General features: G+C 44.9%; 56 protein-coding genes (1 of these 56 running past the window's edge). 37 read left to right on the forward strand and 19 right to left on the reverse strand.

What is annotated here, in order from left to right; genetic code table 11:
* Nucleotides 1–148 precede the first annotated feature (148 nt).
* The gene (locus tag F0231_RS15400; protein WP_171760593.1) at nucleotides 149–754 is read right to left on the reverse strand and encodes a YtjB family periplasmic protein; all 606 of its coding nucleotides are present in this window, start codon (nucleotides 752–754) and stop codon (nucleotides 149–151) included.
* 104 nt (nucleotides 755–858) lie between these two features.
* On the opposite strand from F0231_RS15400, the gene serB reads away from it, so the two are divergent.
* Complete coding sequence (serB, locus tag F0231_RS15405) at nucleotides 859–1,839, forward strand: phosphoserine phosphatase (protein WP_171760594.1); 981 nt, start codon at nucleotides 859–861, stop codon at nucleotides 1,837–1,839.
* 54 nt (nucleotides 1,840–1,893) lie between these two features.
* On the opposite strand, the gene F0231_RS15410 is transcribed toward serB, so the two are convergent.
* Nucleotides 1,894–4,239, reverse strand: coding sequence for a PilZ domain-containing protein (locus F0231_RS15410; RefSeq protein WP_171760595.1), 2,346 nt, complete (start codon nucleotides 4,237–4,239; stop codon nucleotides 1,894–1,896).
* A gap of 152 nt (nucleotides 4,240–4,391) precedes the next feature.
* Here F0231_RS15410 and radA point away from each other — a divergent pair, with 152 nt between their 5' ends.
* A complete protein-coding gene (radA, locus tag F0231_RS15415; protein WP_171760596.1) occupies nucleotides 4,392–5,771 on the forward strand; it encodes a DNA repair protein RadA in 1,380 nt (459 codons plus the stop codon).
* Nucleotides 5,772–5,812: 41 nt separating this feature from the next.
* Here radA and csdA read toward each other — a convergent pair whose 3' ends face one another.
* From csdA to F0231_RS15435, 4 genes are all read right to left on the reverse strand, one after another.
* Nucleotides 5,813–7,024 (reverse strand): cysteine desulfurase CsdA, encoded by a 1,212-nt coding sequence (gene csdA, locus F0231_RS15420; protein WP_171760597.1) that lies wholly within the window; start codon nucleotides 7,022–7,024, stop codon nucleotides 5,813–5,815.
* Nucleotides 7,017–7,622, reverse strand: coding sequence for a DJ-1 family glyoxalase III (locus F0231_RS15425; RefSeq protein WP_171760598.1), 606 nt, complete (start codon nucleotides 7,620–7,622; stop codon nucleotides 7,017–7,019). Before F0231_RS15425 ends, csdA begins: the two co-directional genes overlap by 8 nt.
* Complete coding sequence (gene panE / locus F0231_RS15430) at nucleotides 7,619–8,509, reverse strand: 2-dehydropantoate 2-reductase (protein ID WP_171760683.1); 891 nt, start codon at nucleotides 8,507–8,509, stop codon at nucleotides 7,619–7,621. The genes F0231_RS15425 and panE overlap by 4 nt, the downstream gene beginning before the upstream one ends.
* A 112-nt stretch (nucleotides 8,510–8,621) precedes the next feature.
* Entirely contained in the window at nucleotides 8,622–9,491 is an 870-nt protein-coding gene (locus F0231_RS15435; protein ID WP_171760599.1) for an outer membrane protein OmpK, read from the reverse strand.
* A gap of 340 nt (nucleotides 9,492–9,831) precedes the next feature.
* Between F0231_RS15435 and F0231_RS15440 the strand changes: the two genes are divergently transcribed.
* From F0231_RS15440 to F0231_RS15450, 3 genes are read left to right on the forward strand one after another with little or no spacing between them, the layout of a single operon-like run.
* Nucleotides 9,832–10,401, forward strand: coding sequence for an LON peptidase substrate-binding domain-containing protein (locus F0231_RS15440; RefSeq protein ID WP_171760600.1), 570 nt, complete (start codon nucleotides 9,832–9,834; stop codon nucleotides 10,399–10,401).
* A gap of 55 nt (nucleotides 10,402–10,456) precedes the next feature.
* Nucleotides 10,457–11,041, forward strand: coding sequence for a sigma-70 family RNA polymerase sigma factor (locus F0231_RS15445; protein ID WP_171760601.1), 585 nt, complete (start codon nucleotides 10,457–10,459; stop codon nucleotides 11,039–11,041).
* Nucleotides 11,038–11,700, forward strand: a complete 663-nt coding sequence (locus F0231_RS15450; RefSeq protein ID WP_171760602.1) for a ChrR family anti-sigma-E factor — start codon at nucleotides 11,038–11,040, stop codon at nucleotides 11,698–11,700. Before F0231_RS15445 ends, F0231_RS15450 begins: the two co-directional genes overlap by 4 nt.
* Before the next feature lie 69 nt (nucleotides 11,701–11,769).
* Here F0231_RS15450 and F0231_RS15455 read toward each other — a convergent pair whose 3' ends face one another.
* From F0231_RS15455 to F0231_RS15470, 4 genes are all read right to left on the reverse strand, one after another.
* A complete protein-coding gene (locus F0231_RS15455; protein ID WP_171760603.1) occupies nucleotides 11,770–13,161 on the reverse strand; it encodes an MFS transporter in 1,392 nt (463 codons plus the stop codon).
* Nucleotides 13,162–13,231: 70 nt separating this feature from the next.
* Complete coding sequence (locus F0231_RS15460) at nucleotides 13,232–13,777, reverse strand: peptidylprolyl isomerase (RefSeq protein WP_171760604.1); 546 nt, start codon at nucleotides 13,775–13,777, stop codon at nucleotides 13,232–13,234.
* A complete protein-coding gene (locus F0231_RS15465; protein WP_171760605.1) occupies nucleotides 13,777–14,346 on the reverse strand; it encodes a YajG family lipoprotein in 570 nt (189 codons plus the stop codon). Before F0231_RS15465 ends, F0231_RS15460 begins: the two co-directional genes overlap by 1 nt.
* Before the next feature lie 62 nt (nucleotides 14,347–14,408).
* Nucleotides 14,409–15,539: a methyltransferase gene (locus tag F0231_RS15470; protein WP_171760606.1), complete on the reverse strand. Its 1,131-nt coding sequence runs from the start codon at nucleotides 15,537–15,539 to the stop codon at nucleotides 14,409–14,411.
* A 138-nt stretch (nucleotides 15,540–15,677) separates the two neighbouring features.
* On the opposite strand from F0231_RS15470, the gene bolA reads away from it, so the two are divergent.
* The 9 genes from bolA (at nucleotide 15,678) to nqrM (ending at nucleotide 23,782) form a co-directional block, all read left to right on the forward strand.
* Nucleotides 15,678–15,986 carry a transcriptional regulator BolA gene (gene bolA / locus F0231_RS15475; RefSeq protein ID WP_171760607.1) on the forward strand — a complete coding sequence of 103 codons (309 nt, stop codon included), beginning with the start codon at nucleotides 15,678–15,680 and terminating at the stop codon, nucleotides 15,984–15,986.
* A 445-nt stretch (nucleotides 15,987–16,431) separates the two neighbouring features.
* Nucleotides 16,432–17,772: a Na(+)-translocating NADH-quinone reductase subunit A gene (locus tag F0231_RS15480; protein ID WP_171760608.1), complete on the forward strand. Its 1,341-nt coding sequence runs from the start codon at nucleotides 16,432–16,434 to the stop codon at nucleotides 17,770–17,772.
* A 5-nt stretch (nucleotides 17,773–17,777) separates the two neighbouring features.
* Nucleotides 17,778–19,022, forward strand: a complete 1,245-nt coding sequence (locus F0231_RS15485; protein WP_171760609.1) for an NADH:ubiquinone reductase (Na(+)-transporting) subunit B — start codon at nucleotides 17,778–17,780, stop codon at nucleotides 19,020–19,022.
* Entirely contained in the window at nucleotides 19,012–19,782 is a 771-nt protein-coding gene (locus tag F0231_RS15490; RefSeq protein ID WP_171760610.1) for a Na(+)-translocating NADH-quinone reductase subunit C, read from the forward strand. The genes F0231_RS15485 and F0231_RS15490 overlap by 11 nt, the downstream gene beginning before the upstream one ends.
* Nucleotides 19,782–20,414, forward strand: coding sequence for an NADH:ubiquinone reductase (Na(+)-transporting) subunit D (locus F0231_RS15495; protein WP_053440090.1), 633 nt, complete (start codon nucleotides 19,782–19,784; stop codon nucleotides 20,412–20,414). The genes F0231_RS15490 and F0231_RS15495 overlap by 1 nt, the downstream gene beginning before the upstream one ends.
* A 7-nt stretch (nucleotides 20,415–20,421) precedes the next feature.
* Nucleotides 20,422–21,018 carry an NADH:ubiquinone reductase (Na(+)-transporting) subunit E gene (gene nqrE, locus F0231_RS15500; protein ID WP_004415327.1) on the forward strand — a complete coding sequence of 199 codons (597 nt, stop codon included), beginning with the start codon at nucleotides 20,422–20,424 and terminating at the stop codon, nucleotides 21,016–21,018.
* A gap of 33 nt (nucleotides 21,019–21,051) precedes the next feature.
* Nucleotides 21,052–22,278 (forward strand): NADH:ubiquinone reductase (Na(+)-transporting) subunit F, encoded by a 1,227-nt coding sequence (gene nqrF, locus F0231_RS15505; RefSeq protein ID WP_171760611.1) that lies wholly within the window; start codon nucleotides 21,052–21,054, stop codon nucleotides 22,276–22,278.
* 246 nt (nucleotides 22,279–22,524) lie between these two features.
* Complete coding sequence (locus tag F0231_RS15510) at nucleotides 22,525–23,529, forward strand: FAD:protein FMN transferase (RefSeq protein ID WP_171760612.1); 1,005 nt, start codon at nucleotides 22,525–22,527, stop codon at nucleotides 23,527–23,529.
* Nucleotides 23,530–23,548: 19 nt separating this feature from the next.
* Nucleotides 23,549–23,782, forward strand: coding sequence for a (Na+)-NQR maturation NqrM (gene nqrM, locus F0231_RS15515; protein ID WP_171760613.1), 234 nt, complete (start codon nucleotides 23,549–23,551; stop codon nucleotides 23,780–23,782).
* A 58-nt stretch (nucleotides 23,783–23,840) separates the two neighbouring features.
* Here the strand turns inward: nqrM and F0231_RS15520 are convergent, their stop codons facing one another.
* On the reverse strand, nucleotides 23,841–25,055 hold the full coding sequence (locus F0231_RS15520; RefSeq protein WP_171760614.1) for a response regulator: 1,215 nt from the start codon (nucleotides 25,053–25,055) through the stop codon (nucleotides 23,841–23,843).
* 113 nt (nucleotides 25,056–25,168) lie between these two features.
* Here F0231_RS15520 and dinB point away from each other — a divergent pair, with 113 nt between their 5' ends.
* Nucleotides 25,169–26,281 (forward strand): DNA polymerase IV, encoded by a 1,113-nt coding sequence (gene dinB / locus F0231_RS15525; protein WP_171760615.1) that lies wholly within the window; start codon nucleotides 25,169–25,171, stop codon nucleotides 26,279–26,281.
* On the opposite strand, the gene F0231_RS15530 is transcribed toward dinB, so the two are convergent.
* A complete protein-coding gene (locus F0231_RS15530; protein WP_171760616.1) occupies nucleotides 26,278–28,218 on the reverse strand; it encodes an ATP-dependent DNA helicase RecQ in 1,941 nt (646 codons plus the stop codon). The genes dinB and F0231_RS15530 overlap by 4 nt on opposite strands.
* A gap of 78 nt (nucleotides 28,219–28,296) precedes the next feature.
* Here F0231_RS15530 and F0231_RS15535 point away from each other — a divergent pair, with 78 nt between their 5' ends.
* The 4 genes from F0231_RS15535 (at nucleotide 28,297) to F0231_RS15550 (ending at nucleotide 32,716) form a co-directional block, all read left to right on the forward strand.
* Nucleotides 28,297–28,773: a GreA/GreB family elongation factor gene (locus tag F0231_RS15535; RefSeq protein ID WP_171760617.1), complete on the forward strand. Its 477-nt coding sequence runs from the start codon at nucleotides 28,297–28,299 to the stop codon at nucleotides 28,771–28,773.
* A gap of 54 nt (nucleotides 28,774–28,827) precedes the next feature.
* The gene (locus F0231_RS15540) at nucleotides 28,828–29,571 is read left to right on the forward strand and encodes a YggN family protein (protein WP_171760618.1); all 744 of its coding nucleotides are present in this window, start codon (nucleotides 28,828–28,830) and stop codon (nucleotides 29,569–29,571) included.
* Nucleotides 29,572–29,699: 128 nt separating this feature from the next.
* Entirely contained in the window at nucleotides 29,700–31,217 is a 1,518-nt protein-coding gene (locus tag F0231_RS15545) for a diguanylate cyclase (protein ID WP_253825815.1), read from the forward strand.
* A 134-nt stretch (nucleotides 31,218–31,351) separates the two neighbouring features.
* Nucleotides 31,352–32,716, forward strand: coding sequence for a sodium-dependent transporter (locus F0231_RS15550; protein WP_171760619.1), 1,365 nt, complete (start codon nucleotides 31,352–31,354; stop codon nucleotides 32,714–32,716).
* Between the two features lie 84 nt (nucleotides 32,717–32,800).
* Here F0231_RS15550 and F0231_RS15555 read toward each other — a convergent pair whose 3' ends face one another.
* The 3 genes from F0231_RS15555 to F0231_RS15565 are packed head-to-tail and all read right to left on the reverse strand — an operon-like array spanning nucleotide 32,801 to nucleotide 35,200.
* The gene (locus tag F0231_RS15555) at nucleotides 32,801–33,895 is read right to left on the reverse strand and encodes a succinylglutamate desuccinylase/aspartoacylase family protein (RefSeq protein WP_171760620.1); all 1,095 of its coding nucleotides are present in this window, start codon (nucleotides 33,893–33,895) and stop codon (nucleotides 32,801–32,803) included.
* Nucleotides 33,855–34,760 (reverse strand): 30S ribosomal protein S6--L-glutamate ligase, encoded by a 906-nt coding sequence (gene rimK / locus F0231_RS15560; RefSeq protein ID WP_171760621.1) that lies wholly within the window; start codon nucleotides 34,758–34,760, stop codon nucleotides 33,855–33,857. Before rimK ends, F0231_RS15555 begins: the two co-directional genes overlap by 41 nt.
* Nucleotides 34,760–35,200: an ATP-dependent zinc protease gene (locus F0231_RS15565; protein ID WP_171760622.1), complete on the reverse strand. Its 441-nt coding sequence runs from the start codon at nucleotides 35,198–35,200 to the stop codon at nucleotides 34,760–34,762. The genes rimK and F0231_RS15565 overlap by 1 nt, the downstream gene beginning before the upstream one ends.
* Before the next feature lie 349 nt (nucleotides 35,201–35,549).
* Here F0231_RS15565 and F0231_RS15570 point away from each other — a divergent pair, with 349 nt between their 5' ends.
* Complete coding sequence (locus tag F0231_RS15570) at nucleotides 35,550–36,089, forward strand: DUF3332 family protein (RefSeq protein ID WP_171760623.1); 540 nt, start codon at nucleotides 35,550–35,552, stop codon at nucleotides 36,087–36,089.
* A gap of 60 nt (nucleotides 36,090–36,149) precedes the next feature.
* On the opposite strand, the gene F0231_RS15575 is transcribed toward F0231_RS15570, so the two are convergent.
* A complete protein-coding gene (locus tag F0231_RS15575) occupies nucleotides 36,150–37,622 on the reverse strand; it encodes a beta-Ala-His dipeptidase (RefSeq protein ID WP_171760624.1) in 1,473 nt (490 codons plus the stop codon).
* A gap of 1,031 nt (nucleotides 37,623–38,653) precedes the next feature.
* Here F0231_RS15575 and F0231_RS15580 point away from each other — a divergent pair.
* The 14 genes from F0231_RS15580 (at nucleotide 38,654) to pgpA (ending at nucleotide 51,229) form a co-directional block, all read left to right on the forward strand.
* Nucleotides 38,654–39,943: an NCS2 family permease gene (locus F0231_RS15580; RefSeq protein ID WP_171760625.1), complete on the forward strand. Its 1,290-nt coding sequence runs from the start codon at nucleotides 38,654–38,656 to the stop codon at nucleotides 39,941–39,943.
* Between the two features lie 239 nt (nucleotides 39,944–40,182).
* On the forward strand, nucleotides 40,183–40,647 hold the full coding sequence (tet(34), locus tag F0231_RS15585; RefSeq protein WP_171760626.1) for an oxytetracycline resistance phosphoribosyltransferase domain-containing protein Tet(34): 465 nt from the start codon (nucleotides 40,183–40,185) through the stop codon (nucleotides 40,645–40,647).
* Between the two features lie 100 nt (nucleotides 40,648–40,747).
* Nucleotides 40,748–41,995: an esterase FrsA gene (frsA, locus tag F0231_RS15590; protein ID WP_171760627.1), complete on the forward strand. Its 1,248-nt coding sequence runs from the start codon at nucleotides 40,748–40,750 to the stop codon at nucleotides 41,993–41,995.
* Nucleotides 41,996–42,094: 99 nt separating this feature from the next.
* Complete coding sequence (gene crl / locus F0231_RS15595) at nucleotides 42,095–42,484, forward strand: sigma factor-binding protein Crl (protein ID WP_171760628.1); 390 nt, start codon at nucleotides 42,095–42,097, stop codon at nucleotides 42,482–42,484.
* 167 nt (nucleotides 42,485–42,651) lie between these two features.
* Nucleotides 42,652–43,785 (forward strand): glutamate 5-kinase, encoded by a 1,134-nt coding sequence (gene proB / locus F0231_RS15600; protein ID WP_171760629.1) that lies wholly within the window; start codon nucleotides 42,652–42,654, stop codon nucleotides 43,783–43,785.
* 10 nt (nucleotides 43,786–43,795) lie between these two features.
* Nucleotides 43,796–45,046: a glutamate-5-semialdehyde dehydrogenase gene (locus F0231_RS15605; RefSeq protein ID WP_171760630.1), complete on the forward strand. Its 1,251-nt coding sequence runs from the start codon at nucleotides 43,796–43,798 to the stop codon at nucleotides 45,044–45,046.
* A 103-nt stretch (nucleotides 45,047–45,149) separates the two neighbouring features.
* Entirely contained in the window at nucleotides 45,150–45,599 is a 450-nt protein-coding gene (gene nrdR, locus F0231_RS15610) for a transcriptional regulator NrdR (protein ID WP_038139576.1), read from the forward strand.
* A 12-nt stretch (nucleotides 45,600–45,611) separates the two neighbouring features.
* Nucleotides 45,612–46,718, forward strand: coding sequence for a bifunctional diaminohydroxyphosphoribosylaminopyrimidine deaminase/5-amino-6-(5-phosphoribosylamino)uracil reductase RibD (ribD, locus tag F0231_RS15615; protein ID WP_171760631.1), 1,107 nt, complete (start codon nucleotides 45,612–45,614; stop codon nucleotides 46,716–46,718).
* A 2-nt stretch (nucleotides 46,719–46,720) separates the two neighbouring features.
* Complete coding sequence (locus F0231_RS15620; RefSeq protein ID WP_171760632.1) at nucleotides 46,721–47,374, forward strand: riboflavin synthase; 654 nt, start codon at nucleotides 46,721–46,723, stop codon at nucleotides 47,372–47,374.
* Between the two features lie 64 nt (nucleotides 47,375–47,438).
* Entirely contained in the window at nucleotides 47,439–48,548 is a 1,110-nt protein-coding gene (gene ribBA / locus F0231_RS15625; protein WP_171760633.1) for a bifunctional 3,4-dihydroxy-2-butanone-4-phosphate synthase/GTP cyclohydrolase II, read from the forward strand.
* A 171-nt stretch (nucleotides 48,549–48,719) separates the two neighbouring features.
* On the forward strand, nucleotides 48,720–49,190 hold the full coding sequence (ribE, locus tag F0231_RS15630; protein ID WP_171760634.1) for a 6,7-dimethyl-8-ribityllumazine synthase: 471 nt from the start codon (nucleotides 48,720–48,722) through the stop codon (nucleotides 49,188–49,190).
* Entirely contained in the window at nucleotides 49,190–49,657 is a 468-nt protein-coding gene (gene nusB / locus F0231_RS15635) for a transcription antitermination factor NusB (protein ID WP_005473507.1), read from the forward strand. The genes ribE and nusB overlap by 1 nt, the downstream gene beginning before the upstream one ends.
* 87 nt (nucleotides 49,658–49,744) lie before the next feature.
* Nucleotides 49,745–50,710, forward strand: a complete 966-nt coding sequence (gene thiL / locus F0231_RS15640; RefSeq protein WP_171760635.1) for a thiamine-phosphate kinase — start codon at nucleotides 49,745–49,747, stop codon at nucleotides 50,708–50,710.
* Nucleotides 50,711–50,722: 12 nt separating this feature from the next.
* The gene (gene pgpA / locus F0231_RS15645; protein ID WP_171760636.1) at nucleotides 50,723–51,229 is read left to right on the forward strand and encodes a phosphatidylglycerophosphatase A; all 507 of its coding nucleotides are present in this window, start codon (nucleotides 50,723–50,725) and stop codon (nucleotides 51,227–51,229) included.
* 49 nt (nucleotides 51,230–51,278) lie between these two features.
* On the opposite strand, the gene F0231_RS15650 is transcribed toward pgpA, so the two are convergent.
* The 3 genes from F0231_RS15650 to map form a co-directional block, all read right to left on the reverse strand.
* The gene (locus F0231_RS15650; RefSeq protein WP_171760637.1) at nucleotides 51,279–51,662 is read right to left on the reverse strand and encodes a DUF3461 family protein; all 384 of its coding nucleotides are present in this window, start codon (nucleotides 51,660–51,662) and stop codon (nucleotides 51,279–51,281) included.
* Between the two features lie 110 nt (nucleotides 51,663–51,772).
* Nucleotides 51,773–54,394: a bifunctional uridylyltransferase/uridylyl-removing protein GlnD gene (glnD, locus tag F0231_RS15655; protein WP_171760638.1), complete on the reverse strand. Its 2,622-nt coding sequence runs from the start codon at nucleotides 54,392–54,394 to the stop codon at nucleotides 51,773–51,775.
* 107 nt (nucleotides 54,395–54,501) lie between these two features.
* Nucleotides 54,502–55,380, reverse strand: coding sequence for a type I methionyl aminopeptidase (map, locus tag F0231_RS15660; RefSeq protein ID WP_171760639.1), 879 nt, complete (start codon nucleotides 55,378–55,380; stop codon nucleotides 54,502–54,504).
* 348 nt (nucleotides 55,381–55,728) lie between these two features.
* Between map and rpsB the strand changes: the two genes are divergently transcribed.
* The 3 genes from rpsB to pyrH all read left to right on the forward strand — a co-directional run.
* A complete protein-coding gene (gene rpsB / locus F0231_RS15665; protein WP_171760640.1) occupies nucleotides 55,729–56,457 on the forward strand; it encodes a 30S ribosomal protein S2 in 729 nt (242 codons plus the stop codon).
* A gap of 130 nt (nucleotides 56,458–56,587) precedes the next feature.
* Nucleotides 56,588–57,430, forward strand: a complete 843-nt coding sequence (tsf, locus tag F0231_RS15670; RefSeq protein WP_171760641.1) for a translation elongation factor Ts — start codon at nucleotides 56,588–56,590, stop codon at nucleotides 57,428–57,430.
* Between the two features lie 151 nt (nucleotides 57,431–57,581).
* Nucleotides 57,582–57,671: the beginning of a UMP kinase gene (pyrH, locus tag F0231_RS15675; RefSeq protein ID WP_171760642.1), read on the forward strand. It continues 642 nt past the right edge of the window; only the first 90 of its 732 coding nucleotides appear in the window; its start codon is at nucleotides 57,582–57,584; the stop codon falls past the right edge of the window.

Genomic DNA, 57,671 nt, shown 5'->3' on the forward strand with positions numbered 1-57,671 from the left:
ACCTAAATCGATACCTAAAATGTGGATGGTAGACATATGGTTCACCTCGTTTTGAGAGCCTACTCTAAGCGTAGGGCTTGAGAGTGAGGCGGACCATATAATTAGGGTTGATGCCATGCATCAACCCTTTTTCGTTTTCTGATAATGATTACATGTCTTTCAGCAACAAGTTCTCACCTTTACGCTTATTCGGTTTTCTACGTAGAATCAGCGCCAGAATAAGTCCTGCGATAAAGCTCATTCCCACCATGGTGTACATGTAGCGATCACTTTTACGGTAATAGTGATCAGAAAACGCGGTTAATTTGCCAGTTTCAAAGGTAATTCGCACAAAGCCAATTACACCGCCATCTTTTAAAATCGGTTCAACAAGCTGTTGCTTTCCAATACGAGCGGTTTGCAGTGGGGTATCTAGCCCAAGCATTTCACGAACGGATTTGGCTTGATCACTGGCTGCCAGCTTAATGCCTTCAGCATTGTAAATCGTCGCATCGACAACCAAGCTATCTTTTGCTAATTGATTCGTCAGCTTGAGTAGGCGCTCTTGATCTTGCGTTGTGATCATATCAGACGCCGATAAAGACGCTTGAGAGATAAGAATATCAGTGAGTGTCTCTAGCTGGTTGGCTTGAATTCGCTCGTTGCCCTTCGTAATTTTGACACTGTTGATTGCAATGGTCGCAACCATAGCCACTAACAAGATAGTTGCTAGCACTTTCAACGCCATACGAAAAGAAAACAGAGATGAGTCCATTTTTTACCTAAATAGAGGATAATTATACTTTAGAGCATATTGAGACTTGCGTAGGTAAATTGCAATAGGTTAACGTGTTGAGAGATTTTTCAGGAAAGATTGACATGGACACGTTAAAGCCCCTCTCTATTCGTAAACATATCCCTTTAATTAATCGACTGCCAGAAGCACGCTTAGCTACCTCTTTTGATAAAGACAAGGCTAATTGGGTCGTCTATGGCGATTACCTATGCCCTAGCCAATTTGAAGATATCGACTTTTTTGTCGGCTATTACAATGCGGTGGTGGACGTCTGGAAAGTAGGAAACTACGAAGTTGCCTTAATGGCAGGTGAGTTAACCGATCAGCATGAAGAGGTTCTTCAAGCACTAGAGTTAGATTACTCATCGTTAACCGATATGCCAGACCTTTCTAAACCGGGTCTGATTGTGCTTGATATGGATTCAACGGCAATCCAAATCGAGTGTATTGATGAGATCGCAAAACTAGCCGGTGTCGGTGAAGAAGTGGCAGAGGTGACTGAGCGAGCAATGCAAGGTGAGCTTGATTTTGAGCAGAGCTTACGTCAACGAGTCGGTAAACTTGCAGGCGCAGACGAATCTATTTTGAGTTCGGTTCGTCAGGAACTCCCTCTGATGCCAGAGCTGCCAGAGCTCATCGCTACCTTAAAACAATATGGTTGGAAAACAGCCATTGCATCCGGTGGTTTTACCTACTTTTCCGATCATTTAAAACAGTTGTTAGCATTGGATCATGCTCAGTCGAACCAGCTAGAAATTGTTGAAGGTAAATTGACTGGTCAAGTCGTGGGTGAAGTTGTTTCGGCTCAAACCAAAGCTGACATCTTGATTGAGCTGGCTGATAACTATGAGATTGAAGCGCACAATACGATTGCCGTAGGTGATGGCGCTAATGACTTGGTGATGATGGCGGCAGCAGGGTTAGGTATTGCTTACCATGCAAAACCGAAAGTGGAACAAGAAGCGCAAAGTGCGGTCAGATATGCAGGGCTAGGAGGCATTATCTGTGTTTTATCTGCGTTGCTAGCGAAACAAAAACGAGTCAGTTTTAAACCGCAACCGTAATCGATAAAACAAAAGAAGCGAGGAACTATCCTCGCTTTTTTAGCTATGTCGATTTTATTTGGTCAACTCTAACCGTATCAACACTTCTTCAGTGATGTCTGTCAGTTCGCCGTAACCGACGATATTGGAGATCTCTTTTTCTAAACTGCGTGCTTGGTGCAAGCTCACTTGAGTCAGCTCTTCAAGATCTTTACGTACTAAGGCTGTCATGGCATCAAATACTGGTGCGCCACAAATCCTTACCGCATAAAACTCACCCATGGTCTGAGCTCGCTTGATGAAGTGGATTCGCTGTTTCAGGCCCTCGAACTCGCTGCTCAGCTTAGACTCCACAGATTGAATGCGCGTACCAAATTTGGTCACAAACAGGTAGAGCTCATGATATTGGGGTTCTGCGCCTTCAATACGTTTCATTGGTTGAGCGAGTAGCGTATTGCTATAGCCTTTATAAATAGGGGCTAATGAGAAGTTTTGTTCATCGCCCAACTTCGCCAGTACGGTTAAAAAAGGCTTGAGCGGATAGTTAACACCAATCGCTTTTGGTCTTAAGCTAGTGCCTCTCTTTTCTATATAGAGTGGGGAACTGACCATTTTATCCAGCAATATGTCGTGCAAACCTTCGAGAAGTTCGTTGCTCGGCAAGAGCTCTTTTTTAGCCACCAACTTATCTTGGTTATGTTCGATCAAACGGCCAAAGAAGGAGACGGTGCTGCGAATCTTACTCGATTCTTGTATTGCTAATTGTAAGCGCTTGCCCCCTGGACTGACTCGAATAACTTCGTAAGGGACCTCATCGAGAGGGAGCTTTTTATCATACAGTTGAAGCTCTTTAAAATTGATTGAGCAGCTATCACCGGCCTTTAACGCTGTTGGGGTGGCAAGAGCGATACTGGCCCCATGCTTTGAAATATCAAAAGTCACGCCATTCACATTGGTGGCATTCGCGTCGGTTAAAATCAGTGGTGAGCGAAATTGATATCTTGGCTCTCGGCGACGCGACTGTGCATCAAAATAGATACAGGCAGGGTTACTACCTGGATTGCGAGCATGCCTAAATCGATTGAGTTCACTTGCCGCTAGGCGAGGCTTTTCCGTAAATAGGTAGTCTTGGCGACTGTTCGCGTCAGAGATGTCTTGCAATATAGCGCAGTGAGTAAGAGTTTCCGTTTCTAGATTAAGTTCACTGGAGTGAGATGAAAGTCCTTGTCTTTCCTCATCCGAGAGTTCAAATACAGATAGCCTAAATGCTTTCCAGCTGTCCTTTTTAGCGCCGACATGCCAGAAAAGTTGACGTACTTCTCTGGTGGCCTCAGGCATCATCATTGAGAAAAAGAGTGTTTTATCTTTATGTTGATGAGTGAATGAGTAAAGAACGTTACTACTTCCTTTAACACCCTCCGCTGTCAGTTGCGACATTCGTTGCTGATGGAAAAGATTACTCAATGCTTGTTGGTTGCGCTCATCATGCCAATACTGCCAAATAGGGCGATTGTTCTCGGTCATTAAGACAAGCTTTAGTTCATCACCGCTGAAGAAGAGCGGCAGATTACAAGTATGCTTTAGGTAGGTGTGTTCATAGCCGCGAGAACGGGCGCGAATGATCTTATCTTGATTGTCATGACGATTTTTTTGCGCATCGTTTTTCAGCAGCTGCTCAATCACTAATTCTAGAATGTTGCTAGTATCGAGCTTGAGTAAGCGTAGGTATTTGACCGCATCATTTTCATAAGAATCATCAATGCCGACAATACGGTAAGGAATTGGCGCATCAACACCATCGATGTCAAGTTCTTTGCTCAGCTCCACTAATTGTACGTCAATGACCGCACCTAGCTTATAATCAAAGGCCGACGGGACTTTAAATTTGGCACCAGAAGGTGAGATATCGACCGTAACACCATTGATGACTTGTTTATTCGCTAATTGGAGTTCGACTTGAGAGGAGAGTTTGAGGCGGTTCTCTTTGCGTTTTAAGTCGTAACCTAGGGTAATGGGCTCGACGTCTAACCCATTATTCTTGATGGCATTCTCGTCACCAATGGGCTTACCGCGTTGCTGCATAACTCGGAAGTTATTGTGAGTATTACTAAGTGCTTCCCACACTCCTTCTGTATAACTGCCAAACTTTCGAGTGTTCTTGTGGTAGGCGTTAAATGCAACATCATCTAGCCAGTGTTTCACACCATCTAACTCGTAAGAACGGCATTCACCTTTGACTCGGCCGCGAAGGTCGACTGGCTTGGTGCAAGGTGCCATAACGCGGTTTAACTCCATTTTGACTAAGATCTTAGTCGACGGGGGTTCGCCTTCTGTCAGTTGGTTTAGAAGGTAGTCAAAATCATCCGAGTGGTAAGCTGGAATTAATCGCTCTGCTAACGAGAGTATTTCTGGCTGCTGCATATTTTTTTGTTAGAGTATTCCTTACTCTTTATATCGGCCTTGATATAAAGATCTTTAGTGATATGTTACAGCGAATCAAGTTACTTAGTGGTATAAACAGCACCACGGTGCAGTTTGCATCACATTTACAACATTATTAAACCTGAGGTTACATGGCAAAGGCGAAAACGGCGTACGTTTGTAATGATTGTGGCGCGGACTTTCCGCGCTGGCAAGGGCAGTGCAATGCGTGTGGTGCGTGGAATACAATTAGTGAAGTTCGATTGGCTGCTTCTCCCGCGGCGGCTCGCAATGAGCGGTTAAGCGGGTATGCGGGTAACTCAGGTGAAACCCAAGTACAAACCCTATCAGAGATCGACCTGCAAGAGGTTCCTCGCTTCACCAGTGGCTTCAAAGAGTTTGACCGAGTGCTCGGTGGAGGCGTTGTCCCTGGTGCTGCTATCTTGATTGGTGGCAGCCCTGGTGCAGGTAAATCGACCTTGTTATTGCAGACCATGTGTTACCTAGCGTCACAAATGCCGACGCTCTATGTGACAGGTGAAGAGTCGCTGCAACAGGTGGCGATGCGTGCTTCTCGACTTGGATTGCCGAAAGATAACCTGAAAATGCTTTCAGAGACCAATGTCGATCGAATTTGTCAGATTGCTGAGAAAGAACAGCCAAAGATCATGGTGATCGACTCTATTCAGGTTATGCACGTTTCAGATGTTCAGTCTTCCCCGGGCAGCGTGGCTCAGGTACGTGAATCAGCGACGGCTTTGACTCGTTATGCGAAACAAAATAATGTCTCCGTGTTTATCGTTGGTCACGTAACGAAAGATGGCACACTGGCGGGGCCTAAAGTGCTCGAGCATATCATTGACTGTTCAGTGCTGCTGGACGGTGGCACCGATAACCGCTTTAGAACCATGCGCAGTCATAAGAACCGTTTTGGTGCGATCAATGAGCTTGGTGTGTTTGCTATGACAGGTCAGGGCTTACGTGAGGTGAATAACCCGTCCGCTATATTCTTGTCTCGTGGTGAAGAAGAGACATCAGGCAGCTCGGTGATGGTTGTATGGGAAGGTACTCGCCCATTGCTTGTCGAAATTCAGGCGTTGGTCGATTATTCGCAGCTTGCTAACCCTCGCCGCGTGGCTGTCGGTCTTGAACAGAATCGATTGTCTTTGCTTCTTGCAGTTCTTCACAAGCATGGTGGACTGCAGATGGCTGACCAAGACGTATTTGTTAACGTTGTCGGTGGCGTAAAAGTGACAGAGACCAGTGCGGACTTAGCTTTGGTGATGGCACTGCTTTCAAGCTTCCGTGACAGAGCACTTCCGAAAGATGTGGTGGTATTTGGAGAAGTCGGTCTAGCGGGTGAGATACGCCCTGTACCAAGTGGTCAAGAGCGTTTAAATGAAGCGTTTAAACATGGCTTTAAAAAAGCGATTGTTCCAGCTGCCAATATGCCTAAAGGAGGCATTCCTGGTATGCAAATTCATGGCGTGAAGAAGCTGTCAGAAGCGATTCAAGCCTTCGATGAGCTTTAACAATTAGAAAGGGCTGGCATATATGCCTGCCCTTTTAGTATTTAGAGCATATCGACGGCTTTTTCGACCGCTGCAATCAGCTTGTCTACATCATCCATTGTGTTGTAGATGCCAAATGAGATACGCACAGTGCCTTTGACATTGAGTGCATCCATTAATGGGTGAGCACAGTGATGGCCTGCACGAACGGCGATGCCTTGTTGATCGAGTAAGGTCGCAATGTCTTGGTGATGAACGCCATCCATAACAAATGAGATCACAGAAGCATTATCTTGGAAACCAAGGATATCAATATCTTCGATAGCAGTTAGACGTTGAAGTGTTGTGGATACAAGCTGGTGGATATGTTTTTCCACTGCATGTTGATCAAAAGACTGGTACCAATTAATTGCAGTTCCTAGTGCGATCGCGCCTGCTACGTTTGGCGTTCCCGCTTCAAATTTACCTGGTAATTCACTGTAGGTTGTTCCGTCAAACGAGACCTTCTCCACCATTTTGCCACCCCCATGCCAAGGAGGCATCGACTCAAGCAATGCGAGCTTTCCATAGAGCACGCCAATGCCGGCAGGCGCATAAAGTTTGTGTCCCGAGAACACGTAAAAGTCAGCATTGAGTTGGCTGAGATTAACCTGCTCATGAACAATGCCTTGTGCACCATCAACAACAACAACCGCCCCATGCTGGTGGGCGAATTCAATGACTTGTTCAATCGGCTGCCGAGTACCTGTGACATTGGTAATATGAGCCAGTGCGACAATCTTCACTTTGCCAGACATCAGAGATGTAAACGCTTCAAAATCAAACTGGCAATCTGAGGTCATTGGCACTTTGACTACTTTAGCACCTGTTTGCTCGGCAACGATTTGCCAAGGAACAATGTTAGCGTGGTGCTCCATTTCACTGACTAAGATTTCATCGCCAGCTTGTAACGTATTACGAGCATAGGTCTGCGCAATCAGGTTGAGCGCCTCGGTTGCTCCGCGAGTCCAAACAATCTCTTTGGTTGAGTTTGCACCTATGTAGTCAGCCACAGTTTGCCTCGCTGACTCAAATTGGCTGGTCGCTTTCGCGGTTAAGCTGTGGCTACCACGGTGAACATTGGCATTTTGGTGACTGTAGTAGTCAGAAATCGCATCTATAACACAGCGGGGCTTTTGAGTGGTGGCAGCACTGTCTAGATACACCAGACTTTGTCCATTGACTTGCTGATTAAGCGCTGGAAACTGTGCTGTGATACTTGAAATATCAAGCATGCTCATCACCTAGTTTATGGTACTGCAGAGTAGGAATCGTCACCATTGATTCTGCGACCGTCCAAGCGTGCGCTTTACCTGATAGATTGATGATCACTTCCATTGCAAATTCAAGCGCGGTTCCCGGCCCTTGGCTAGTGAGAAGATTGTGATTTACATCGTAAGTGACTCGTTTAACGCGCCACTTTTTCGCGTTAATGTGTGACTCAAAACTTGGGTGGCAAGTCATTAATGCGTCTGGGTAGAGATTATGATGCGCTAACACAAGAGCAGGAGCTGCACAGATAGCGGCAACCAACTTACCTTCATACATTTGTTGACGAACTATCTCGATTAATAAGGTGCTGTCACGAAATGTCTCTGCCCCCTGAACACCGCCAGGCAAAATCACCGCATCAAATTCATCGTCAGCAATATCAACCAGTTTGCAATCTGCAGTGAGCGTTACTCCGCGAGAGGCCTTCATTGTCAGTTGGCCGTCGAAATCAGCACTTGCGACAACAGTCTCATAGCCAGCACGTACCATCATGTCGATGATCGTGATGGCTTCCATCTCTTCTGTGCCAGGAGCAATAGGGACGAGTACTTTTTTGGTCATTGTTGATTCCAACCTTGTTCAATCTGTTTAATCGCGGAAAAGAGGGCGCGGTTTTCTGGGGTACTAATATTGTGAGCTTTCGCTCTCTGCAAGAGAAACCCAGTAATAAAGTCTATCTCGCTTTGACGTTGATGAAAAATATCTTGCTGCATTGAAGACAAGTTCTTTTCGGTTGCCTTTATCACGGAGTAAACCGACGAGTGCAATTGCTCATAAGACGTTTGAATACCTTCTGCGAGCATGACCTCGCTTACTTCTCGGATAATAGTACCCAAAACCTGATTGTACTTGTCGTCAGCCAGTGTGCCATTGGTGACTTGCTCGATCGCTGTAAGAGGGTTAATGGCACAGTTAATCGCAAGCTTGTTCCATAAAGCAGATACGATCTCTGGGTTCCATACCACTTCTGGCAAACTGTGTTGCAGTACTTCTGCTAAGAAGTAGCATTGCTGACCCTTATCATTGTAGCCACCAAGCTGAGTCGTACCTAACCCTGTGTGTGAGACATGGTTGGCCGTTTTTCGGTAAGCACCATGAGTGGTTGTCGCGAGTATGAGTGGATTAGCGGGCAATAGTCGCTTTACCTCTTCTGCAGTACCCATCCCATTGTGCATAAGGGTAATCATACAATCTGGGTCTATTTTATCTGCTAGATGAGACAGAGCATCAACCACTTGAGGCGCTTTTACTGTGACGAGAAGGAGATCTGCAGCGGCAAGCTTCTCTAGGTTATTGCTCTCAAGCTCAATTGAAGCATCGCCATCGAGCTGAATCGTGATTGAAGGCTGAGATTTTCGGGTAAAAACAGCAACAGAATGCCCTGATTTATGCAAGTTAGCTGCCCATAAGGAACCAATAGCACCAAGGCCAAGTATCACAATATTCATGCAAAGCGGAGAGAGTAGAGGATTTGCCAAAAGGATAAGGTTAAACAGGAATAAAGCAAACAAAAATGGCACCCGAAGGTGCCATTTGCAATCTGTTTACTCAGAAGTTTTATTAGAACTTGTAAGTTGCTGCGATGTAGTGTGCTACACCTGAAGTTTTACCTGCGATACCGCCATCAGCTAGACCATACACTTCATCGTACAGTTTTAGACCGTAGCCAAGTGCGAACTGGTCAGTGTGCCAGTATAGGCCGTTGTACATTGCGCCACCGTGAGAAGAGTTCAGTGGAGTGCCTGCAATGTCAGTCTTCTCGATGCCGAATTCGTAATCTAGGTAACCTTGGTATGTGATGAACGAACCGTTTTCGAAGAAGTAGAATGGTTTGAACCAGTTAAGAGACACTTGGTAACCGTTCCAATCTTTTGCGTTCATGTCGTACTTAGCGTAAGCGTTAACACCTACTTTACCGAACCATGGAACCATTACATCAGAGCCAATACCTGTGTAGATATTGTATGTTGGCTTATCTGCTTTCAAAGGCTCATTGTTATCACCTAAGATTGGCTGACCATCTTTCATGTAAGTGTACTCACCACCACCGTTGATTACGATTTGGTTTGCAAAGTACAGCTCTTGAACTGGACCGAAAGACAGGTCTTTACCAGTTAGGCCGTCCAGAGACATACGAGGGTTAATTTTTGCGAAGATGCGGTCAGAGCCACTCTTATCACTACCGTCGTTGTTTAGTACGTTGAAGAAATCGATGTAGCCGTATAGGTCAAAGATTCCCGAACGACCGCCAAATTCCATCTCAATGTAGTCGTGAGATGTTTCACCAGGAAGCTCATCAAACGCACCCATTACGTTAAATTGGAACCATTTGTAGTCATTCTTGTGAGTATCGCCGTCTGTGTAGTCAGCTGCCATTACAGGCGCAGACATTGCTGCTACAACACCAAGAGCTAAAAGTGATTTACGCATAGTGGGACTCTCTATGTATGTTAATTCGTTAAACGTGATATTTGTTTAGTTGCACATTCTGCGCTGTGCTTTGTTGAGGCGAATAATATAGATAAATTTCTCAAAAACCATCTGCAACAAGTGTAAAAAAACATAAAACAGGTGATCTGTATCTCATTAACAATCTAAAGTTTGGAATGTAACGGAACTAAAATCCTGTTGCATGAAATTTGAATGAGGTATCGATTACGCAAGCGGTTGCTATAAATTTTATGCTCATCATGTATTCAACAGATAAGGTGAATGATCGATCTGGAGATAGGTGACGTAAATGTTAATGATGTATTAGGAGATAACATTTATGTCAGAAGTCATGCTCTTTCCATTGAGCTCAGTTGTTCTTCCTGAAGGGAAAATGCGGCTGAGAATATTTGAGCCTAGGTACAAAAGATTAGTCTCTCAAGCGATGAAGTCTGATGGTACGTTCGGAATTTGTCTATTTGATCGAGATGCGGAACAAAAAGGTGGCGATCTTTCAACGATAGGTACTTTGGCGAAAATTACAGACTTTGAACTTCTCGACGATGGCTTACTTGGTATATCTGTGACCGGATTAAAAAAGTTCAAGATAACGAACGTACGTGTGGAACCTGATGGGCTTAGATTTGCTCGTATAGAGTCACTACCAAGTTGGGATGTCGAAAATTTGGAGTATCGTGATACAACGGTCAGCCAGTACCTCGGTAAAGTTTACGAGCAATTCCCTCATGTGGGAGAGCTGTACGATCAAAAGTTTTATGATGATGCTAGTTGGGTGAGTCAACGTTGGTTAGAGATCTTACCCATCTCAAAACGCACATTTGATAACCTAACCGAGCAAACAGATTGTAAAGCTACGCTAGACTTTATAAAGAAAGCTTTGGAAAAGTGATCGCTTTCAGTTTAATAACGTATTACAGAGAACGGACGCAATTGAGGTTACAGTAATGATTACAACAGAGACCCAAAATTTCTCCAAAGAAGATTGGGCGTCATGCATGGAACAGGTTAAATGCCGAGACAAATCAGCGTTCGCCTTGGTATTCCATCATTTCTCTCCTCGTTTAAAGCAGTTCGCCTACAGACATATGGGTAACGAACAAGTAGCCGTAGAAATTGTGCAAGAAGCTTTGGCGACGGTTTGGCAAAAAAGCGTACTGTTTGACAGCAGTAAGAGCTCGCTCTCCACATGGATCTACACGATAGCAAGAAACCTCTGCTTTGATACGTTGAGAAAGCAGAAAGGTAGGGAAGCGCATCTCCATTCTGAAGATATATGGCCAAACGACTATTGCCCGCCTGATATGGTAGAGCACTACTCTCCAGAGACCGACCGTCTCAAAGAGCAAGTCGTTAAATATTTGGACACTCTGCCAGAGGCTCAGAAGAAAGTGGTTAAAGCGGTTTACCTTGAAGATTTACCTCACCAGCAAGTAGCAGACATGTTTGATATTCCTCTCGGAACCGTTAAATCACGTTTGCGCCTAGCAGTTGAAAAGTTAAGAAACACCATAGAGGCAGACAAATTATGAGTTACCATCCACAAACATCCATGCTTCAAGCGTACGCTGAAGGCATTCTGGACGATGTGAGTGCCTTTACTGTCGCTACTCACATTGAGAGCTGCCCCAAGTGTCAGCGATTGGTTAGCCAGTTAGAACAGCAGTGCGGAGATCATTTAGTGAGTAGTGAAGTCGTTATGAATGATGACTTTGACTCTATGCTCAGTGACATACTTGCTCTGGAACCCAATAATGAACCATTCCGAGTTTCTCGTAAGCCAACCTTTATCGATGTTAACGGAAAATCCTTTCGTTTGCCGCTCTCTTTAAGTCGTTTCAGAGACAGCATTGGCGATTGGAAGAGTTACGGAGGCAAAGTGTTCAGCGCTTCGATAGATATATCTGACGACGCTCGTGTTAACTTGATGTACATTGCCGAAGATGTATCTATACCTCAACACACGCACAAAGGTTTGGAGTCAACGCTGGTCCTTCACGGAGGTTTTAGCGATGAAGATGGCCATTATGAAATCGGTGACTTCCTACTTAAAGATGCCTCTGTGAAACACAGCCCGTTCACGAAACCAGGCGAAGATTGTTTATGTTTGACGGTTTTAACCGAACCAATGATATTTACTCAAGGGGTCGCTCGCATCTTTAACTTATTCGGTAAGGGTATGTACCCTTAAAGTGCAAGTTGTAGCAAAAGAAAAGGCTTGGTCAATCCAAGCCTTTTTTAATTCTTTTAATTGTATTAATTAGGAATCACTTACTTTGTGCTGCTCTGTCTCTTCAGAGTCACGCGTTCGAGCTTTATCTAGTAAGTCGGTAAAGTAATGACGCAGTGAATACAACATGATTAAGCTAGGTATCACCATCAATGCGGTGATGACAAAGAAGGTTGACCAGTCATTGAGATAATCAGCCAGTTCACCACTAAATGAAGCAAGTGTCGTTCGGCCAAAGTTGCCTAGCGATGCGAGTAGGGCGTATTGAGTCGCGGAGAACGCTTGCCCTGTGAGTACTGTTAAGAATGATACAAAAGCCACCGTGGAGAATGCAGTCGTAAAGTTATCAACGAGGATCGTCGCCAAGAACAGGTGCTCGTTAGGGCCGACTTTCGCGATCCACGCGAACATCAGGTTACTGGCCGCCATGGCGATACCACCAATCATTAGCCCGCGAACAATACCAAACTTCACATTGAACATACTGCCCACTAAGGTGAAGAAGATAGTCGCACCCCAACCGATAAGCTTCGAATAGTGACCGATCTGCTCATTGCTGAATCCGACCTCTTTGTAGAACGTAATCGACATACGCCCCAAAAAGGCTTCACCTATCTTAAATAGGAAAACAAACAGAAGCAGAGTAATCGCGACTTGAACGCCATTGCGTTTGAAGAAGTCTAAGAAAGGTTCGATGACAGTAACACTAAACCAAGCAACCAATTTAGAGGAGACCACTTTGTTATGGCGTGCCTCAGCTTGGCTTTGTAGAGCTTCACGGTTGGTCTGTGGCTCTCCAACCAGTAGCGTAAAGAGCATCAATATACCGACAATAAATGCCATGCCGTAGTACACACCATTCCAGCCAATTGAATCAGCATTAATAAATGCAAAATAGCCAGGAAGTGAATAACCTGTCCACCAACCGATAACGGCCATCGCCGATGCTTGAGGAAGCTTCGATGATTCAGATTTAGGAAAGGTATCAATACGGAATGCATCAATCGCAATATCTTGAGTTGACGAGGCAATCGCGATAGCCAGTGCGAGCATTGATGTAAACATCAGATTCTTCGAAGGATCAACACCCGCAATGAAGAGCGTACTGACTAATACCAAAGACTGACATAAAAAGATCCAGCTACGGCGTTGACCTAATACTCGATGTAAAACAGGAAGTTTGACTCGGTCAACAAGTGGAGCCCAAAGAAAATTAATTGCGTATACAGCAAATACACTGCCGAAATAGCCAATAGCAGCACGAGTGAGTCCAGCATCTTTTAGCCAGCCAGACATATTTGAACCGATCAGAACCCAAGGAAAACCGCTGGAACAGCCAAGCATGAAAACCCACATGAGACGTTTGTCCATATAGCTGCGAATTGTCTCAACCCAGGAAAGGGATTGGGGTTCTGACGACATACACAAATCCTTGTTTGATTTTTTACGGCAAGAGAAAAAGGCTCCAACCGAAGGTCAGAGCCAAAATAGATTATTTTAGAAGAGTAGCTTTAGTGATGATGATCGGTTCGACAGGAACATCGCGGTAGCGGCCTTGAGTTGACGTTCGTTTGTTCGACATGCTTTGCACTACATCGAAACCTTGAGTCACTTTACCGAAAACAGCGTAACCTGGCGGGCGCTGGTCATAATCAAGAAAGTTATTGTCAACGAAGTTAATGAAAAACTGACGCGTTGCAGAGTTAGGATCGTTGGTACGAGCCATTGCAATCGTCGCGGTGTTGTTCTTTAACCCATTTGACGCTTCATTTTGGACTGGGGCATAGGTTGGTAAAGACTTCATGTTTTTATCGAAGCCACCACCTTGAGCCATAAAGTTTGGAATTACACGGTGGAACTGGGTACCAACGTAGCTACCATCGTTAACGTATTTTAGGAAGTTAGCTACCGTCAGTGGTGCTTTTTCTTGGTTAAGTTCAACCGTAAAAGCGCCAATCGTTGTTTCAAATTCAACCTTTGGGCCAGCGAAAACTAAGCTACTAACCAGTGCCAGAGATGCAACAGCAAGTTTTAACATTAGAAACGCTCCTGCATGTACTCTTTAAGTTCACGGTCGTTTGATATCTCTTCAAGCACCAAGTTGATCACATCATTGAGCACCAATTCAACATCTTCGTTTGATGCGCTAAGTGCACCTGTGCGCTTAGCTGTACCGGTGTAGGTTTTTACCAGTTTACCTTGTGGGGTTTCAGCTGTGATTTCTAGAACCACTTTACCGTCCATTTGGTTTTCCATCACAGTGTGTTTCACTGACACTAGCGCTTCTTGAACTTCAATCGCGACGGTATTTTCGCTGCTAACCGTGCTGCGGAAACCTTGTGACTTAAATTGCTCTAGTAAAGCGTTCTCAATCGAAATACGAACGTTTTGCTTAGAGTGAATCGGTTCAATATTAGAACGACCGCTATCGACAAGCGCTACATACTGAGCTGAACGAACGTCTTTACTGGTTAGTGTGAAGGCTGCGTCTTTCACTAGGTCGCTATTGCTTAGCACTGCTTTTGGCATAAAGTTGATTTGTTCCTGCTGCGGGGCAGCACATGCCGTCAGTAAAGCCATAGACGCGGCTAAAACCAGTTTTCTCATTGTAATTTCCTTTGTTGTTAGCTCATTGAGCCTGCTCAAACGTTTAGACAGATAATAGTGGACTATTTAGTCGCTTGTAAAATAACAAATTTCTTATTCGCGGCGACAACTTTGACGTTTGACTTACCAAATAGCCTTGAGAGCTTTCCATCGTAGCCGAGGTGGCGGTTGCCGATAACTAATAATTGTCCGCCAACGTTGAGAATTTGCTTTGCATCACAGAACATCTGCCAAGCAATATGATCGGTAATTGCTTGCTGTTGATGAAACGGCGGGTTACACATGATCATATCAACGTCGTCCAAGACAAGGTCATCAAGGCAGTTGTTCGCAATACAGTTAATTTCGCGACTCTCTCCAAGATTATGGAGTAGGTTCTGTTGAGCGGATTCAACAGCCATAAAACTTTCATCGACACTAGTAAGTTTTATTGTTGGATTCAGCTGTCCCATTTTGACTGACAGCACCCCGTTGCCACAACCAAGGTCAACCACATGCTTAATCTTAGGGTCTACAGGTAAATGTTGAATCATAAAGCGAGCGCCTAAGTCGAGGCTCTCACCAGAGTAAACATTCGGTAGATTGTTTAATTCAATGTTTTCGCCCTCTACAGACCAACGTGTATCCGCTGATACTTGCTTAGGATTGTTAACATCCGCATGGCTAAATACGAGTCGATGTTTTTTCCACGCCAGAGATGTCTTGGTTTCACCTAGGTGTTTTTCAAACAGCTTCAACGTTGAGCTATGTATGTCTTTTGCTTTGTTCACCGCAATGATAGCCACTGATTCGTCAAGTTGGGCGCGTAATTGACTCAAAAGCCAGACCAAGTGACGGTTACTTTTTGGCAGCTGCATCAGCACTAAGGTAACATCGTTAGGGATGGCATCCATCGTATTTGAAAATTCAATGGTAGGGCACTGGTTGAGCTCCAAGTTGGCCTGAGTGCCTTTGTGAGCAATAAAAGAGTCGCTCATCATGGTGACGCGATGACGCTCGCTGAACCAGCAACTCAGCGCACCAAAGTTATCGTTGATGATTAAGATATGCTGATTATCGTCTAGCTGTAGCTCTTCAACATGATTGATGAGGTACTCATCTCCAGCGTCCCATGCTTGAAGAGTTTCATTGTGTCGTTTTGGGTATCTAAATAAAGACAGGGTACGCTCGTGCAGAGTCAGCTCGGTTTTCATAATTGGAACGCTAGGTAATCAATGGTGGGTAAATTGTCGCAAAACCCAACGGATGTGGAAACTAAAACCTTTAGCTTTCTGTATAGGACGATTATTATCTAACCTTAATGTATTGTTGATATTTGTTGGTGAAGCACCATGATACAAGAAGTGATTGAAACGAAACTCCGTGAAGCATTTTCACCTGAATTCCTCCAGGTCGTGAATGAAAGCTACATGCACAACGTGCCTGCTGGTTCTGAGAGTCATTTCAAAGTTGTGATTGTAAGTGAGCAGTTTGAAGGCGCAAGATTAATTGCGCGTCATCGCAAAGTGAATCAAACATTGGCGGATGAACTGGCGAATCATATCCATGCACTCTCTATGCACACCTATACAGCTGCTGAATGGAAAGAACACAACGAGTTAGCACCAGATAGTCCGATGTGCTTGGGCGGTTCGAAGTAGTACTTAAAGTGGTATTAATAAGAGGGTAGCGTTTGCTACCCTTTTTAGTTAGAACTTAGGAGGTAATGTTAACAACGTGGAAACAAATAAATGCAATGGTTAGTTTTAAATAAGATTGTTTCACGATATGAATAACTGACAATATACGAAATAGCATTTGGATTTAGCTTTGTGCGGTGGCTCAAAGTTATGACTATTCCTTAGCCTTTTAAACTCAATTCCCACGAAATATCTTAGCTAATGTCCAGATTCATCATGGCATCCCCTTCCAAAAAAATGATAGACTATCGCACCTGATAAATCTCGATGATTTCTTGTTACGAGATTATTAAGAGGATGTTGCGATTTTGGCGTTTAAAACAGCGTCAAAACCGGACACTAGTGTCGTGTCTTAAAGTTACGCAATCAAAGAATCTTTTTCCCGATAAAAGTAGTGCAAGTGCGTATGATTACAATAAAGAAGGGTTTGGACCTGCCAATCGCAGGAACTCCATCCCAGGTGATTAATGATGGTAAGACCATCAAAAAAGTCGCCTTGCTTGGCGAAGAGTACGTTGGCATGCGTCCTACCATGCATGTCCGCGTTGGCGATGAAGTAAAGAAAGCACAAGTTCTTTTTGAAGATAAAAAGAACCCAGGTGTGAAATTTACTGCGCCAGTAGCTGGTAAAGTGATCGAGATTAACCGTGGCGCTAAGCGTGTACTTCAATCTGTTGTGATTGAAGCTGCAGGCGAAGAGCAGGTGACTTTCGATAAGTTTGAAGCTGGTCAACTAGCAAGCCTAGACCGTGAAGCGGTTAAAGCTCAACTGGTTGAATCTGGTCTTTGGACAGCTTTACGTACTCGTCCGTTCAGCAAGGTTCCTGCAATTGAATCTTCTACTAAGGCTATCTTTGTTACTGCTATGGATACCAATCCATTAGCGGCTCAGCCTGAGTTGATCATTAATGAACAACAAGAAGCATTCGTTGCTGGTCTAGATCTGCTTTCAACACTGACAGACGGCAAGGTTTACGTTTGTAAATCTGGCACAAGTCTGCCTCGTTCTTCTCAGTCGAATGTTGAAGAGCATGTATTTGATGGCCCTCACCCAGCAGGTCTTGCTGGCACCCACATGCATTTCCTATACCCAGTGAATGCAGACAATGTGGCGTGGAGCATCAACTACCAAGACGTTATTGCGTTCGGTCAGTTGTTCCTAACTGGTGAGCTTTACACTGACCGTGTTATTTCTCTGGCTGGCCCAGTAGTAAATAACCCTCGTCTAGTTCGTACAACGCTAGGTGCAAGCCTAGAAGACGTAACGGATAGCGAGCTAATGCCAGGTGAAGTTCGTGTGATTTCTGGTTCAGTACTAACAGGTACTCACGCAACTGGTCCTCACGCTTACCTAGGTCGTTACCACGTACAGGTTTCTGTATTACGTGAAGGCCGTGAAAAAGAGCTATTCGGCTGGGCTATGCCTGGTAAGAACAAGTTCTCTATCACTCGCTCATTCCTTGGTCACGTATTTAAAGGTCAGTTGTTCAACATGACAACGACGACTAACGGTAGTGATCGTTCTATGGTTCCAATCGGTAACTACGAGCGCATTATGCCGCTTGATATCGAACCGACTCTGCTACTTCGTGATCTATGTGCAGGCGATACTGACAGTGCAGTTGCACTTGGTGCGCTAGAGCTAGACGAAGACGATGTAGCACTGTGTACCTTTGTTTGTCCTGGTAAATACGAGTACGGTGAACTACTACGTGAATGCCTAGATAAGATCGAGAAGGAAGGGTAATTTTCATGGCTCTTAAAAAGTTTCTTGAAGACATCGAGCATCACTTTGAGCCAGGCGGCAAACACGAAAAATGGTTTGCTCTGTACGAAGCTGTAGCAACAGTTTTCTACACTCCTGGTCTAATTACAAAGAAGAGCTCACACGTTCGTGATAGCGTTGACCTAAAACGTATCATGATCATGGTTTGGTTTGCGGTATTCCCAGCAATGTTCTGGGGTATGTACAACGCAGGGGGCCAAGCTATCGCAGCACTTAACCACATGTATGCTGGTGATCAACTTGCAGCGGTTGTTGCAGGTAACTGGCACTACTGGCTAACAGAAATGCTGGGTGGCACTTTAGCCGCCGATGCAGGCGTTGGTTCTAAGATGATCTTAGGTGCAACGTACTTCCTACCTATCTACGCGACGGTATTCATCGTTGGTGGTTTCTGGGAAGTTCTGTTCTGTATGGTGCGTAAGCACGAAGTTAACGAAGGTTTCTTTGTAACTTCGATCCTGTTTGCACTGATCGTTCCACCAACACTTCCTCTATGGCAAGCAGCACTAGGTATTACCTTCGGTGTTGTTGTTGCTAAAGAGATCTTCGGTGGTACTGGTCGTAACTTCCTTAACCCAGCACTTGCTGGCCGTGCTTTCCTATTCTTCGCTTACCCAGCGCAAATCTCGGGTGACGTAGTATGGACTGCAGCTGACGGCTTCTCTGGTGCAACGGCGCTAAGCCAATGGGCTCAAGGTGGTAACGGTGCTCTAGTTAACACAGTTTCAGGTGAAGCAATCACTTGGATGGATGCGTTCCTAGGCAACATCCCAGGTTCTATCGGTGAAGTATCGACTCTAGCACTCATGATTGGTGCAGCTCTAATCGTTTACATGCGAATCGCTTCTTGGCGCATCATCGCGGGTGTAATGATTGGTATGGTTGTAACGGCTACGCTGTTCAACGTAATCGGTTCAGATACTAACCCAATGTTCAACATGCCATGGCACTGGCACCTAGTTCTAGGTGGTTTTGCATTCGGTATGTTCTTCATGGCGACAGACCCAGTATCAGCTTCATTTACTAACAAAGGTAAATGGTGGTACGGCGCGCTAATCGGCGTGATGTGTGTACTAATCCGTGTAGTTAACCCAGCGTACCCAGAAGGTATGATGCTGGCGATTCTATTCGCTAACCTGTTCGCACCTCTATTCGACCATGTAGTAATCGAGAAGAACATCAAGCGGAGACTAGCACGCTATGGCAAGTAATAACGACAGCATTAAAAAGACGCTGGGTGTTGTTATCGGGTTGAGCCTTGTTTGTTCAATCATCGTATCAACAGCAGCCGTTGGTCTTCGTGACAAACAAAAAGCTAACGCTGTACTAGATAAGCAAACTAAGATCGTTGAAGTTGCTGGCATTGAAGCAGAAGGTAAAAAAGTACCTGAGCTATTTGCCCAGTACATCGAACCTCGTCTAGTTGATTTCGAAACTGGCGCGTTTGTTGACGGCGATGCAGCGACTTACGACCAACGTAAAGCAGCGAAAGATCCAGCTGAGTCTATCAAGCTAACTGCTGAACAAGACAACGCTAAGATCCTACGTCGTGCTAACACAGGTGTTGTATACCTAGTGAAAGAAGGCGACGCAGTATCTAAGATCATCCTACCTGTACACGGTAACGGTCTTTGGTCAATGATGTACGCATTCGTTGCGGTAGAAACTGACGGTAACACTGTATCTGCAATCACTTACTACGAGCAGGGTGAAACTCCTGGACTTGGTGGTGAAGTTGAGAACCCATCTTGGCGTGCTCAATTTGTTGGTAAGAAGCTTTATGATGAAAACTTCAAACCAGCTATCAAGGTTGTTAAAGGTGGTGCTCCAGCCGGTTCTGAACACGGTGTTGATGGCCTATCAGGTGCGACACTAACAGGTAACGGTGTTCAAGGTACATTTGATTTCTGGTTAGGCGATATGGGCTTTGGTCCATTCCTAGCAAAAGTTCGTGACGGAGGTCTGAACTAATGTCTAGCGCACAAAACGTTAAGAAGAGTCTATTAGCACCAGTATTGGACAACAACCCAATCGCGCTACAGGTTCTTGGTGTTTGTTCTGCACTTGCAGTAACAACTAAACTAGAAACGGCTTTCGTAATGACACTAGCGGTTATCTTCGTAACTGCATTGTCTAACTTCTTCGTTTCGGTAATCCGTAACCACATTCCAAACAGCGTGCGTATCATCGTACAGATGGCAATCATCGCATCGCTAGTAATCGTGGTAGACCAAGTGCTAAAAGCATACCTATACGATATCTCTAAGCAGCTATCTGTATTCGTAGGCCTAATCATTACTAACTGTATTGTAATGGGTCGTGCTGAAGCATTCGCTATGAAGTCTGAGCCAATCCCATCTCTAATCGATGGTATCGGTAACGGTCTTGGTTACGGTTTCGTTCTTATCACTGTTGGTTTCTTCCGTGAACTGTTTGGCTCAGGCAAACTGTTCGGTATGGAAGTGCTTCCTCTAGTGAGCAATGGTGGTTGGTACCAACCTAACGGTCTGATGCTTCTAGCACCATCTGCATTCTTCCTAATCGGCTTCCTAATCTGGGCAATCCGTATTCTGAAACCAGAACAAGTAGAAGCGAAGGAGTAAGGACGTCATGGAACATTACATTAGCTTGCTAGTTAAATCGATTTTCATCGAAAACTTAGCACTATCGTTCTTCTTAGGTATGTGTACATTCCTTGCTGTATCTAAGAAAGTTAAGACCTCTTTTGGTCTTGGTGTTGCGGTTGTCTTCGTACTGACTGTTGCAGTACCAGTGAACAACCTGCTTTACACTTTCATTCTTAAAGAGAATGCGTTAGTTGAAGGCGTGGATCTTAGCTTCCTGAACTTCATCACCTTTATCGGTGTAATCGCAGCACTTGTACAGATTCTAGAAATGATCTTAGACCGTTTCTTCCCACCTCTGTACAACGCGCTAGGCATCTTCCTACCGCTGATCACAGTAAACTGTGCGATCTTCGGTGGCGTGTCTTTCATGGTTACACGTGACTACAACTTTGCTGAATCTGTTGTTTACGGCTTCGGCTCTGGTGTGGGTTGGATGCTAGCTATCGTTGCGTTAGCAGGTATCCGCGAGAAGATGAAGTACTCTGACGTACCTCCAGGTCTACGTGGCCTTGGTATTACGTTCATCACAGTTGGCCTTATGGCGCTAGGCTTTATGTCTTTCTCTGGTGTTCAACTGTAAGTCGGGTAAACGGCAGCAATTAAAGGAATAGTCATGAATACTATTATTTTTGGTGTAGTGATGTTTACCCTGATTATTTTGGCGCTAGTTTTAGTGATTCTATTCGCTAAATCTAAACTAGTACCATCAGGTGACATTACAATCTCTGTGAATAACGACCCTTCACTGGCGATCGTTACACAACCAGGTAGCAAGCTACTGGGTGCTCTAGCAGGTGCTGGCGTATTCGTATCTTCTGCTTGTGGTGGCGGTGGCTCTTGTGGTCAGTGTCGCGTAAAAGTTAAATCAGGCGGTGGCGATATTCTACCTACTGAGCTTGACCACATCAGTAAAGGTGAAGCTCGTGAAGGCGAACGTCTAGCGTGTCAGGTTGCAATGAAAACTGACATGGACATCGAACTTCCTGAAGAAATCTTCGGCGTTAAGAAGTGGGAATGTTCAGTTATCTCTAACGATAACAAAGCAACATTCATCAAAGAGCTTAAGCTACAAATCCCAGATGGCGAATCAGTACCTTTCCGTGCTGGTGGTTACATCCAGATTGAAGCACCTGCTCACCACGTGAAATACGCTGACTTCGACGTACCAGAAGAGTACCGTGAAGATTGGGACAAGTTTAACCTATTCCGTTACGAGTCTAAGGTTAACGAAGAAACAATCCGTGCTTACTCAATGGCTAACTACCCTGAAGAAGAAGGCATTATTATGCTAAACGTGCGTATCGCTACGCCGCCGCCTAATAATCCTGATGTACCACCTGGTATCATGTCTTCATTCATCTGGTCTCTTAAAGAAGGCGACAAATGTACTATTTCTGGTCCATTTGGTGAGTTCTTCGCGAAAGACACAGACAATGAGATGGTCTTCGTTGGTGGTGGTGCTGGTATGGCTCCAATGCGTTCGCACATCTTCGATCAGCTTAAGCGTCTTAACTCTACTCGTAAGATGTCTTTCTGGTACGGTGCGCGTTCTAAGCGTGAGATGTTCTACGTTGAAGATTTCGACGGCCTACAAGCTGAAAACGATAACTTCGTGTGGCACTGTGCTCTGTCTGACCCTATGCCAGAAGATAACTGGGATGGTTACACAGGCTTCATCCACAACGTACTGTACGAAAACTACTTGAAGGATCACGAAGCTCCTGAAGATTGTGAGTACTACATGTGTGGTCCACCGATGATGAACGCTGCTGTTATCGGCATGCTGAAAGATCTAGGTGTAGAAGACGAAAATATCCTACTGGATGACTTCGGCGGCTAAATTTCAGCGTATTTGAAGCTGTAGCGTTGTTGGTTTCATGAACCCAACCTAATCACATAGAAGACCTATGTTCATAGGCTTGGGTTTATTCACAGCCTAGCTACAACTCCAACTACTTGAAATTGCGTATATAAGATGGCTGACTGCTTAAAGTCAGCCATTATTTTTTTAAGAGTGGTAATAGTCGATGCGTTCGATAAAGACACATGCGCTATTCCCGTTCCTCAAAATACAGGAGTCAAACAAGTGAAAAAGTGGCTTGTTGCATTTGCTTCTCTGTTCATCCTAGCTGGCTGTGAGAAACCAGCAGAGCAAATTCATTTAAGTGGCCCAACAATGGGTACCACCTATAATATTAAGTACATCTCGCAAGATGGTTTACCGACACCCCAAGCGCTTCAAACTGAAATTGATCGCTTGCTTGAAGAAGTAAACGATCAGATGTCGACTTACCGAAAAGACTCAGAGCTTAGTCGTTTCAACCAGTCGGAATCTTCTGAGGCATTCGAAGTTTCAGCGCAAACCGCGACGGTCGTGAAAGAAGCAATCCGTTTAAACGGTCTTACTCTAGGCGCGCTAGATGTGACGGTTGGTCCGCTTGTAAACCTTTGGGGGTTTGGTCCTGAAGCTCGCCCTGAAGTGGTTCCTACAGATGCTGAACTTGCAGAGCGTAAAGCAATGACGGGCATTCACCACTTAGCGGTAGACGGTAATTCACTGTCAAAAGACATTCCTAATTTGTACGTTGATCTATCAACGATTGCGAAAGGTTGGGGCGTTGATGTTGTCGCTGACTACATCCAATCTCAAGGCGTAAACAACTTTATGGTTGAAGTAGGCGGTGAGATGCGTTTGAAAGGCGTCAATCGCGAAGGCGTAAAATGGCGTATTGCGATTGAGAAACCTTCAGTTGAAGAGCGTGCCATTCAAGAGATTATTGAACCAGGAGATATGGCGGTCGCGACTTCGGGCGATTACCGTAACTATTTTGAGCGTGATGGTGTACGATACTCGCATATCATTAACCCAGAAACAGGCACACCGATTGAACACAAAGTCGTGTCGGTGACGGTACTGGATAAATCTTCAATGACAGCAGATGGCTTAGCAACTGGTCTGATGGTCCTCGGTGAAGAGGTAGGCATGAAGATTGCTGAAAAGAACAATATACCTGTGTTTATGATTGTGAAAACACAAGATGGATTTAAAGAAATGGCTTCTACTGCGTATAAGCCATACCAAAATAAATAACTAAGATGAGCATGTCATTATGAGTACATTTCTAATTACATTCGGTGTGTTTTTAGCCGTGATTGCAGCAATGTCGATCGGCTACATCATCCAGAAAAAAGTGGTGAAAGGGAGCTGTGGCGGCCTTGGTGCTGTTGGTATCGATAAGGTATGTAACTGTCCAGAACCTTGTGATGCACGCAAAAAACGTGAAGCTCGTGAAGCTCTGCGTGCTGAAAAGCTTGCTGCTTGGGAAAAAGATCGCATTGCGTAATCTTATGTGAGTTACCCCAATAAAAAACACCAGCATTCGCTGGTGTTTTTGTTTCTGATTAAGAATGAACCGTTTGGTTTCGCCCGGCTTCTTTTGCTGCATATAGCCTATCATCGGCTAGCTTAATCTGAGCGTCGAGCTCGCCGTCTGTATTGCATACCCCGACGCTGAGTGTCACTTTGATCTCTTGCTCTTTGTGCTTAATTGGCGTTTTCTCAACACGTTGGCGCATGTTCTCTAAGCGAGTAATGAAGTCATCGAATGGTGAGCATGACTGAATACAGAACTCTTCTCCACCAAATCGAACTACAACGTCATCAGGAAAGTAGATCTTGAGGATGTTAGCGACCATCACTAATGCGGCGTCTCCTCCATCGTGACCATAGGTATCATTTACCTTTTTGAAGTGGTCAATATCGAGCATAGCAATGCTGCGATGGTCACACCCTGAGCATGCTTGATTGAAAAGAAAACGTCGGTTCCAAAGCCCCGTTAATGCATCCTGGTTTGCCATTTTATACAGCTCATCGGTGGCTTCTTTCATATCAAGCAGCTGATGAATACGGCAATAAAACTCTTCCTGATTAAAAGGCTTCGTCAAAAAGTCATTCGCACCGGCTTTCAGAAACTGAGCCGTCATTGTTTTAGATTCGTTCCCTGATAAACCAAGAATCGCTAGGCTGTTCTTATCGTAGGTCTGCCTTACTTCACGAGTCATGGTGATGCCGTCTTTTTCTGGCATATCATGGTCCGTGATAATAAAAGTAATGTCAGGGTTCTCAGCTAATTTCTGTAATCCTTGTTGGCCATCTTCTGCTTGGGTTGTTCGAATGTATTGGTGTTCCAATAACTGAACCACGTGCTTACGAACTGTCGGGGAGTCATCCACGACAAGAGCATGATGCTGATCATTGTTAAGAAGCCTTTTTACCAATGGCATCAGGTAAGACACCGATGCCATACTGTCTTTTAGGATGTAATCGACAATCCCTTTTGCGATAAATCTTTCTCGAGCTTCATCATTAAACGTTGCCGTTAAAACAATAACCTTTTGCTGATAGGAAAGTACTAGGTCAATGACTTCACCGTCTTGAGCATCAGGCAGGCAGTAATCTAAAACAGCGAAACGGAACTCCTTGTGTTGCTTCAATAGCCGTTCCGCTTCTTCGTATGTCTCTGCCCCAAATACCTGACAACCAAGTGCTGTCAACTGTTGGACCAAGTAGTTTCTATACGCACGGCTATCTTCGACAACCAACACTTTATTGTTCAAAGTCGTGCCTCTTATATATCTACTTATAAACCTAATAATAACGTTTACTTTACAAGATGCGAGGAAATCCTTTGACAATTTAATTCAATCCCTCACTTTTAGAAAGTGTATGGATGAATTATACTGTTTATTCATACAGTTTTGTTTTTTGGTGCAGCGTGTCTGGCGATAAAGTAAGAAAAATCATACATGTAGACATGGACTGTTTTTATGCGGCGGTAGAGATGCGTGATAACCCATCTTACCGAAACCGTCCGCTTGCCGTTGGTGGTCATGAGAAGCAGCGAGGTGTCCTCAGTACGTGTAACTATGAGGCAAGAAAGTTTGGCGTACGTAGTGCGATGCCGACGTCACGTGCTTTGCAGCTTTGCCCCAAGCTATTAGTCGTTCCCGGTCGAATGCAAGTTTACAAAGACGTTTCACAAAAGATCAGGGCGATATTCGCTCGCTATACCGACTTAATAGAACCCCTCTCGTTAGATGAAGCTTATTTAGATGTCACAAACTGTACTCAGCATCACGGTTCAGCCACATTGATTGCTGAAGCGATACGCAGAGAAATTTGGCAAGAACTGCAACTAACGGCGTCTGCTGGTGTTGCTCCGGTGAAGTTTTTAGCCAAGGTTGCTTCCGATCTGAATAAGCCCAACGGGCAATATGTTATTCCACCAGAGAGAGTGCAGGAAGAGGTTGATAAGTTACCACTGGAAAGGATCCCTGGGGTGGGGAAGGTCAGCTTAGAGAAGTTACATCAAGCGGGTTTTTATCTTTGCCAAGACATTAAAAATAGTGACTATCGAGATCTGCTAACTAAGTTCGGTCGAATGGGCGCTTCATTATGGAAAAAGAGCCACGGCATCGATAACCGCGAAGTCGTGGTTGAGCGTGAACGGAAGTCGGTGGGTGTCGAGCGTACGTTTAGTGAAAACATCTCTTCCTACGATGAATGTTGGCGAGTGATCGAAGAGAAGCTTTATCCTGAATTAGAAAAACGTTTAGAAAAAGCATCGCCAGAAAAAGCGATCATTAAGCAGGGAATCAAACTCAAGTTTGCCGACTTTCAGCTGACGACGATTGAACATATTCACCCTGAACTTGACCTTGATTACTTTAAGCAGCTGCTACGAGACATCCTTAAAAGGCAAGATGGGAGAGAAATTCGCCTATTAGGCTTGAGCGTGATGCTCAAGCCTGAAGAGCAAACCAAACAGCTGAGTTTTTTCTAATCAATGTTGGTCTGGTTTATCCATTCAATGACATCACTAAAAGGGACGGATTCCAATCGCCCAAAGCCAACTAAGGAACGGGCTTTTAGACGAGTAAACTTCGGTGTTGCGATGCCACAAAGGAACTTAGCTTGTAGTGTTGTGGAGAGCTGTTCACCCGCTTTGGTCTCAAGTTCGTTAAGCCAATCTAAAATCGGGAGTTCAGTTAGTACTGGTGATTGAGGTTTTGGCAACTGAGCGACTTGCCCATGGCATACCGAGCAGTGGCCACATTCGTTAGGAGCGGCATTGTCACCAAAGTAACTGGCTAACTCATGGCTTAAGCATTGTGACGATTGAAAGAAATTGAGGAGATAATCGATTCTTGCCACGTCACTTTTCTCTTTAGTGCAGAAAAGTTGCCATAGCTCTTCAGCATACTGATGAGTCGTTTTGCTAAATGGCTTCACTTGATACACTTCGGTCATCAGTTTACTTTCAAGTTCGACCCACCCCTTTTCATGGAAATAGTCCAGTGCTGCGACGGCACGCTGTCTTTCCCCTTGGAAGTGCTGCCAAAGGGCATCAAAGTCAACTTGGCACCACACCTTTGCTTTGGTTGAGCAGTCAAATAGAGCCTGAACAAACTGACGCCTTACCGGATCAAACTGATTAACAATGAACTCTTTATCTTTGATGAACTTAAATCGGTAGTCGGCAAAGTAGCTGTATTTGGCTTCAATCAGGCCAGCCATTTCCATGTAAACAAGCAATGTCTTTAGCGGTAGCTGACGAATATTGCACTCGTTGGCTAATCGAGAGAGAACTATCTCCCATTGGGGTGAGCTTCGTTCGGCTTGCTCTAAAACATGTTTAATATCTTGAAGTTCAGGTGTATCACCAAAGATGAAGTTTTCGAGTGTGCTGATGCCATTTTGATTGCCTAGTAAGATACATTGCGAGCGTTGACCATCTCGACCTGCACGACCAATCTCCTGAGCGTAGTTTTCAACCGACTTAGGAAGGTCGAAGTGAATAACTCGGCGAATGTTCGACTTGTCTACACCCATACCGAAGGCAATGGTTGCCACAATACAATCGACATCCCCTGCCATAAATTGATTCTGGATGGTTTCTCGTACGTCACTCGCAAGCCCTGCATGATAGGCCATGGCGTTGTGGCCGCTGCTACGCAGTAACTCAGCGACGCTTTCAGCACTGTTTTGCAGGGTGACATAGACAACGGTGGGCGCATTAGGCTCTGGGCGAAGTACTTCAAGTAGCTTGTCACCCTTTTCGCTGTCTTCACAGGGAAGTATAGAAATATCCAGATTGGAGCGATAGAAGCCTGTAACAACAATATCGTTGGGCTCAATAGCGAATTTACGCTGCATATCTTCGACAACAGAGGTGGTCGCAGTCGCGGTCAATAACAGCGCTTGAGGGATATTCAATTCGTTTAAATATTGAGGCAGTTTGAGATAGTCAGGACGGAAATTATGACCCCATTCGGAGATACAGTGCGCTTCATCGACGACCAGTAATGAGATAGGCACCTGACTGATAAACTGACGAAAGCGTTCATTTTTCAAACGCTCGACAGAGATCATCAGGATCTTCAGTTCTCCTTGTCGGATGCGATTCATGGTCGCTTGTGTCTGCTCTCGGCTTTGGGTCGAATCAATGGAAGCTGCTGCGATGCCTCGTTCATGTAGAAAAGCCAATTGATCTTTCATCAGTGCCAATAGTGGCGAGACGACAATAGTTAAGTGAGGCAAACAGAGTGCAGGCAATTGGTAACAAAGAGACTTCCCTGAACCAGTAGGAAAGATTGCTGCACATGAGCGGTTGCTTAGCACAGTATCGATGACCTGTTGCTGACCGCCTCTCAACTGGTCAAAACCAAAGGTCGATATTAGTGTTTGTTCTATTTGTGCCGCGTGGGGTGAACTCTGCATATCTGTGGTTTCCGCTACTCTTGCCTTCTATTGAGAGGTATTCTAAAGGTAATCCCGATTATGGAACACGATTTTAGTATGAATAAGTTGGAACTACGCCAAGTAATTCTGGCGCAACTGCAGCATAAACTCTCGGTTGCTATCAGTTCAGCGCAGCGTGCGATGGAGTCTGCAACCGATGAAGAGACAGTCCCAGAACATAAATACGATACCTTAGCGCTTGAGGCGTCGTATCTTGCTCATGGGCAAGCGGTGCGTGTACAGGAGTGCGAGCAAGAGATTAGGCAGCTGACGGAACTTTATATGCCTAATGAACCTGAGAGTGTGGTACTTGGAAGCTTGGTCTCTTTGCTTGATCTTGATGATAAGCGCAAACAGTTTTTTGTTTCACCTTGCGCAGGTGGCCTGAAAGTGGACTACGACGAGCAAAGCATCATGTTAGTAACGTTTGATTCACCGCTAGGGCGAGCGTTGAAGGCAAAACAGATAGGGGATGAAGTGATTTACCATGTTGGTGATTCAGAACACAGTTATGAGATCGAAAACATCGATTAACAGATGAGCAAGGTTTCTGGTATGGTGTCGCTAAACCCATAATGTGGATGACTCATGAAGAAAATATTACTGACATTACCGATTCTGATTTCAAGCCAAGTTTATGCTGCTCAGTGCAACGTTGACTTAAAGAATGAAATTCACCTTGACGGTGAGCGTATTGAAATTCTTCACACAAATGGTGATGCAGCGGTAGTCGATGGTGACAACAACCTGATGATTCATGGTGAGCGCATCGAGCTCGATAGCGATCAAATACAAGCAATCGAAGCCTATCGAGAAAGCCTAAATGATTACCTGCCTCGTGCTCAACAGATGACTCAAGAGGGCCTAGCATTAGCCAATGATATTATTGATGATGTGGCCGAAAGCTTCGACACGCCAGGGGCTTTTGATGACGTAAAGCAGGCGATGCAGCAGTTTTACGCTGATATTGAAGCGCGTTATTACAAAGACGGAGATCTCATTCTTCCCGCAGACAGTTTCGCTTCTTTCGGTGACTCTTGGGCAGAAGACTTCGAGAAAGCAAAAGCTTTGTTTAGTGAAGAATTTATTAGCAGTGCATTTAATGCAATGTCTGAGAAGATGAAAGCTGAAGGCGGCTTAAACCTCACTGAAATGGCGAACTCGATGAGTGAGTTAAAAGAGCGTATTGCAGAGCGATTACAAGAGCACTCGGTGGATGTTCAAAAGCAGAGCGAAGCTTTCTGTGACTCGTTAGATCAAATGGCGGAACAAGAGCAAGATCTGCATAAGAAGATCCCAGAGCTTAAAGATTACCAAATCTTTACCATCTAACAGTGATACATTACTGTTTAATCAAAGCGTTAAATCACATTTAAGAGCACCGTTGGTGCTCTTTTTATAGACAACCAGGTGACTATTCGATTTAATTCACGCTCTCGAATATGACGTACGGTTGTTTCATGCATATCTTCCAGCTATCTATTAAGCAGCTTACTGTTCTCGCGTCATTAATGATGGCGAGTTTATTTGTTTTCTGTTATCTCACTTTTCGATACTTTTGGACCTACGACTCGGAAGTCGAGCAAGCTCTTGCTCATCAGCAGGAAGAGGTCAATCGTGTTAAAACCGTCCTTGATATCCAGAAATCAGAGCTTGCGAGGGCGCTTGTTGACTACGCGGCCTGGGATGACGTGAGTGACTTTATTGAAGGGGGAGATACTGATTTTCTTTCCGATAGCCTCAATGATCATACATTTCAATCTAAGCAGTTAAGCGGTGTCTTTATTTTTGATGAGAAGGTGAGCCTCATGTGGGGACGTCACTATGATTACATCTTCAAAAAAGAGTTGCCGTTTACAGAAATTCGCTACAAGTTTGGCCCGCTTCTCGTCGACGCTCTCAAATCTCGTACTGATTTCATCACGCCTCACGTTAAGTTTCTGGTACTTAATAATAAGCCGACAATGTTGGCGACGAGTCGTGTCTGTAACAGTGAAGGGCACGACTGCGATCGCGGTTTTATGATGTTCATTAAGCCGATAGGTTCAGATTTTATCCGTAACTTGAAACAGGCTACAGGCCTGGATGTAGAGGTTCTGATCGCAGACGATGGAGAAGCAAAGCATCGCCTTCCCGTACCGAACGTCACTGAACTGGAAAAATTGGACTACCAAAACCAGTCCACAGTAAGAGTGCGAATTCAGCATTCGATTAAACTTCCTCATTTCATTACCTGGGGAGAACTTTCTGCGTTATTCGCGTTCGCTGGCTTTATGTTCGCGTTCAATTTAGCGGTGGCTCATTTGATGGTTAGGCCAATAAAGCGTGCTCGAAATGCACTGAACTCGTTAGGTCAGGGCGAGCTTATGGTCAATGAGCAAGAACAGTTCATTTCGTATGAGATGAGAGACTTTATCTGTCGTATCAATGAGGTTTATACCCAACTTGATGAGAAGCAACAAGAGCTAGAGTGGATTTCGCGTCATGATACGCTCACAACTGTTGGCAATCGTCGTAGTTTGCAACAATATTGGCAAAAAATGTTAGCGAAAGAGGATCATGGTTACGCCTGTATGGTGTTGATTGATATCGATTACTTTAAGAGATTCAATGACCATTATGGCCACCTCGAAGGAGATTTTGTTTTACGCAAAGTCGCCCAACAGCTGGAAATGGCTGAGACTCAATGCGATAAATTTGTTGCCCGTTTTGGTGGAGAAGAATTCTGTATCTTGTTGACTTCAAATGGTCAGATTGACGCTTACTCTGAAGGGGAAGCATTACGGCTGGCTATCGAAAAAATGGCCATTTCACACAATCATTCTCCGATTGCTCCGGTTATCACCATTTCGGTTGGGGTTGCTGATTGCGCCAATAAAACACTGCAACATCAACAAGAGATACTCCTCATTGCTGACAAAGCACTCTATGCTGCAAAAGACAATGGCCGTAATGGTGTTCTGGTGGCGAAATATTAGACTTAACGCCTTAAAATCATTCCTTGTGACTGGTTTTTGATTATTTATCTGATATATAACTCTAAATAAATTGATAAGGTTAGAGTTTTTGATTATTGTACTAGTCAACTAGTTCATTGGTGCATTTTGGTAATATGGCGCAAGTAGACACATCTCAATCTCGTGAGCATTTCGGCTCGCGTCTCGGTTTTATCCTAGCTGCAGCAGGAGCGGCAGTAGGCCTTGGGAATATTTGGGGATTCCCAACTCAAGCTGCTAGTAATGGTGGTGGCGCTTTCTTATTGGTTTATCTGGTGATGATTCTGGTCGTCGCCTTTCCAATGCTGGTTGTCGAGATGGCGATTGGCCGTTATGGTCAAGCTAACCCAGTCGATAGTATGCGCTCACTAACAAACAGTGCGATAGGCAAACAGTTTGGAGCTTTGGTCGGCTGGATTGGCCTAAGTGTGCCAAGTGCGGTCTTGGCTTTCTATAGCATTGTCGGAGGCTGGTTAATCTGCTTTCTACTCGGTGCTATTAGTGACTTGTTCGGTTTAGAAGCGGCGACGGCGTGGTTTAAGGGCTTCAGCGTAGAGCGCAACCTCTTTGGTACCATTACTTTCTATGTTCTTACCATTCTTATTGTTCAAGGTGGAGTGAAGCAGGGGATCGAAAAGTGGTCGACACGACTGATGCCAGCGCTGTTTATTCTATTTGGTTTGCTGTTTGTTTATATCATGACGCAAACGGGCGCAATTGAAGGATTGAAGCACTATTTGATTCCTGATTTTAGTAAGGTGATGGATCGTCAATTGATACTCGCAGCGATGGGACAAGGGTTCTTCTCACTGACCATTGGTGGTTGTTCGATGCTCATCTATGGTTCTTACCTGAGCAAAAAAGAGAACCTGCCAAAGATGGCGATGAATGTCACGCTGGTGGATACTGCAGTCGCTTTCATTGCTGGCCTTGTAGTGATGCCTGCCATGTTTGTCGCCATGCAAAAAGGTGTACAAATTTATGCGGAAGATGGCTCATTACTAAGTTCAGACACCTTAGTATTCACTGTCCTGCCTTTGATGTTTGACAGTTTAGGTCTGCTTGGTCAGCTGTTTTCAATTGTGTTCTTTCTATTACTGACCATTGCCGCGCTGACCTCATCGATCTCTATGTTGGAATGCCCTGTGGCACTTGTGAGTGAGCGCTTCAACACTAAACGCTCTTTAACAAGTTGGGTGTTGGGTGGATTGATTGCTCTAGTCAGTGTGGTGATTGTTTATAACTTTGGCGAGTTATTTGGCTTAGTGGCAATGGTCGCGACTCAGTACTTACAGCCAGCAGCCGCACTACTGTTCTGTCTATTTGGTGGATGGGTTTGGAATCGTCACTCTAAAATTAAAGAACTTGAACAGGGTTGCCCTGAGTTTACCCAAGGTTGGTTTGGAAAACTCTGGCCTGCCTACGTGAAATTCGTCTGCCCAATTCTTGTGGCTACCGTAATTTGGGCATCATTTGGTTAATAGCCAATTTGATGAATAGAAAACGAAAGACAATAAAAAGCCCGCATAGTGATATGCGGGCTTTTCGTTTTTAACAGCGTCAGTTTACTGAGCAGGGGTGTTGATTTGACCCGTTGTTAGAGGATCCACGTCAAGGTCTGTGACCTCTTCAATGAACTCTTCTACCACTTGTTCAACTTCTTCATCATCTTGCTCGAAGTAGGCAAGGTGGAAGATAGCGTCACCTTCGTTTACCAAAGGTAGTGTCTGTTGACCGATAACAATACCGCCTTTGCGAGCAGTAAGCTCAATCTCGCTGTGACCAAGAGGCGCACTGATGTAAGCCAACACTTGGTCTTTCTCAACTTTCTCGCCCAACGTCACCACAGTACGTAAAATGCCATCGCTTTCAGCACGCAACCAACTGGTAGACTTTGCAATCACTGGTGTTGGCAGCTTTTTACGGCTTGAGCGCAACATACCAATGGCTTGCATCACGCGCTGAACGCCAATGAAGCCTGCACTGATACAAATTGGCTCAAAGCGCAGTGCTTCGCCCGCTTCATAAGTCAGAACTGGAATGCCCAAGCGTTCAGCCTCGCTACGCAGAGAACCATCACGGAGTGGAGCATCGACTATCACTGGCGTAGCGAACGCTTGAGCAATACGAAGTGTCTCTGGATTGCTTAAATCTGCACGAATTTGTGGCAGATTGGTGCGATGAATCGCTCCAGTGTGTAAATCCAGAATGTAATCACAACGCTTAGCAACCTGAGAGAAGAAAGTGTTCGCCATACGTGACGCAAGCGAGCCTTTTTCACTGCCCGGGAAGCAGCGGTTCATATCACGTCTATCTGGTAGATAGCGTGATTTATGAATGAAACCAAATACGTTGACGATAGGCACGGCAATGACTGTACCTTTGAGCTTATCTGCGTCAATGGTATTGATCAGTTGGCGTACGATTTCAACGCCGTTGAGTTCATCGCCGTGGATCGCAGCGTTGACCATAAGTACAGGTCCAGCTTGCTTACCATTGATGATCTCAACAGGAATCGATAAAGGTGAATGGGTATAAAGCTTGGCAGCTTCTAACTCAATAACCTTACGCTCTCCCGGCGAGATAGACTCGCCGAGAAATTCAAATGCGCTATTCTTTTTAGCCTTTGCCACGAGTTTTAGTCCTTTTACTTGCCGCATTTTTCTCTATAAATTCGACAATCATTCCAGCAATGTCTTTACCAGTTGCGGCCTCAATACCTTCAAGACCTGGAGATGAGTTTACTTCCATGACCAATGGACCACGGTCTGATCGTAGTAGATCCACCCCAGCCACATTTAGACCCATTATTTTCGCAGCAGCGACAGCAGTGCGGCGCTCTTCAGGAGTGATCTTAATTAAAGATGCACTACCACCACGGTGTAGGTTGGAACGGAATTCACCATCTGCACCTTGGCGTTTCATTGCAGCAATTACTTTGTCACCAATCACGAAGCAGCGAATATCAGCACCGCCCGCTTCTTTGATGTACTCTTGCACCATGATGTTTGCTTTCAAGCCCATGAACGCTTCCACAACGCTTTCTGCCGCTTTACGTGTCTCAGCAAGAACAACACCGATACCTTGAGTGCCTTCTAGCAGTTTAATTACTACTGGTGCGCCGCCAACCATCTCAAGTAGATCTTTCACATCATCTGGCTTGCTTGCAAAACCTGTGATTGGCATACCGATGCCTTTACGTGACAGTAACTGCATTGAGCGAAGCTTGTCGCGTGAACGTGTAATTGCCACAGATTCGTTGACTGGGTAAACCCCCATCATTTCAAATTGGCGAAGAACCGCTGTGCCATAAAAAGTCACTGAAGCACCGATTCGAGGAACAATCGCATCAAAGCCAGATAGCTCTTCACCTTTGAAGTGGATCTCTGGTTTGTCTGAATTGATATTCATGTAACAACGAAGCGCATCGATCACTTTTACTTCATGACCGCGGCTTTCCGCTGCTTCAATCAGACGCTTAGTTGAGTACAGGTTCGCATTGCGAGACAGAATACCAATTTTCATTATTTGCTTTCCTCGAAAGGGACTAAAAACGATTCAACAGGGTCGACAATGATGCGATCGTGCATTGCAGTGCGACCTAATAACATACGAAAAGCCATGTTTTCGCGATTAGTTAATGTAATTTCGATTGGCCAACTCTTTCCGCCAATGCTTAATTCTGACTCGATAACGTAACGTGATTCTTCATGACCACCTGAGTCGCGCACGATGCGCTCATCAATAACTTTAGCTTCACATACTGTTTCGAAATCCGTGTCATGTTGTTTTGGGTGAATCCAAAAGCGGACCCACAGAGCTTCGTCCTTTTTAAAGCTCTCTACTTTGAATGCGTGTAAGCAAGACGTCCTGGCTCCGGTATCAATTTTTGCGTTAATTTCTTTAATACCCAAACCTGGCAGGCTAAGAGTTTCTCGCCAACCGACTAATAGTTTTTCTTTCATCGCAGTAACATAATTTTAGAGAGTATTTAAGACGCTCGAGTGAAGTGAGCATCCCCAACATAACACGGTCGAATTGTGCCGAGTCTTGTGCTTGAAGAGGGTAAGAATGTACCCAAAGGCGCTTCAAGGAGGGCGACTGTAGCAACCTGAGTATGGTGTGACTAACGAAAAAAAATCACCGTAACGACAAGGATTTTTTATCGAGTATTTTCACTGGGTGAGAATCGTTAATTGGAATAAAAAGCCCAAATGTGGTGCTTATGTATCCTTGTTGCTCATAAATTTATATGCAACTCGAAAACTGACCTATCTTTATAAAGATGACTATCGTCAGTAAATAGAGGGACTTATGAAAAAAACGATTGTGAAAGCGGTGGCAATTGCAGCTGTAGTCGCGAGTATGACGGGCTGTGTAGGTAGTATGGCTGTAACAGGCAAGCTGATGCAGTTTAACGTTGAAGTAGTTGATAACCGATACGCGCGTGCAGGAGTGAACTTTCTTCTGGCTCCGGTATATGCGATTACAACAGCAGCAGACTACATTATCTTTAACTCGTTGGAGTTTTGGACTGGTAAAAACCCAATTAATGGCTCTCCTCACATCTTTGATACCAAGACAGATACTATGTTAGATATCAATGATGATCTCGATGACTCTTTGAAAGAAGCGCCAATTGCACCAATTTCTATGTATCGTTCATTCGAACAGGGTGAAATGAAGCGTATTAACGATGACACCTTCGAAATCGATATTACTTACAGCAATGGCGATAAATCCATTCTGCGTGGTGTGAAGACGGATGAAAACATCCAGTACTTCATTGATGGTGAACTGGTCGGAGAAACAACCCTAGACCAACTTCAAGAACTCGCTGCCTCAAAAGCGTAATACGAGTAGAAATAAAAAAGCCGAGTCCTCTATGACTCGGCTTTTTAGATCTTGTCCAGATTACGCTTTTTCTGGGATCGATTCTAATAGAGCGACCATTTGATCCCAGAATAGGGCAACGGTATCAATCTTCACTTTCTCGTCTGGAGAGTGAGGGAACTTGATGGTTGGGCCGAAAGAAACCATGTCCATATTCGGGTAAGGTTCTTTGAATAGACCACACTCAAGACCCGCGTGAATTACCATGATGTTTGGTTTGTGACCGTAGATGCCTTCGTACATATCACGGAAGATAGCCATGATTTCTGAGTCAGCATCTGGCTTCCAGCCAGGGTAAGCACCAGAGAACTCAATGCCCGCACCTGCCAACTCTGCAACTGAAGCTAGCATGCCTTCAACCTGTTGACGGCCAGAGTCGATAAGTGAGCGAACAAGGCAAAGCACTTGAATTTGGCTCTCTTCAGTTGTGATAACACCAACGTTTAGAGATGTCTCTACCACGCCTTCGATTTCATCGCTCATGCGGATCACGCCATTTGGACAAGCGTTTAGCGCTGCAATGAAACGCTGTTGGTCAGCAATAACCAGAACTTGAGCGTCAGTGTCGATTGATTCGTTGAAAGAAACGATATCGGTTTCTACTTTACCTAGTTCCGTTTTTAGTAGGTTAGTGTAGAACTCAAACAGCTGTGCCAGTTTTGCTTCGTTTTCTGCAGGAACCGCAACGGTTACAAACGCTTCACGAGGAATTGCGTTGCGAAGACTGCCACCGCGGAATTCAACTAGGCGAAGATCAAGCTCTTGTGCGTGACCAGCTAAGAAGCGTGCAACCAGTTTGTTTGCGTTGCCACGGCCAGTGTGGATATCACAACCTGAGTGACCGCCTTTAAGACCTTTTAGAACAAGCTGACGAGTAACGTAGCCAGCTGGGATCGCTTCACGTTTGATGTCGAATGTCATTTGACCGTCGATACCGCCCGCACAACCCATGTACACTTCGCCTTCTTGCTCTGAGTCTGTGTTTAAAAGGATTTCGCCTTCCAACCAACCCGCTTCAAGACCAAATGCCCCTGTCATGCCTGCTTCTTCATCTACAGTAAGTAGAACTTCAATCGGACCATGTTTAATGTCAGTTGAAGCAAGTACCGCTAGACATGAAGCCATGCCCATACCGTTGTCAGCGCCTAGCGTTGTGCCTTTTGCTGTTACCCATTCGCCATCGATGTACGGTTGGATAGGATCTTTAGTGAAGTCATGATCGGTGTCTTCATTTTTCTGCGGCACCATATCGATGTGTGCTTGAAGAACAACGCCTTTCTTGTTTTCCATCCCTGCTGTTGCAGGCTTTTTGATGAATACGTTGCCAGTAGGATCGCGGCGTACATCTAAACCTTGCTCTTTAGCCCAATCTACAATGTATTGCGCTAGGGCTTCTTCATGCTTTGACGGGTGAGGAATAGAACAGATCTTATCGAAAAACTGCCAAAGTGGTGCAGGTGATAAGTTACTGATTTCAGAATGGAATTCAGACACGGATGACTCCTTAAAAAGAATAATGCCAGATCTTGTTATGCAATTAGTGAATGTAAGCAGAACAAAAAGCTGAATCTGACCTATTGGATAGAGGGGCACAGCATAGCATCCCCAGACATCGGGTTGTAGTCAAAGCCGTTCGGATTTGTCTACGTGTTCTCATATTCTCACAATATTGATACGAAAACGATTACGCACCTAGATTCTTACTTTTTGTAATTTTAACGAGTTAAGGAGTGATATTTTTGTAATTTAATTACGAAAATAAATTGATGTGGGTCATTTTATGAAGTTTTTGTGATTTTAATCACTTTAATTGTTGTAATTAAATTTCTATGAGGTATATTGGTGACCAACTTCAAAGCGAAGAAGAAAATGCTCAAAGGATGAGTCCGAGTTATCGCCTCCAAGGAACCGAGAAATCAATATGTTTTATTTGTTTAAATTGATTTAGAAGGTGATGTTATGAAAGGTTTACCAAGTGCAGCGTTCTGGCTAAACAGCTCTGTTTACACAGGCAGCTTTACTTACCCAACAAGCTTCGGTTACTAATCCGAAGTTTGTGACTCTCGAACAGTTTTGTTCAACCCCTATTATTGGAATTTTATTACAGTCGACTTTTGGGCTGACATGATTCAACCGCCACTCAAATTGAGTGGCGTTTTTTTATCTGCAGAAAACTTATCTTTTTCCTTCCTGCCTCAATACTTTCTCTGCTCTCTCATGCTTCGTTGAATATTATTCGCATAAACTCATAAAGAAATGGTTAAAGCCGTGAGAAAACGCTTTGAAAGTTTGCAACATGGTACAAAAAATCATCTTTTTTAATTAATGAACGAAAATATTTTTATCTATTGAAATATAAAGGTTTTATATAAATAGGTCTGGAATGTAATCGTTTGAATTGATGATTTACAATTAGAAATGTTGATTAGAGTGATAATTCTATCTGGAATTTACGATTTGTAGACTTTATAATCGCCGCCAATCGATTACGCAACCGTTTACTTTTTACCTTTTAGGATTCGATTATGTTCGAAAAACTATTCAAACTCAGCGAAAACGGCACTAACGTTAAAACTGAGGTCATCGCAGGTATTACTACCTTCCTAACCATGGCTTACATTATTTTTGTAAACCCAGCGATGCTAGCGGATGCTGGTATGGACAAAGGCGCGGTCTTTGTTGCTACTTGTCTTGCTGCTGCTATCGGCTGTTTTATCATGGGCTTTGTGGCTAATTACCCAATTGCACTTGCTCCTGGTATGGGTTTAAACGCCTTCTTTACCTATGGCGTTGTTCTAGGCATGGGCCACTCTTGGCAGGTAGCACTGGGTGCGGTGTTCGTATCGGGTCTTATCTTTATGGCATTGAGCGTATTTAAAGTACGTGAGTGGATCATCAACTCGATCCCAATGTCTCTACGTACTGGTATCTCAGCAGGTATCGGTCTTTTCCTAGCATTCATTGGCCTGCAAAACTCAGGTATTGTTGTTGATAACCCAGCAACTCTAGTTGGTCTTGGCAACATTACCGGTATTCAACAAGCACTTGCTGCTCTTGGTTTCTTCCTAACTATCGCGTTGGTTTACCGTGGTGTTCGTGGTGGTGTGATGATCTCTATTCTAGTGATCACTGCCATTGGTTTGATTCTTGGTGATGTACAGTGGGGCGGTATTATGTCTGCGCCACCAAGCATCGCACCAACACTAATGGAAATGAACATCGCCGACGTATTCGAAGTGGGTATGATTTCAGTTGTGTTTGCTTTCCTATTTGTTGACCTATTCGATACAGCGGGCACGCTTGTTGGTGTTGCTCAGAAAGCTGACCTAATTAAAGAAGACGGCAAGCTTCCTCGCCTAAGTAAAGCCCTTCTTGCTGACTCAACAGCAACGTCTGTTGGTGCGGTTCTAGGTACTTCAAGCACAACGTCTTACGTTGAATCTACAGCCGGTGTTGCTGCTGGTGGTCGTACTGGTCTAACAGCGGTTGTTGTCGGCGTACTATTCCTACTTGCGCTATTCTTCTCACCGCTAGCAGGCATGATTCCAGCTTACGCTACAGCGGGCGCACTATTCTATGTTGCGATTCTGATGATGTCTGGCCTAGTGAGCGTTGATTGGCGTGATCTAACAGAAGCAGCACCTGTTGTTGTGACCTGTCTTCTAATGCCACTGACTTACTCAATTGCTGAAGGTATCGCACTTGGCTTTATCTCTTACGCGGCAATTAAACTGCTAAGTGGTAAAGGTCGTGAAGTCTCTATTAGTGTATGGGTACTGTCGGCAGTGTTTATCTTCAAATATCTAGTCGCTTAATTATCAACTTGGTGAATTCACGTTAGAAGTGTTAGACATCGCCATAGTGGTTTTCTCCACTATGGCGATTATTTTTGTCTAGGGTATGAACTCTTCATTGGTATTATGCGCCGCATTCGGTAGAATAAACGTTTGCGTAGCTTTTCCCCGAACTTGCCTGTTGCAATCGTGACGACTGGCCATAAGGCCGTTTTGACGTTTTGTGGGGATGCAGATTTTTAAATTATTAGGTTATTACAATGGCTAAAAAATTCGTTATCACTTGGGACCAAATGCACACTCTTTGTCGTGAATTGGCAGAGAAACAAATGCCAGCAGAGCAGTGGAAAGGCATTTGGGCTGTAAGCCGTGGTGGTCTGGTTCCTGGCGCTATTCTGGCTCGTGAGCTAGGTATTCGCCACGTTGATACAGTATGTATCTCTAGCTACGATCATGATCACCAGCGTGATATGACCGTTGTTAAAGCACCAGAAGGTGACGGCGAAGGCTTCCTAATTGTTGAAGACCTAGTAGACAGTGGTGACACGGCACGTAAACTTCGTGAAATGTACCCTAAAGCAAAAATTATCGCGGTATGTGCTAAACCTGCTGGTGTTGAGCTACTGGACGATTACGTACTAGATATCGCTCAAGATACTTGGATTGAGCAGCCTTGGGATATGGCGCTTCAGTACATTGAGCCAGTAAATCGCAAGCAGAAGTAATCATTTCGGTAAAATACCGTCGGTTTCTTGATAAATGACCCTTTATTGGGTCATTTTTTTTATTACTATTTAGAAAACGAATTTAACTTAGGTCTTTTCCATGTCTGAGGAAGTCAGCAAGAACCTTTCTGAAACGTTATTTGCCAATCATAAACAAGCAAAGGAAACTTCTGGTTTAACGCGTTATATGCCGACCAGTGAAACCTTTCTTGATGAAAAGCAGAAGAAAGAGGGGCACAAATGGTATCGCAACCTGCGTCGTATGCAGTGGTCATGGCAAGGTCTTGATCCAATAGAGATTGAAGCGGTGCTTGCCAAAATAGCGGCTTCTAAGCATTCGCGTACTAACGACCAATGGCTTGATACTGTCATGGGTTACCACAGTGGTAACTGGACATATGAATGGACTAAGTTAGGCATGCTTCATCAAAAGCGCTCAGCGACACTGAAAGGTGAAGAAGCAGCCGATGAGATGTTTAATGCTTCTTTGTGCTTTAGTATTGCGGGTTATCCTCACATCAAAAACGACAACTTAGCGATACAAGCTCAAGTGTTAGCGAGTAATGCTTACATTGAAGCAGCCAATAAGACTAAGTACATTGTGAAGCGCATCGAAGTTCCCTATCAGAAGAAGACGATTGTTGCGCATCTGCACCTTACGAGCACCGACAAACCTCAACCAGTCGTCATAGTAAGTGCGGGTTTAGACAGCCTTCAAACGGATATGTGGGGATTGTTCCGTGACCATCTGGCGAAGAAAAACATCGCAATGTTGACCGTCGACATGCCGTCAATTGGTCACAATACTCATTGGAACCTGACGGAAGATACCTCGGTTTTACACCAAGCAGTACTGAACGAGCTATACCATATTCCTTACGTTGACCATCACCGTGTTGGGCTGATCGGTTTCCGCTTTGGTGGCAATGCGATGGTACGGTTGTCATTTATCGAACAAGAGAAGATTAAAGCGTGTGTCTCTCTGGGTGCGCCGATTCATGATGTGCTCTCATCGCCAGAAAAGCTAAAGAAAATGCCCAAGATGTACCTCGATGTATTGGCCTCACGTTTAGGAAAAAGCCCAGTTGATATTCATAGTTTGTCTGGGCAACTTATGGCGTGGTCATTGAAGGTTCAAGGCATCTTGGCAAGTCGAAAAACGCGCGTTCCAATTCTTGCAATGAGTTTAGAGAATGATCCAGTTTCTCCCTTTAGTGATAATCAATTAGTCGCAGTTTACAGTGACTATGGTAAAGCGAAGAAAATCAGCTCTAAAACAATTACACAAGGGTATGAGCAATCCCTCGATTTGGCGATAAAGTGGTTGGAGGACGAGTTAATTAGATGACTTTTCAACTAATTTAGACAACACTTAAGTAATGCGCTACCCAATCTATTTAGTCCGTAGTGCGTATAACAAAAAAGTAAATGAATATGGAGATTCATTATGTCTGAACAGACGAAAAGTCCGACACATTATCGCTTGCTAACAACTCTTAGGGCTATTGGCCCATACCTACGTGAATCACAAAGTGAAGATGGTTCTTATCTTTTTGACTGCCTATCGGTGTGTGTGAATGATAAGAAGTCTCCTGAACAACGTGAGTTTTGGGGATGGTGGTTAGAACTTGAAAAGCGCGGTGATGTGTTTGAAGCACGTTATCGTTCTGGTCTTTACGATGTTACTGGTGAGTGGCAAGACAAGGCGCTGCCTAAGAAAGCGGTGCAAGATGTCACGAAAACTCAAGAAGTCTTCCACCAAAAACTGCTAGATACTTTACAAAGCGAGTTTGAAATTTCGGTCGAGATTCATAAAGAATCTGTCGAATTCGTCTAAATTCTTATAGCTTTTGTTCCTAACGATTAAAAAGGCGCTCTTCAGCGCCTTTTCTACTTGTGAATTTTCTATTTGATTGCTAAAACATCAGGTCTAATCAATTTTGCTCATTTATCAATAGCGAGCAGGGTTGTGAAGGTTTGTATTCACTTCATAGTAGAAAGGCAATGACTCAAGAAAGCGGAAATACCACACAGTCTCAAACTGTGGTGGTTAAACTAGGTACTAGTGTTTTAACTGGTGGTACGTTGGCGTTAGATCGCGCTCATATGGTTGAGCTAGTACGTCAATGTGCAGAACTTAAAAAACAAGGCCACTCAGTGGTTATGGTTTCGTCAGGCGCAATTGCGGCTGGCCGTGAACACCTAGGTTACCCCGCACTGCCCAACTCTATGGCAAGCAAACAACTTTTGGCCGCAGTTGGTCAAAGTCAATTGATTCAAACATGGGAATCGCTGTTTGCTATCTATGGTCTGAAAATTGGTCAGATGCTTTTAACACGCGCTGATCTCGAAGATCGTGAACGATTCTTAAATGCCCGAGATACCATTAATGCACTTGTTGAAAACGACATTATTCCCGTAGTGAACGAGAACGATGCCGTTGCAACGAGTGAGATCAAAGTAGGTGATAACGATAACCTGTCTGCATTGGTTGGGATCTTATGTGGCGCTGACAAGCTTTTGCTGCTGACGGATCAGAAAGGTCTATTTACTGCCGATCCTCGTAAAGACCCAAATGCTGAGTTGATCAAAGAAGTAAAAACCATCGACGACACTTTGCGTAAAATCGCAGGTGGCAGCGGCACCACTCTAGGTACTGGCGGCATGGCGACAAAACTGCAAGCTGCCGATATTGCTCGCCGAGCGGGTATTGAAGTTATCATCGCAGCGGGCAGTGCACCCAATGTCGTGTTTGACTCTTTAGGCGAACAGCCACAAGGCACTCGCTTTTTACCGTGTGAAGAGGCACTAGAAAACCGTAAACGTTGGATTCTTGCTGGCCCTGCTGCATCTGGCGATATCGTTATTGATGACGGTGCTGTCAATGCTGTGATTGGTAAAGGAAGTAGCCTATTAGCCAAAGGCGTGACCAGTGTCAGTGGCGAGTTTGCACGTGGTGATGTTGTTCGTGTGACGGCTCAAAATGGTCAGCTCGTTGCGCGTGGTATTGCAAGTTACTCTAGTCAAGATATGGCAAAAATCGTTGGCAAACACAGTAAAGATATTATTGATATTTTAGGTTATGACTACGGCAGTGAAGTTCTGCATCGTGATGACATGGTCGTAATCCAAGAGTAAGGAAAGAAAAGTGGAATTGATTTCTATGGGAATCGCTGCCAAAGAGGCGGCATTCCAGCTGGCAACAGCATCGACAGCACAAAAAAACCAAGCACTCGCGATTATCGCTGATGAGCTAGAAGCAAACGCAGAAGTGATTCTTGCGGCGAATGCGAAAGATATTGAAAAAGGCCGTGAAGCTGGCTTAACAGAGGCACTACTTGACCGTTTGCTATTAAACACAGAACGCTTAACTGGCATCGCAAATGATGTACGTAACGTTATTAGCCTAAACGATCCTGTGGGCAGTGAACTGGACAGTAAAGTGCTTGAAAATGGTATGTCTCTGTCTCGTCGCCGCGTGCCACTCGGTGTGGTGGGAGTTATTTACGAAGCTCGTCCAAATGTGACGATCGACATTGCAGCTCTTTGTCTAAAAACGGGTAATGCGAGCATCCTACGTGGTGGTAAAGAGACCTTTTTCTCCAACATGGAGTTGGTGAAAGTGATCCAATCGGCACTGTCAAAAGCGGGTTTACCAGCAGCGTCAGTTCAATACATTGAAAAGCCAGATCGTGAGCTAGTATCTCAGCTACTTAAGCTCGATGAGTATGTGGACATGATCATCCCTCGTGGTGGTGCTGGTCTGCATAAGATGTGTAAAGAGAACAGTACTATTCCAGTGATTATTGGTGGATTTGGTATCAGTCATATCTTTGTTGACGAAAGTGCAGACCTCGCTAAGTCACTGGATGTGGTTGAGAACTCGAAGGTGCAACGTCCATCAGCATGTAACTCTCTAGATACTCTGTTAGTCCATGAAAAGGTCGCGGCAGAGTTTTTACCTATGCTGGCTCAGCGACTCAGTGACAAAGTGGCATTCGTTGCAGCTCCAAACGCTAAAGAGTTCTTGGCGCAAGCGAATGAGGTGCGTGATGCGGGCGAGGGTGACTTTGATACTGAGTGGCTAAGTTACACATTGGGTGTGAAAGTGGTAGCTGATGTAAATGAAGCGGTTGATCACATGCGTGTTCATAACGCGAGCCACTCAGATGCCATCATGACCAACAGCCTTGAAAACTCAGAGCTATTCATCAACTCAGTGGGTTCTGCGGCCGTTTATGTTAACGCATCAACCCGTTTTACTGATGGCGCTCAGTTTGGTTTAGGCGCTGAAGTGGCAGTGTCTACTCAGAAGCTGCATGCACGTGGTCCAATGGGTCTTGAAGAGCTAACAAGCTACAAGTGGGTCGGTAAAGCAAACTACTTGCCGCGCAGTTAACAAAAACTGAACGATTTTGTTTGAAAAAGGGGCTATCTAGCCCCTTTTGTTTTCTTGTCTTAATCAAATCCGCTACACTGTGTGGCACTTATATGGAGGTGATATGCATTGTCCTTTTTGTTCTGAGAACGACACCAAAGTGATCGATTCTCGTCTGGTTGCTGATGGCCATCAAGTCCGTCGTCGTCGCCAGTGTTTAGCGTGTAGTGAACGATTCACCACTTTTGAAACCGCTGAGCTGGTTATGCCAAGAGTGATCAAATCGAATGGCAATAGAGAGCCGTTCAATGAAGATAAGATGGTCGGTGGCTTGCAACGTGCTTTAGAGAAAAGACCAGTCAGTGCAGATGCCGTTGATGTTTCAATCAGCCTTATTAAGTCTCAGCTTCGTGCCACGGGTGAACGAGAAGTTCCAAGCGAGATGATTGGTAACCTTGTTATGGATCAGCTAAAAGAGCTTGATAAAGTCGCTTATATCCGTTTCGCCTCGGTGTACCGCAGCTTTGAAGATATTCGTGAGTTTGGCGAAGAGATCGCTCGACTAGAAGATTAACGGTTACACCTCATGTCCCTATTTACTCCTCTAGATTACCAAATGATGTCGCGAGCCATTGAATTGGCTAAAGGCGGCATCTATACCACCGCCCCAAACCCTAATGTGGGCTGTGTCATTACTCGTAATGGTGAGATTGTCGGTGAAGGCTTTCACTACCGTGCTGGTGAGCCTCATGCAGAAGTTCACGCAATGCGTATAGCAGGTAATAAAACGGTAGGTGCGACAGCCTACGTAACACTAGAGCCGTGTTCGCATTATGGGCGAACACCACCATGTGCTGAAGGCTTAATCAAAGCTAAAGTTGCTAAAGTCATTTGTGCAATGGTAGATCCGAACCCTCAAGTTGCAGGTCGTGGGATTAAAATGCTGCGTGATGCGGGGATTGAAGTCCAAATCGGGTTGCTAGAACAAGATGCACTTGCTCTAAACCCTGCTTTCATCAAGACAATGAAAACAGGAATGCCATTTGTTCAGTTAAAGATGGCGGCAAGCCTCGACGGGCAAACTGCGTTAGCCAATGGTGAGAGTCAGTGGATTACGTCTGCCTGTGCTCGTCAAGATGTTCAAAAGTATCGAGCCCTTAGCGGCGCTATCTTATCGACTAGCCAAACCGTCATAGAAGACAATGCTTCATTGAATGTTCGCTGGGACGATCTGCCAAATTCTCTTCAATCGCATTATCCGCAATCAGAACTAAGACAGCCAGTACGTGTAATTCTAGATAGACAAAATCGTCTTACTCCAGAACTTAAGCTGTTTGAAACTGACGGTGAACGTTTGCTCGTCTCTGATGGTGGAGATATTGAACCGCAGCTTAATGATGGCAATCAGATCGATCTTGAAGCGACGCTCAAAACCTTGGTTCAAACTCATGGCGTTAATCACATTTGGGTTGAAGCGGGAGCGACGTTAGCGAGCAGCCTTCTTAAACAAGGTTTGGTCGATGAGCTAATTGTTTACTTAGCTCCTAAGATTATGGGGAGCGATGGTCGTGGTTTACTTGGTGCTTTAGGGCTAGAGTCGATGACTGACGCGACCGATCTTGAGTTTAAAGATGTACGACAAGTCGGTAAGGATATACGTATCGTTGCCACATTAAAGAATAAAGAAGTGTAGTTATGTTTACAGGTATTGTTGAAGCAGTAGGCACTTTGGCTGCGATTACGCCAAAAGGCGAAGATATTAGTGTGACGGTGAACGTAGGCAAACTGGATATGGCCGACGTAAAGTTAGGTGACAGCATTGCGACCAATGGTGTTTGTCTGACTGTCGTCGATTTTACAGAGTCGAGCTACACCGCTGACCTATCGCTAGAGACCTTAAAGAAAACCGGCTTCGCTGATTACCAAGCGGGTGACAAAGTGAACCTTGAAAAAGCCATGTTGCCGACGACACGTTTTGGCGGTCACATTGTGTCGGGTCATGTCGATGGCGTGGGTGAGATAGTTGAGCGAAACATGGTTGGACGAGCCATAGAGTTTTGGGTCTCTATGCCAGAAGAGATCACTCGATATGTTGCGGAAAAAGGCTCGATTACCGTTGATGGTATTAGTCTAACTGTGAATGATCTTCGTAAGAATGCATTCAAATTAACGATTGTTCCTCACACGGGTGAAGAGACGACTATCGCCGACTTCCATGTCGGGCGAAAAGTGAACCTAGAAGTTGATGTGCTTGCTCGTTATATGGAGCGACTCCTCAACACTCAGCGTGATCAGCAACCTGAATCACGCATTACGATGGAATTTTTACAACAAAACGGTTTCGCATAAGCCGAAATCTGCTGAATTAAGAGCGAACCTTACTTCGCTGATGCCATAAGATAGGAATAGCACGATGCCGATTAGTACGCCTGAAGAAATTATTGAAGACATTCGCCAAGGGAAAATGGTTGTCCTTATGGATGATGAAGATCGCGAAAATGAAGGCGATCTGATCATGGCAGCAGAGTTAGTGACTCCTGAAGCCATCAACTTTATGGCGACTCATGGTCGTGGCCTGATTTGTTTGACCATGACAAAAGAGCGCTGTGAACGTCTTGGATTACCCCCGATGGTGCAAGACAATAATGCTCAGTACACCACCAACTTTACGGTGTCTATTGAAGCGGCAGAAGGCGTAACAACGGGTATCTCTGCAGCCGACCGTGCACGTACGGTGCAAGCGGCGGTAGCAAAAGAGGCAAAAGCGGCTGACTTAGTTCAGCCAGGCCATATTTTCCCACTAGCTGCGCAAGAAGGTGGTGTTCTAACGCGCGCTGGTCATACTGAAGCGGGTTGTGACCTAGCTCGATTGGCTGGTTTAGAACCGTCAGGCGTAATTGTTGAAATCCTAAATGACGATGGCACCATGGCACGTCGCCCAGATCTTGAAATTTTTGCTGAGAAACACGGCATCAAGTTAGGCACGATTGCAGATCTTATTGAGTACCGCAATAACACTGAAACAACCATCGAACGTGTTGCTGAATGTAAGCTACCAACCGAGTTTGGAGAGTTCAATCTGGTCACTTATCGTGATGTTATCGATAACCAGATTCACTATGCTCTATGCAAAGGTGATCTCAAAACTGACGCACCGCTAGTTCGCGTTCACTTGCAAGATACTTTTACCGATCTACTACACAGCAACCGTAATGCTGAACGCAGTTGGACGCTAGATGCAGCGATGAAGCGTATTGGCAGTGAAGGTGGCGTTCTGGTGATTCTGGGTAACGAAGAGTCAACGGACCTTTTGGTACATCGAGTGAAGATGTTTGAAGCTCAAGATAAAGGCGAAGCGCCGACCCTAGCGAAGAAGCAAGGCACCTCACGCCGTGTTGGTGTGGGCTCTCAAATTCTTGCAGATCTAGGCGTTCACGATATGCGTCTACTGTCATCAGCAAGCAAAAAATACCATGCGCTTGGCGGCTTTGGCTTAAATGTTGTTGAATATGTGTGTGAGTAATCAGTAAGCACGTTTGATTATTAAGAAGGCAAATGTTTCAGCATTTGCCTTCTTTGTTTTCAATCTGTTGTGAACACGACGAGTAATGCTAAATTTCCATTAGATATTGCTCACAGATTTGTGCTAGAATCCGGCGATTCTCACTTGATGAACATAGTTAAAGGAAGGCTTATGAAAGTGATCGAGGGTGGCTTCCCAGCGCCAAACGCAAAAATTGCTATCGTTATTGCTCGTTTCAACAGTTTTATTAACGAAAGTCTATTGTCTGGTGCAATCGATACTTTAAAGCGCCATGGCCAAGTAAGCGAAGAGAACATTACTGTTGTTCGTTGCCCTGGTGCAGTTGAACTTCCACTTGTGGCTCAGCGTGTTGCTAAAACGGGTAAGTTTGATGCAATCGTATCTCTTGGTACGGTAATCCGCGGTGGTACACCACACTTTGACTATGTTTGTAGTGAATGTAACAAAGGTCTTGCGCAAGTGTCTCTGGAATACTCTCTTCCAGTCGCATTCGGCGTATTGACGGTTGATACAATTGACCAAGCAATTGAGCGCGCAGGAACCAAGGCTGGTAATAAAGGTGCAGAGGCTGCACTAAGCGCACTTGAGATGATAAACGTTCTTTCAGAAATCGATTCCTAATGGGGGCCAGTGTGAAACCAGCCGCACGTCGTAATGCACGTCGATTCGCTCTACAAGCGATCTACTCTTGGCAAATTACTAAAGAAAATGTTGCTACTATCGAGGAGCAATTCTTGTCAGGTGGTAAGTATGATGAAGAAGAACATCATGCTTCTGAGCCGGCACTTTCTACTCCAGACACAGACGTTGCATACTTCCGTGACCTACTAACAGGTGTTGTGCTAAGTCACACAGAGCTAGATAGTAAGATTCGTCCATACACAGCACGCCCAATGCAAGACTTGGACATGATGGAGCTTGCACTGCTTCGTCTTGCTATGTATGAAATGACACGTCGTGAAGATGTACCTTACAAAGTGGTAATCAACGAAGCGATTGAACTTGCAAAAGTTTTCGCAGCAGAAGAGAGCCACAAGTTCGTGAACGGTGTACTAGATAAAGCAGCACCTCACGTACGTAAGAAGTAATCGACTAAGATTAGTAAAAGGTCAGCACATGCTGACCTTTTTTATGCTTGTTATTCACAGAATCGATAATTAAAAAATGGCTTCATTATGTCCGGTGAATTTAATCTAATCGAAAAGTATTTTGTTGGTCGTCAGAAAGGGCGAAAAGACGTTCTTTTGGCTGCTGGAGATGACTGTGCTTTAGTTCAAGCGCCACAAAACCTCTCTATTGCTGTAAGTACCGATACTCTTGTTGCGGGGACGCATTTTCTTGCTGAGGCAAATCCTGCCTGGGTTGCACACAAAGCGTTGGCTTCTAATATTAGCGACCTAGCTGCAATGGGCGCGACGCCTGCTTGGGTTTCGTTTGCTTTGACCATGCCTGAACCTGATGAAGCATGGCTAGCCCCTTTCTGTGATGCGTTCTTTGAGTTAGCCAACTACTTTGATATCCAGTTGATCGGCGGTGATACGACTAAAGGCCCTTTGAGTTTAACGTTGACCGTGCAGGGCTTGGTTGACCCTCACAAAGCTCTACGACGTGATGGCGCTAAAGTGGGGGATTGGGTCTATGTCACGGGGAACCTAGGCGACAGTAAAGCTGGGTTGGATGTCGTGCTTAACTCTGAGCTTAAGAGTAAGCCATACGCAGAAGAGCTTGAGAAAAGGCACTATCTGTCCACGCCAAGAGTGCTAGTAGGCCAAGCTCTATTGAATTTAGCGAGTTCAGCCATCGATATTTCAGATGGCGTTATTTCAGATGTAAAACATATTCTGAAACGTTCTCAGGTCGGTGTAAGCATTGACGTAGCATCGCTTCCCGTTTCTAATGAGCTTCTTCAGTTTGTCGATTCAGCCGCAATCGCCCAGCAATATGCGTTGTCGAGTGGTGAAGAGTATGAACTGTGCTTTACTGTGCCAGAACATAACAAAGGCTCGATTGAGAGCACGTTAGCCCATTGCGGCGCTAAGGTGACCTGTATCGGGCAGATCAGGCCTCAAGGTACCTTTGAACTCCACTCTAACGGTCAACCGATTGACTGGGATCTCAGTGGATACGATCACTTTAAGTAGAATAATATCATTATGACAAACCCTCTAACGCTTATTTCTCTGAAAAATCCTTGGCATCTATTGGCTACGGGCTTCGGTAGTGGGCTCTCACCGATTGTCCCAGGGACGATGGGAACATTGGCGGCCATTCCGTTTTATCTACTTCTTGTTCAGCTGCCTCTGCCTATCTACATCATTGCTGTGGTTATTTCGTGCATTATTGGCGTTAAGATTTGCCAAGTGACCTCTGACGATATGGGGGTTCATGATCATGGCTCAATTGTCTGGGATGAGTTTGCAGGCTTTTGGATTACCATGCTGGTGGTACCGCTGTTTAACCTATCGGCGACGGACTGGAAGTGGCTATTAACAGGTTTTGTACTGTTTCGCTTTTTCGATATGGTAAAACCTTGGCCGATTGGTTGGTTAGATAAACGTGTTCATGGCGGTCTGGGCATCATGATTGATGATATTGTTGCCGGTGTGATGGCTGGTGTGGCGCTCTACTTGGTCGGCAAATACGCAGGCTGGTTGGTTTAAAAAAAGGGGCTGGTAACTCGTTACCAGCCCCTGAGTCTATAAAAACTTGTTACTTCAGCTTCTCTAGATCCGCTTCGATCTCGGCGATCTTACTTGAAACCACTTTCTCCAAGTGGCGAAGATCAGACAAGATCTTCTGTTTTACATCCACTTCAACCGCTTTTTCTGGTTTGGTTAGTTGATTCAGTTCATCAATGACGAGCGTTAGGTTGCGGTTGATCTCAGTAACTTCACGATATTTGTGGCTACCGCTATCAACAAGCACATTCTTTACTTGTCGTGGATACTTGAACTTCACGCTTTTCGCAAACAGCTCACCTTTCTGCTTGTGAAAATAGATTTTTAACACGTCCTTGTGCGCTTCTTGGCGAAGGGAATAGCGCTCAATTTGCTTAGGATCTTGAATACCTAAACCAGTGAGGTGTGGATACATAGGCTACCTCTATAGTGTTGAAGTGATTAATTCAATAACTAATGTAGCAGCCTATGATCGTGGTAGACAGCCCTTTTTTAGACAAGTTAATAACTTGTGCTAGAGATCGCTCAAGGCGCGAGTTCAGCGATGTTTTTCGTTAGCGCTTCACGCAATCCAATTTGCTCTTCTTCCGTCAATTTGCCGCCACTTTGACTGGTGATGATAAATAAATCCTCAGCTCGTTCGCCGATAGTGGTGATCTTAGCGGCGTGAAGGTGAACACCTTGATCTGCAAAGGTAGCACCTACGGTGGCAAGTAACCCTGGTGTATCCAAAGCGACAAATTCAAGCAAGGTGCGTTTCTTACTTTTCGTTGGCAAGAAATCGACTTTCGTTTTGACTTTGAAATGCTGAAGGTTACGCGGCGTTCGACGTCGTTTGATCTTTGTTGGTCGTCCGTCAGCGAGCACGTGAGCTAAATGTTTCGTTACGGCTTTATGACGGCTCTCATCGATGGCCTCGCCTTGCTGGTCGAGCACCATAAAGGTATCTAGCACAAACCCATCTTTACTTGTCATGACTTGCGCGTCGTGTACGTTAAAGTTTCGTCTATCTAGCTCTGCGACAACAGAAGCAAACAGGGCGTGTTGGTCTTTGCTGTAAATGAAGACTTCGGTACCGCCTCGCGTTGATTTCTTTGATATCAGAATCAGAGGCTGAGAGTGGTCTTCATGGCGCAGTAGGTTCATACAGTGCCAAGCGATCTGCTTATGAGTATGACGCAAGAAGTAATCGGCTTTAAAGCGTTGCCAAAGCACTTCAATTTCACGTGCTGTAAAGCCCTCTTTGCGCAATAGTGCTGAGGCCAGTTGTTGGTTGTGGCGAATGCGTTCTCTCACATCAACAGGGTTTTCGAGTCCTCGGCGCAGTGCACGTTGGGTCGAATAGAAAAGCTCGGCAAGAAGAGTACGTTTCCAACTGTTCCATAACTCGGGGTTGGTTGCGCAGATATCCGCTACCGTTAAACAAACAAGGTATTCTAAGTACTCTTCATCACGTACTTTCTTGGCAAATTCAGTAATCACCTCTGGGTCGTAGATATCTCGGCGCTGAGCAGTGACAGACATCAGTAGATGGTTACGTACAAGCCAAGAGACTAACTTCGCCTCTGGCTTTGATAGCCCATGTTCAATACAGAATGTGTAGGCTTCACCTTCGCCAATAACTGAATGGTCACCCCCTCGGCCCTTACCAATATCATGGAAGATTGCCGCGATGATGAGCAGCTCTTTCTTTTGGATACGCGGGTAGACTTCGCAGCAAATAGGGTGCTTCTCGTGGTTTTTCGCATAGCTAAAGGTGTTGATATGCTTGAGCAAACGCACGCTATGCTCATCGACTGTGTAGACGTGAAACAGGTCAAACTGCATCTGACCGACGATCTGGCTCCACTGAGGTAGATAGGCCGCCAATACGCCCAATTTGTGCATCAAGCTAAACGCTTTGTGCAGGGCATTGGGATGGCGACATAAATCCATAAACTTCTCACGAGCTTCAGGGATAGTATGCAAAAACTTGTTCAGTCTTCGTCGGGCGGTTCTTAACTGTCGCAGAGTAGGTGGTGCAACCCCTTCAATGGTTGAGTCATTGGCGATATGCAAAAACATATCAAGAATGGTTTCTGGTCTTGCTTGAAATAAGGCAGGCTTACGAGCTTCAATGAGGTGGCCTCGGCGTTGGAAGTCATCGCTTAAGATTTCAGGCTCGGCCTCAATACCGTTGTTTAAGATCGCTTGATCAAACAATTTGAGCAGCATCTTATTGAGTTCAGCCACTCGGCGTAGGGTGCGGTAGAACTCTTTCATCATCATTTCTACACCACGATTCCCTTCACCAGCATAGCCAAGGCTTTCAGCGACTTGCGCTTGATGAGCAAAGGTGAGGCGATTGTCATAGCGCTTCAATTCGTTATGCAGTGCGAAACGTACTCGCCACAAAAAGTCCTGACACTCAACGAGTTCGCGATACTCTGCGTCAGTTAAGAAACCATAGCGGCTCATTTCAAGCAGTGACGTAGCTCCAAAATGACGGCGAGCGACCCAACTGAGTGTATGTATGTCCCGCAGGCCACCAGGAGTCGACTTTATATCGGGCTCCAAGTTGTAAGTAGTGTCATGGAAGCGGGCGTGACGGTCACGTTGCTCTTGTATCTTGGCTTTGTAAAATACTTCACTTGGCCAGAATGCCTCAGAATGAATGACCATACGCAGCTGGTGGAAGGTCTCTTCACAGCCGCATAGTAACCTTGCTTCCTGCAGGTTGGTTGCGACGGTGAGATCTTCGCGGCCGATTTCAGCACACTCTTCGACACTTCGAACTGCATGGCCGACTTCTAGGCGCAGATCCCACAGCAGGGTGATGAACTCACTGACCTTTCCAGCCAAGGATTCTGGTAGTCCTTTTCTTGACACAATCAGAATGTCGATATCAGATAGAGGATGCAGCTCACCTCGGCCGTAACCACCAACGGCTACTAAACTGATATTAGGTAGGGCAGAAAAGCCAAAGTGTTGCCAAAGTCGATTTAGTAGGAGATCGATGTATTCAGCACGCCCCAGAACTAAATCTGTAACAGGGTGGTGATTGAGAAACTCTTGTTTCTGATAATTGGCAAATTGTTCGAGTTGTTGCTTTAACTCTGTTATCGAGAGTTGGTTCTCTTCAAAGGTAAGAGGGGATTGAAAGGGCATACAGCAAGTCCGTGCAAAGTTGTCCTGTTAAGAACTAATCTATCAAAATAGAGCAGATAAAAAAATATCCCCGACAATGCGGGGATATTTTAAGAAGGTGATTGCCGTTAAGCGTTGTTCATCATGCGTGGGATGGTGTCATCGCTACGCAGAGTTAACACTTCACAGCCAGTTTTAGTCACAAGTAGAGTGTGCTCGTATTGAGCCGATTTTTTAGCATCGCCTGTGTACACCGTCCAATCGTCTTCAGCATCTACAGTAACACCAAACTTGCCCGCGTTAATCATTGGCTCGATAGTGAAGCACATGCCTTCTTTCAATACGCGGCGATCGTTGTTTTTGTAGTGGACGATTTGCGGTTCTTCATGGAATTCATTACCGATACCGTGGCCACAGAAGTCTTTAACAATCGAGAACTTGTTACGTGGGTTCTTTTTGTTGTTCTCTTTGATGTACTTTTCAATAGCAACACCAATGTCGCCAACCGTTGAACCAGGCTTAACGGTACGCATACCTACGTACAGTGCTTCTTGTGTCACCATACATAGGCGCTTATCTGCAGGAGAAACATCACCGACCAAGAACATCTTAGACGTATCGCCATGGTAACCTTCAGGACGCACGCTAAGATCTGCGCTTTCGTCATTTGGAATGATTACAGTGATGTCGACGTTAATGATGTCGCCATTTTTCAGTACAGCAGGCTTCACTTGACCGTTACTGCCCACTTCGTCAGCCGATGCAGGGATGCCGTGACATACGATATGGTTGATCGATGTACAGATAGATTTAGGGAAACCGTGGTAATCAAGCGGAGCAGAATAAGCGCCTTTTTCAATCCCATAATCATGACAGATTTGGTTTAACTCATCTGTTGTTACACCCTCTTTAATATGAGGTTCGATCATCTCGAGGATTTCAGCGGCCAACGCGCCCGCTAGTCGCATACGTTCGATTTCTTCAGCTGTTTTAATCTTGATTGACATCGGCTTTCTCTAGTTAATTCTGTTGCACGTTAAGTGCGAGTGCTCACATTCTATCAGGAACCCTGCATAATGAGAATTATTCTTCACTTTTCGTACGTCAAATTAGGCGGCAAAAATCACCCCATAGTGTTTTTTTACTAGCCAGCAAGGTCGAAAATATGGTATAAAGCGCGCCGGAATTGTGGTCAGTTCTCTTCAGCTAAGTCTCTTGGTTGGCGAAGCTGGTTACTTCCAACTAACTTATATCTTTAAATCACACACATTCCGTCACATATTCCGGGGTGCTGGGCAGAAGCCTAGTCGGAGTTATGGGGGATGTGGAGGCCTAACCCCATAGAGGATTATAAAATGGCAACTGTATCAATGCGCGATATGCTAAAAGCTGGTGTTCACTTCGGTCACCAAACTCGTTACTGGAACCCAAAAATGAAGCCATTCATCTTTGGTGCTCGTAACAAGGTTCATATCATCAACCTAGAAAAAACTGTACCAATGTTCAACGAAGCTCTAGCTGAACTAGCTAAAGTTGGCGAGAAGAAAGGTAAAGTTCTATTCGTAGGTACTAAGCGCGCTGCATCTGAAGCTGTTAAAGAAGCTGCAATCGCAAGCAACCAGTACTACGTAAACAACCGCTGGTTAGGCGGTATGCTTACAAACTACAAAACTGTTCGTCAGTCAATCAAGCGTCTAAAAGAACTTGAAGCTCAAGCTCAAGACGGTACTTTTGACAAGCTAACTAAGAAAGAAGCTCTAATGCGCACTCGTGAAATGGAGAAGCTAGAGAAATCTCTTGGTGGTATCAAAGACATGGGCGGCCTACCAGACGCTCTATTCGTAATCGATGCTGATCACGAACACATTGCGATTAAAGAAGCTAACAACCTAGGTATTCCAGTTTACGCTGTGGTAGATACTAACTCTAACCCAGACGGCGTTGACTACATCATTCCAGGTAACGACGATGCTATCCGTGCAGTACAGCTTTACCTAAACGCTGCTGCATCTTCAGTAACTGAAGGTCGTAACAAAGACGTAGCTGTTGCTGCTGAAAAAGATGGTTTCGTAGAAGCTGAATAATAGCGGCTCCGAGTCACACTTAGTCTATGTGCAACCAAGTTGTAGTATAAACTGAGTTATAGTTATCAGCAGGGGCCGAAGATGTGGCCCCTGTTTTTTACCAAATCCAGAATCAACTGAGGAATTTAGAATGGCTGTTACTGCTGCTCTAGTTAAAGAACTGCGCGACCGCACTGGCGCAGGCATGATGGACTGTAAGAAAGCGCTGAATGAAACAAACGGCGACATCGAACTAGCAATTGAAAACATGCGTAAGTCTGGCGCTGCGAAAGCTGCTAAAAAAGCAGGTAACGTTGCTGCTGAAGGCGCAATCATCATCAAAGAAGAAAACGGCGTTGCTGTTCTTCTTGAAGTTAACTGCCAAACTGACTTCGTTGCTAAAGATGCAAGCTTCACAGCATTCGCTGAAGAAGTTGCAGCTGACGCACTAGCGTCTAAAGCAACTGCTGAAGAGCTTCAAGCTAAGTTCGAAGAAACTCGTGTAGCTCTAGTTGCTAAGATCGGTGAAAACATCAACATCCGTCGCGTACAATACGTTGAAGGCGCTGCTATCGCTGCTTACCGTCACGGTGAGAAGATCGGTGTAGTTGTTGCAGGTGAAGGTGACGCTGAGACACTTAAGCACGTAGCAATGCACGTTGCAGCATCTCGTCCTGAGTTCGTAAACCCAGAAGACGTACCTGCTGACGTAGTTGAAAAAGAGAAAGCTGTTCAAGTTGAAATCGCTATGAACGAAGGCAAGCCAGCTGAAATCGCAGAGAAGATGGTTGTTGGCCGCATGAAGAAATTCACTGGCGAGATCTCTCTAACTGGTCAAGCGTTCGTTATGGAACCTAAGAAGACTGTTGGCGAAATCCTTAAAGAGCGCGGCGCTTCTGTTTCTACTTTCGTTCGCCTAGAAGTTGGTGAAGGTATCGAGAAAGCTGCAGAAATGAGCTTTGCTGACGAAGTAGCAGCGGTTCAAAAAGGTTAATCCTTAGAAACGCTTATACGATTAAGACCGTGGCCATGGCTGCGGTCTTTTTATGACTAGCGGTTAATCGTTTAGCTGTGATGGATGCAGACTCAACGAAGTCTTTATCCATGACTGTTAATCAACAACTCTCATTTGGAAGGTAAACTCCATGACTACGAACCCTAAACCAGCGTATCAACGTATTCTGTTAAAACTGAGTGGCGAAGCTCTACAAGGCGAAGAAGGTTTCGGCATCGAT

Origin of the sequence: Vibrio sp. RE86 (assembly GCF_013114545.1) — a bacterium.
Classification (GTDB): Bacteria; Pseudomonadota; Gammaproteobacteria; order Enterobacterales; family Vibrionaceae; genus Vibrio.

Coding starts and splice junctions, on each gene's coding strand:
- F0231_RS15400 (WP_171760593.1), bottom strand. CDS start 754: ATGGACTCATCTCTGTTTTCTTTTCGTATGGCGTTGAAAGTGCTAGCA.
- serB (WP_171760594.1), top strand. CDS start 859: ATGGACACGTTAAAGCCCCTCTCTATTCGTAAACATATCCCTTTAATT.
- F0231_RS15410 (WP_171760595.1), bottom strand. CDS start 4,239: ATGCAGCAGCCAGAAATACTCTCGTTAGCAGAGCGATTAATTCCAGCT.
- radA (WP_171760596.1), top strand. CDS start 4,392: ATGGCAAAGGCGAAAACGGCGTACGTTTGTAATGATTGTGGCGCGGAC.
- csdA (WP_171760597.1), bottom strand. CDS start 7,024: ATGCTTGATATTTCAAGTATCACAGCACAGTTTCCAGCGCTTAATCAG.
- F0231_RS15425 (WP_171760598.1), bottom strand. CDS start 7,622: ATGACCAAAAAAGTACTCGTCCCTATTGCTCCTGGCACAGAAGAGATG.
- panE (WP_171760683.1), bottom strand. CDS start 8,509: ATGAATATTGTGATACTTGGCCTTGGTGCTATTGGTTCCTTATGGGCA.
- F0231_RS15435 (WP_171760599.1), bottom strand. CDS start 9,491: ATGCGTAAATCACTTTTAGCTCTTGGTGTTGTAGCAGCAATGTCTGCG.
- F0231_RS15440 (WP_171760600.1), top strand. CDS start 9,832: ATGTCAGAAGTCATGCTCTTTCCATTGAGCTCAGTTGTTCTTCCTGAA.
- F0231_RS15445 (WP_171760601.1), top strand. CDS start 10,457: ATGATTACAACAGAGACCCAAAATTTCTCCAAAGAAGATTGGGCGTCA.
- F0231_RS15450 (WP_171760602.1), top strand. CDS start 11,038: ATGAGTTACCATCCACAAACATCCATGCTTCAAGCGTACGCTGAAGGC.
- F0231_RS15455 (WP_171760603.1), bottom strand. CDS start 13,161: ATGTCGTCAGAACCCCAATCCCTTTCCTGGGTTGAGACAATTCGCAGC.
- F0231_RS15460 (WP_171760604.1), bottom strand. CDS start 13,777: ATGTTAAAACTTGCTGTTGCATCTCTGGCACTGGTTAGTAGCTTAGTT.
- F0231_RS15465 (WP_171760605.1), bottom strand. CDS start 14,346: ATGAGAAAACTGGTTTTAGCCGCGTCTATGGCTTTACTGACGGCATGT.
- F0231_RS15470 (WP_171760606.1), bottom strand. CDS start 15,539: ATGAAAACCGAGCTGACTCTGCACGAGCGTACCCTGTCTTTATTTAGA.
- bolA (WP_171760607.1), top strand. CDS start 15,678: ATGATACAAGAAGTGATTGAAACGAAACTCCGTGAAGCATTTTCACCT.
- F0231_RS15480 (WP_171760608.1), top strand. CDS start 16,432: ATGATTACAATAAAGAAGGGTTTGGACCTGCCAATCGCAGGAACTCCA.
- F0231_RS15485 (WP_171760609.1), top strand. CDS start 17,778: ATGGCTCTTAAAAAGTTTCTTGAAGACATCGAGCATCACTTTGAGCCA.
- F0231_RS15490 (WP_171760610.1), top strand. CDS start 19,012: ATGGCAAGTAATAACGACAGCATTAAAAAGACGCTGGGTGTTGTTATC.
- F0231_RS15495 (WP_053440090.1), top strand. CDS start 19,782: ATGTCTAGCGCACAAAACGTTAAGAAGAGTCTATTAGCACCAGTATTG.
- nqrE (WP_004415327.1), top strand. CDS start 20,422: ATGGAACATTACATTAGCTTGCTAGTTAAATCGATTTTCATCGAAAAC.
- nqrF (WP_171760611.1), top strand. CDS start 21,052: ATGAATACTATTATTTTTGGTGTAGTGATGTTTACCCTGATTATTTTG.
- nqrM (WP_171760613.1), top strand. CDS start 23,549: ATGAGTACATTTCTAATTACATTCGGTGTGTTTTTAGCCGTGATTGCA.
- dinB (WP_171760615.1), top strand. CDS start 25,169: ATGAATTATACTGTTTATTCATACAGTTTTGTTTTTTGGTGCAGCGTG.
- F0231_RS15530 (WP_171760616.1), bottom strand. CDS start 28,218: ATGCAGAGTTCACCCCACGCGGCACAAATAGAACAAACACTAATATCG.
- F0231_RS15535 (WP_171760617.1), top strand. CDS start 28,297: ATGAATAAGTTGGAACTACGCCAAGTAATTCTGGCGCAACTGCAGCAT.
- F0231_RS15540 (WP_171760618.1), top strand. CDS start 28,828: ATGAAGAAAATATTACTGACATTACCGATTCTGATTTCAAGCCAAGTT.
- F0231_RS15545 (WP_253825815.1), top strand. CDS start 29,700: ATGCATATCTTCCAGCTATCTATTAAGCAGCTTACTGTTCTCGCGTCA.
- F0231_RS15550 (WP_171760619.1), top strand. CDS start 31,352: ATGGCGCAAGTAGACACATCTCAATCTCGTGAGCATTTCGGCTCGCGT.
- F0231_RS15555 (WP_171760620.1), bottom strand. CDS start 33,895: ATGCGGCAAGTAAAAGGACTAAAACTCGTGGCAAAGGCTAAAAAGAAT.
- rimK (WP_171760621.1), bottom strand. CDS start 34,760: ATGAAAATTGGTATTCTGTCTCGCAATGCGAACCTGTACTCAACTAAG.
- F0231_RS15565 (WP_171760622.1), bottom strand. CDS start 35,200: ATGAAAGAAAAACTATTAGTCGGTTGGCGAGAAACTCTTAGCCTGCCA.
- F0231_RS15570 (WP_171760623.1), top strand. CDS start 35,550: ATGAAAAAAACGATTGTGAAAGCGGTGGCAATTGCAGCTGTAGTCGCG.
- F0231_RS15580 (WP_171760625.1), top strand. CDS start 38,654: ATGTTCGAAAAACTATTCAAACTCAGCGAAAACGGCACTAACGTTAAA.
- frsA (WP_171760627.1), top strand. CDS start 40,748: ATGTCTGAGGAAGTCAGCAAGAACCTTTCTGAAACGTTATTTGCCAAT.
- crl (WP_171760628.1), top strand. CDS start 42,095: ATGTCTGAACAGACGAAAAGTCCGACACATTATCGCTTGCTAACAACT.
- proB (WP_171760629.1), top strand. CDS start 42,652: ATGACTCAAGAAAGCGGAAATACCACACAGTCTCAAACTGTGGTGGTT.
- nrdR (WP_038139576.1), top strand. CDS start 45,150: ATGCATTGTCCTTTTTGTTCTGAGAACGACACCAAAGTGATCGATTCT.
- ribD (WP_171760631.1), top strand. CDS start 45,612: ATGTCCCTATTTACTCCTCTAGATTACCAAATGATGTCGCGAGCCATT.
- F0231_RS15620 (WP_171760632.1), top strand. CDS start 46,721: ATGTTTACAGGTATTGTTGAAGCAGTAGGCACTTTGGCTGCGATTACG.
- ribBA (WP_171760633.1), top strand. CDS start 47,439: ATGCCGATTAGTACGCCTGAAGAAATTATTGAAGACATTCGCCAAGGG.
- ribE (WP_171760634.1), top strand. CDS start 48,720: ATGAAAGTGATCGAGGGTGGCTTCCCAGCGCCAAACGCAAAAATTGCT.
- nusB (WP_005473507.1), top strand. CDS start 49,190: ATGGGGGCCAGTGTGAAACCAGCCGCACGTCGTAATGCACGTCGATTC.
- thiL (WP_171760635.1), top strand. CDS start 49,745: ATGTCCGGTGAATTTAATCTAATCGAAAAGTATTTTGTTGGTCGTCAG.
- pgpA (WP_171760636.1), top strand. CDS start 50,723: ATGACAAACCCTCTAACGCTTATTTCTCTGAAAAATCCTTGGCATCTA.
- F0231_RS15650 (WP_171760637.1), bottom strand. CDS start 51,662: ATGTATCCACACCTCACTGGTTTAGGTATTCAAGATCCTAAGCAAATT.
- glnD (WP_171760638.1), bottom strand. CDS start 54,394: ATGCCCTTTCAATCCCCTCTTACCTTTGAAGAGAACCAACTCTCGATA.
- map (WP_171760639.1), bottom strand. CDS start 55,380: ATGTCAATCAAGATTAAAACAGCTGAAGAAATCGAACGTATGCGACTA.
- rpsB (WP_171760640.1), top strand. CDS start 55,729: ATGGCAACTGTATCAATGCGCGATATGCTAAAAGCTGGTGTTCACTTC.
- tsf (WP_171760641.1), top strand. CDS start 56,588: ATGGCTGTTACTGCTGCTCTAGTTAAAGAACTGCGCGACCGCACTGGC.